At 65.6% G+C, this 55,219-nt stretch carries 57 protein-coding genes and 2 tRNA genes; 34 read left to right on the forward strand and 25 right to left on the reverse strand.

The genetic code is table 11. The features are described from left to right. Positions 1-642, forward strand: a 642-nt coding sequence (locus B2585_RS06500; RefSeq protein ID WP_292021212.1) for an efflux RND transporter permease subunit, incomplete at its 5' end; no start/stop codon positions are given. A gap of 129 nt (positions 643-771) precedes the next feature. Here B2585_RS06500 and B2585_RS06505 read toward each other — a convergent pair. Beyond that, positions 772-2,622, reverse strand: coding sequence for an ABCB family ABC transporter ATP-binding protein/permease (locus tag B2585_RS06505; protein ID WP_292021214.1), 1,851 nt, complete (start codon positions 2,620-2,622; stop codon positions 772-774). Positions 2,623-2,680: 58 nt separating this feature from the next. Beyond that, a complete protein-coding gene (locus B2585_RS06510; protein WP_292021216.1) occupies positions 2,681-4,933 on the reverse strand; it encodes a LysM peptidoglycan-binding domain-containing protein in 2,253 nt (750 codons plus the stop codon). 104 nt (positions 4,934-5,037) lie between these two features. Between B2585_RS06510 and B2585_RS06515 the strand changes: the two genes are divergently transcribed. Next, positions 5,038-5,616 (forward strand): TIGR00730 family Rossman fold protein, encoded by a 579-nt coding sequence (locus B2585_RS06515; RefSeq protein WP_292021218.1) that lies wholly within the window; start codon positions 5,038-5,040, stop codon positions 5,614-5,616. Here the strand turns inward: B2585_RS06515 and rarD are convergent. The 3 genes from rarD to B2585_RS06530 all read right to left on the reverse strand — a co-directional run bounded on the left by rarD (position 5,532) and on the right by B2585_RS06530 (position 8,015). Continuing rightward, positions 5,532-6,473 (reverse strand): EamA family transporter RarD, encoded by a 942-nt coding sequence (gene rarD, locus B2585_RS06520; protein WP_292021220.1) that lies wholly within the window; start codon positions 6,471-6,473, stop codon positions 5,532-5,534. The genes B2585_RS06515 and rarD overlap by 85 nt on opposite strands. Before the next feature lie 108 nt (positions 6,474-6,581). After that, positions 6,582-7,037 carry a host attachment family protein gene (locus B2585_RS06525; RefSeq protein ID WP_292021222.1) on the reverse strand — a complete coding sequence of 152 codons (456 nt, stop codon included), beginning with the start codon at positions 7,035-7,037 and terminating at the stop codon, positions 6,582-6,584. Positions 7,038-7,100: 63 nt separating this feature from the next. Further along, a complete protein-coding gene (locus tag B2585_RS06530) occupies positions 7,101-8,015 on the reverse strand; it encodes a LysR substrate-binding domain-containing protein (protein ID WP_292021223.1) in 915 nt (304 codons plus the stop codon). A gap of 116 nt (positions 8,016-8,131) precedes the next feature. On the opposite strand from B2585_RS06530, the gene B2585_RS06535 reads away from it, so the two are divergent. Then, a complete protein-coding gene (locus B2585_RS06535) occupies positions 8,132-8,668 on the forward strand; it encodes a DUF6647 family protein (RefSeq protein WP_292021225.1) in 537 nt (178 codons plus the stop codon). Between the two features lie 52 nt (positions 8,669-8,720). Here the strand turns inward: B2585_RS06535 and B2585_RS06540 are convergent, their stop codons facing one another. The 7 genes from B2585_RS06540 to B2585_RS06570 all read right to left on the reverse strand — a co-directional run bounded on the left by B2585_RS06540 (position 8,721) and on the right by B2585_RS06570 (position 15,565). After that, positions 8,721-8,948 carry a hypothetical protein gene (locus B2585_RS06540; RefSeq protein ID WP_292021228.1) on the reverse strand — a complete coding sequence of 76 codons (228 nt, stop codon included), beginning with the start codon at positions 8,946-8,948 and terminating at the stop codon, positions 8,721-8,723. A 180-nt stretch (positions 8,949-9,128) separates the two neighbouring features. Continuing rightward, positions 9,129-9,728 carry a superoxide dismutase gene (locus B2585_RS06545; protein ID WP_292021230.1) on the reverse strand — a complete coding sequence of 200 codons (600 nt, stop codon included), beginning with the start codon at positions 9,726-9,728 and terminating at the stop codon, positions 9,129-9,131. A gap of 214 nt (positions 9,729-9,942) precedes the next feature. After that, the gene (locus B2585_RS06550; protein ID WP_292021233.1) at positions 9,943-10,491 is read right to left on the reverse strand and encodes a sarcosine oxidase subunit gamma; all 549 of its coding nucleotides are present in this window, start codon (positions 10,489-10,491) and stop codon (positions 9,943-9,945) included. Then, a complete protein-coding gene (locus B2585_RS06555) occupies positions 10,484-13,498 on the reverse strand; it encodes a sarcosine oxidase subunit alpha family protein (RefSeq protein WP_292021235.1) in 3,015 nt (1,004 codons plus the stop codon). Before B2585_RS06555 ends, B2585_RS06550 begins: the two co-directional genes overlap by 8 nt. Beyond that, positions 13,495-13,818: a sarcosine oxidase subunit delta gene (locus B2585_RS06560; protein WP_292021237.1), complete on the reverse strand. Its 324-nt coding sequence runs from the start codon at positions 13,816-13,818 to the stop codon at positions 13,495-13,497. Before B2585_RS06560 ends, B2585_RS06555 begins: the two co-directional genes overlap by 4 nt. 96 nt (positions 13,819-13,914) lie before the next feature. Beyond that, positions 13,915-14,175, reverse strand: a complete 261-nt coding sequence (locus B2585_RS06565; RefSeq protein ID WP_292021239.1) for a hypothetical protein — start codon at positions 14,173-14,175, stop codon at positions 13,915-13,917. Between the two features lie 142 nt (positions 14,176-14,317). After that, on the reverse strand, positions 14,318-15,565 hold the full coding sequence (locus tag B2585_RS06570; protein ID WP_292021241.1) for a sarcosine oxidase subunit beta family protein: 1,248 nt from the start codon (positions 15,563-15,565) through the stop codon (positions 14,318-14,320). A gap of 185 nt (positions 15,566-15,750) precedes the next feature. Between B2585_RS06570 and ccmI the strand changes: the two genes are divergently transcribed. From ccmI to B2585_RS06585, 3 genes are read left to right on the forward strand one after another with little or no spacing between them, the layout of a single operon-like run. Next, on the forward strand, positions 15,751-16,989 hold the full coding sequence (gene ccmI / locus B2585_RS06575) for a c-type cytochrome biogenesis protein CcmI (RefSeq protein ID WP_292021243.1): 1,239 nt from the start codon (positions 15,751-15,753) through the stop codon (positions 16,987-16,989). Further along, entirely contained in the window at positions 16,986-17,450 is a 465-nt protein-coding gene (gene ruvX, locus B2585_RS06580) for a Holliday junction resolvase RuvX (protein WP_292021246.1), read from the forward strand. The genes ccmI and ruvX overlap by 4 nt, the downstream gene beginning before the upstream one ends. Continuing rightward, positions 17,447-17,677: a DUF1289 domain-containing protein gene (locus B2585_RS06585; protein ID WP_292021248.1), complete on the forward strand. Its 231-nt coding sequence runs from the start codon at positions 17,447-17,449 to the stop codon at positions 17,675-17,677. Before ruvX ends, B2585_RS06585 begins: the two co-directional genes overlap by 4 nt. A gap of 74 nt (positions 17,678-17,751) precedes the next feature. Here the strand turns inward: B2585_RS06585 and B2585_RS06590 are convergent, their stop codons facing one another. The 3 genes from B2585_RS06590 to purQ form a co-directional block, all read right to left on the reverse strand. Beyond that, complete coding sequence (locus B2585_RS06590; protein ID WP_292021251.1) at positions 17,752-19,083, reverse strand: sigma-54-dependent transcriptional regulator; 1,332 nt, start codon at positions 19,081-19,083, stop codon at positions 17,752-17,754. A gap of 76 nt (positions 19,084-19,159) precedes the next feature. Beyond that, on the reverse strand, positions 19,160-20,950 hold the full coding sequence (locus B2585_RS06595) for a sensor histidine kinase (RefSeq protein ID WP_292021253.1): 1,791 nt from the start codon (positions 20,948-20,950) through the stop codon (positions 19,160-19,162). Positions 20,951-20,986: 36 nt separating this feature from the next. Further along, on the reverse strand, positions 20,987-21,655 hold the full coding sequence (purQ, locus tag B2585_RS06600) for a phosphoribosylformylglycinamidine synthase subunit PurQ (RefSeq protein ID WP_292021255.1): 669 nt from the start codon (positions 21,653-21,655) through the stop codon (positions 20,987-20,989). Positions 21,656-21,811: 156 nt separating this feature from the next. On the opposite strand from purQ, the gene B2585_RS06605 reads away from it, so the two are divergent. Continuing rightward, the gene (locus B2585_RS06605; protein ID WP_292021257.1) at positions 21,812-22,921 is read left to right on the forward strand and encodes a sensor histidine kinase; all 1,110 of its coding nucleotides are present in this window, start codon (positions 21,812-21,814) and stop codon (positions 22,919-22,921) included. A gap of 54 nt (positions 22,922-22,975) precedes the next feature. Here B2585_RS06605 and purS read toward each other — a convergent pair whose 3' ends face one another. After that, complete coding sequence (purS, locus tag B2585_RS06610) at positions 22,976-23,206, reverse strand: phosphoribosylformylglycinamidine synthase subunit PurS (protein ID WP_292021259.1); 231 nt, start codon at positions 23,204-23,206, stop codon at positions 22,976-22,978. Positions 23,207-23,220: 14 nt separating this feature from the next. Continuing rightward, on the reverse strand, positions 23,221-23,982 hold the full coding sequence (purC, locus tag B2585_RS06615) for a phosphoribosylaminoimidazolesuccinocarboxamide synthase (protein ID WP_292021261.1): 762 nt from the start codon (positions 23,980-23,982) through the stop codon (positions 23,221-23,223). Positions 23,983-24,136: 154 nt separating this feature from the next. Between purC and B2585_RS06620 the strand changes: the two genes are divergently transcribed. From B2585_RS06620 to bmt, 4 genes are all read left to right on the forward strand, one after another. Further along, positions 24,137-24,451: a DUF1476 domain-containing protein gene (locus tag B2585_RS06620; protein WP_292021263.1), complete on the forward strand. Its 315-nt coding sequence runs from the start codon at positions 24,137-24,139 to the stop codon at positions 24,449-24,451. A 143-nt stretch (positions 24,452-24,594) separates the two neighbouring features. Further along, positions 24,595-25,404, forward strand: a complete 810-nt coding sequence (locus B2585_RS06625; RefSeq protein WP_292021265.1) for an alpha/beta fold hydrolase — start codon at positions 24,595-24,597, stop codon at positions 25,402-25,404. 152 nt (positions 25,405-25,556) lie between these two features. Next, a complete protein-coding gene (locus B2585_RS06630) occupies positions 25,557-27,446 on the forward strand; it encodes a phosphatidylglycerol lysyltransferase domain-containing protein (RefSeq protein ID WP_292021267.1) in 1,890 nt (629 codons plus the stop codon). Between the two features lie 64 nt (positions 27,447-27,510). Beyond that, positions 27,511-28,530, forward strand: a complete 1,020-nt coding sequence (gene bmt / locus B2585_RS06635; RefSeq protein WP_292021269.1) for a betaine--homocysteine S-methyltransferase — start codon at positions 27,511-27,513, stop codon at positions 28,528-28,530. Positions 28,531-28,626: 96 nt separating this feature from the next. Here the strand turns inward: bmt and B2585_RS06640 are convergent, their stop codons facing one another. Continuing rightward, the gene (locus B2585_RS06640; RefSeq protein WP_292021271.1) at positions 28,627-29,709 is read right to left on the reverse strand and encodes a PA0069 family radical SAM protein; all 1,083 of its coding nucleotides are present in this window, start codon (positions 29,707-29,709) and stop codon (positions 28,627-28,629) included. Between the two features lie 138 nt (positions 29,710-29,847). On the opposite strand from B2585_RS06640, the gene B2585_RS06645 reads away from it, so the two are divergent. The 6 genes from B2585_RS06645 to B2585_RS06670 all read left to right on the forward strand — a co-directional run bounded on the left by B2585_RS06645 (position 29,848) and on the right by B2585_RS06670 (position 32,688). Beyond that, positions 29,848-30,552 carry a corrinoid protein gene (locus B2585_RS06645; protein ID WP_292021272.1) on the forward strand — a complete coding sequence of 235 codons (705 nt, stop codon included), beginning with the start codon at positions 29,848-29,850 and terminating at the stop codon, positions 30,550-30,552. 90 nt (positions 30,553-30,642) lie between these two features. Then, the gene (locus B2585_RS06650) at positions 30,643-30,822 is read left to right on the forward strand and encodes a hypothetical protein (RefSeq protein ID WP_292021274.1); all 180 of its coding nucleotides are present in this window, start codon (positions 30,643-30,645) and stop codon (positions 30,820-30,822) included. 2 nt (positions 30,823-30,824) lie between these two features. Further along, positions 30,825-31,496, forward strand: coding sequence for a methyltransferase domain-containing protein (locus B2585_RS06655; RefSeq protein WP_292021276.1), 672 nt, complete (start codon positions 30,825-30,827; stop codon positions 31,494-31,496). Positions 31,497-31,538: 42 nt separating this feature from the next. Beyond that, the gene (locus B2585_RS06660) at positions 31,539-31,754 is read left to right on the forward strand and encodes a hypothetical protein (protein WP_292021278.1); all 216 of its coding nucleotides are present in this window, start codon (positions 31,539-31,541) and stop codon (positions 31,752-31,754) included. Then, positions 31,754-32,065 (forward strand): YbjQ family protein, encoded by a 312-nt coding sequence (locus B2585_RS06665; protein ID WP_292021280.1) that lies wholly within the window; start codon positions 31,754-31,756, stop codon positions 32,063-32,065. The genes B2585_RS06660 and B2585_RS06665 overlap by 1 nt, the downstream gene beginning before the upstream one ends. Then, positions 32,062-32,688, forward strand: coding sequence for a DUF1638 domain-containing protein (locus B2585_RS06670; RefSeq protein ID WP_292021282.1), 627 nt, complete (start codon positions 32,062-32,064; stop codon positions 32,686-32,688). Before B2585_RS06665 ends, B2585_RS06670 begins: the two co-directional genes overlap by 4 nt. Before the next feature lie 134 nt (positions 32,689-32,822). On the opposite strand, the gene B2585_RS06675 is transcribed toward B2585_RS06670, so the two are convergent. Then, positions 32,823-33,233: a SufE family protein gene (locus B2585_RS06675; protein ID WP_292021285.1), complete on the reverse strand. Its 411-nt coding sequence runs from the start codon at positions 33,231-33,233 to the stop codon at positions 32,823-32,825. A 130-nt stretch (positions 33,234-33,363) separates the two neighbouring features. Here B2585_RS06675 and B2585_RS06680 point away from each other — a divergent pair, with 130 nt between their 5' ends. Further along, on the forward strand, positions 33,364-33,837 hold the full coding sequence (locus B2585_RS06680; RefSeq protein WP_292021287.1) for a hypothetical protein: 474 nt from the start codon (positions 33,364-33,366) through the stop codon (positions 33,835-33,837). A gap of 76 nt (positions 33,838-33,913) precedes the next feature. Here B2585_RS06680 and rnd read toward each other — a convergent pair whose 3' ends face one another. The 4 genes from rnd to B2585_RS06700 form a co-directional block, all read right to left on the reverse strand. After that, positions 33,914-35,077, reverse strand: a complete 1,164-nt coding sequence (gene rnd, locus B2585_RS06685) for a ribonuclease D (protein WP_292021289.1) — start codon at positions 35,075-35,077, stop codon at positions 33,914-33,916. Positions 35,078-35,140: 63 nt separating this feature from the next. Continuing rightward, complete coding sequence (gene purN / locus B2585_RS06690) at positions 35,141-35,731, reverse strand: phosphoribosylglycinamide formyltransferase (protein ID WP_292021291.1); 591 nt, start codon at positions 35,729-35,731, stop codon at positions 35,141-35,143. Further along, the gene (gene purM / locus B2585_RS06695; protein ID WP_292021293.1) at positions 35,728-36,777 is read right to left on the reverse strand and encodes a phosphoribosylformylglycinamidine cyclo-ligase; all 1,050 of its coding nucleotides are present in this window, start codon (positions 36,775-36,777) and stop codon (positions 35,728-35,730) included. Before purM ends, purN begins: the two co-directional genes overlap by 4 nt. Positions 36,778-36,860: 83 nt before the next feature. Then, positions 36,861-37,343, reverse strand: a complete 483-nt coding sequence (locus B2585_RS06700) for a hypothetical protein (RefSeq protein ID WP_292021295.1) — start codon at positions 37,341-37,343, stop codon at positions 36,861-36,863. A 145-nt stretch (positions 37,344-37,488) separates the two neighbouring features. Between B2585_RS06700 and B2585_RS06705 the strand changes: the two genes are divergently transcribed. From B2585_RS06705 to B2585_RS06750, 10 genes are all read left to right on the forward strand, one after another. Beyond that, positions 37,489-37,565, forward strand: a tRNA-Ile gene (locus tag B2585_RS06705). A gap of 99 nt (positions 37,566-37,664) precedes the next feature. After that, positions 37,665-38,576, forward strand: a complete 912-nt coding sequence (locus B2585_RS06710; RefSeq protein ID WP_292021297.1) for an MBL fold metallo-hydrolase — start codon at positions 37,665-37,667, stop codon at positions 38,574-38,576. A gap of 66 nt (positions 38,577-38,642) precedes the next feature. Further along, positions 38,643-38,717: transfer RNA gene (locus B2585_RS06715), tRNA-Asn, on the forward strand. Positions 38,718-38,888: 171 nt separating this feature from the next. Beyond that, positions 38,889-39,707 carry a DUF6635 family protein gene (locus B2585_RS06720; protein WP_292021299.1) on the forward strand — a complete coding sequence of 273 codons (819 nt, stop codon included), beginning with the start codon at positions 38,889-38,891 and terminating at the stop codon, positions 39,705-39,707. A 57-nt stretch (positions 39,708-39,764) separates the two neighbouring features. Further along, the gene (locus tag B2585_RS06725; protein ID WP_292021302.1) at positions 39,765-40,415 is read left to right on the forward strand and encodes a paraquat-inducible protein A; all 651 of its coding nucleotides are present in this window, start codon (positions 39,765-39,767) and stop codon (positions 40,413-40,415) included. After that, positions 40,382-41,032: a paraquat-inducible protein A gene (locus B2585_RS06730; RefSeq protein ID WP_292021304.1), complete on the forward strand. Its 651-nt coding sequence runs from the start codon at positions 40,382-40,384 to the stop codon at positions 41,030-41,032. The genes B2585_RS06725 and B2585_RS06730 overlap by 34 nt, the downstream gene beginning before the upstream one ends. After that, positions 41,029-43,134 (forward strand): MlaD family protein, encoded by a 2,106-nt coding sequence (locus B2585_RS06735; RefSeq protein WP_292021306.1) that lies wholly within the window; start codon positions 41,029-41,031, stop codon positions 43,132-43,134. The genes B2585_RS06730 and B2585_RS06735 overlap by 4 nt, the downstream gene beginning before the upstream one ends. A gap of 3 nt (positions 43,135-43,137) precedes the next feature. Next, positions 43,138-43,701 (forward strand): PqiC family protein, encoded by a 564-nt coding sequence (locus B2585_RS06740; RefSeq protein WP_292021308.1) that lies wholly within the window; start codon positions 43,138-43,140, stop codon positions 43,699-43,701. A 63-nt stretch (positions 43,702-43,764) separates the two neighbouring features. Next, positions 43,765-44,973, forward strand: coding sequence for a cytochrome P450 (locus tag B2585_RS06745; RefSeq protein WP_292021310.1), 1,209 nt, complete (start codon positions 43,765-43,767; stop codon positions 44,971-44,973). A gap of 94 nt (positions 44,974-45,067) precedes the next feature. Further along, positions 45,068-45,550: a lytic transglycosylase domain-containing protein gene (locus B2585_RS06750; protein ID WP_292021312.1), complete on the forward strand. Its 483-nt coding sequence runs from the start codon at positions 45,068-45,070 to the stop codon at positions 45,548-45,550. Positions 45,551-45,557: 7 nt separating this feature from the next. Here the strand turns inward: B2585_RS06750 and B2585_RS06755 are convergent, their stop codons facing one another. Next, on the reverse strand, positions 45,558-46,811 hold the full coding sequence (locus tag B2585_RS06755) for a vWA domain-containing protein (protein WP_292021314.1): 1,254 nt from the start codon (positions 46,809-46,811) through the stop codon (positions 45,558-45,560). A 90-nt stretch (positions 46,812-46,901) separates the two neighbouring features. Continuing rightward, entirely contained in the window at positions 46,902-47,813 is a 912-nt protein-coding gene (locus B2585_RS06760; RefSeq protein WP_292021316.1) for an AAA family ATPase, read from the reverse strand. A 264-nt stretch (positions 47,814-48,077) separates the two neighbouring features. Here B2585_RS06760 and B2585_RS06765 point away from each other — a divergent pair, with 264 nt between their 5' ends. The 6 genes from B2585_RS06765 to pyrC all read left to right on the forward strand — a co-directional run bounded on the left by B2585_RS06765 (position 48,078) and on the right by pyrC (position 55,216). Continuing rightward, on the forward strand, positions 48,078-49,100 hold the full coding sequence (locus B2585_RS06765; protein ID WP_292021318.1) for a glycosyltransferase family 2 protein: 1,023 nt from the start codon (positions 48,078-48,080) through the stop codon (positions 49,098-49,100). Next, positions 49,097-49,762 carry a sulfotransferase gene (locus B2585_RS06770; RefSeq protein WP_292021320.1) on the forward strand — a complete coding sequence of 222 codons (666 nt, stop codon included), beginning with the start codon at positions 49,097-49,099 and terminating at the stop codon, positions 49,760-49,762. Before B2585_RS06765 ends, B2585_RS06770 begins: the two co-directional genes overlap by 4 nt. Further along, a complete protein-coding gene (locus B2585_RS06775) occupies positions 49,759-52,101 on the forward strand; it encodes a glycosyltransferase family 2 protein (protein WP_292021323.1) in 2,343 nt (780 codons plus the stop codon). The genes B2585_RS06770 and B2585_RS06775 overlap by 4 nt, the downstream gene beginning before the upstream one ends. Positions 52,102-52,200: 99 nt before the next feature. Then, complete coding sequence (locus tag B2585_RS06780; RefSeq protein WP_292021324.1) at positions 52,201-52,920, forward strand: FkbM family methyltransferase; 720 nt, start codon at positions 52,201-52,203, stop codon at positions 52,918-52,920. Then, positions 52,920-53,969 (forward strand): glycosyltransferase family 2 protein, encoded by a 1,050-nt coding sequence (locus tag B2585_RS06785; protein WP_292021326.1) that lies wholly within the window; start codon positions 52,920-52,922, stop codon positions 53,967-53,969. The genes B2585_RS06780 and B2585_RS06785 overlap by 1 nt, the downstream gene beginning before the upstream one ends. Before the next feature lie 209 nt (positions 53,970-54,178). Further along, on the forward strand, positions 54,179-55,216 hold the full coding sequence (gene pyrC, locus B2585_RS06790; protein ID WP_292021328.1) for a dihydroorotase: 1,038 nt from the start codon (positions 54,179-54,181) through the stop codon (positions 55,214-55,216). The last annotated feature ends 3 nt before the right edge of the window (positions 55,217-55,219 follow it).

The raw sequence follows: 55,219 nt of genomic DNA on the forward strand, positions 1-55,219 counted from the left end.
GCCGGGATCGTGGTGAACAACAACATCGTGTTGATCGACACCTACCAGGAATACGCGCGCTACATGCCGCGCATCGAGGCGATCACCCGCACGGCCGAAAGCCGCATCCGCCCGGTGTTGCTGACCACGATCACCACGATGGCCGGCCTCGCGCCCATGATGTTCGGCCTTTCGTTCGACTTCATCAACGGCGGCTACTCGGTCAACGCGCCGACCGCGCTGTGGTGGGTCCAGCTCGCGACCGCCGTGGTCTTCGGCCTCGGGATCGCGACGATCCTCACGCTGGTCTTCACGCCCTCCATGCTGGCGCTGCGTGTCTGGGTGGGCGTCGGCGCCTACCGCAGCTTCGCGGGCCTCAAGTCCATGACCTGGGGACGCGGCTCGCGCACCGCGCGCGACCTCGCGCTTCAGAAACAGGCGAGAAAGACCAAGGTTGACGAGTTCGTATGGGACTTCGACGCGCCGGCGATCGAGGAAGATGACGGGGACGAGACGCCCACTGCGGACGAGCTCGACTACCTCCTCACCGCCCGCCGCTCGGCCGGAGACGGGATCGACGCCGACAGCGTAGAGACCGCGCCGGACGAGGACGACGCGCAGCCCGCACCCAGGCAAGGCCCCGACATCAAGGCCGCCGAATAGCGCCCCCTCTTCTTCGCTTCTGAGATACTTCGGGGGCAGCGCCCCTCACCCCGCCGACCTGCGCCTTGCGCAGGGCGGTGCTCATCCTGTGCGCGGGCTTGCCCGCGCTCCGTTTGGAAACGTCTGCCGTCAGGCGGCTTCGTCTTCTTCCTCGGCAAGCTGGCGCGCCCACATGGAGGCGTATTTGCCGCCGGTGAGCAGGAGCGCGTCGTGGCCGCCTTCTTCGACCACCTGCCCGTCCTGAAGCACCACGATCCGGTCCGCATCCGCAATGGTGGACAGCCGGTGCGCGATGGTAATGACCGTGCGCCCCTGGCCCATTTCCTTGAGCGAGTGCTGGATGTCGCGTTCGGTCTCGGTGTCGAGCGCCGAGGTCGCCTCGTCCAGAAGCAGGATCGGCGGGTTCTTGAGGATCGTGCGCGCGATGCCCACGCGCTGCTTCTCGCCACCCGACAGCTTGAGCCCCCGTTCGCCCACCTGCGTGTCGTAGCCTTCGGGGAGGCTCATCACGAAATCATGGATCCTTGCCGCCTTGGCCGCCGCCTCGATCTCGGCGTAGGAGGCGCCGTCCTTGCCGTAGGCGATGTTGTAGCGGATCGAGTCGTTGAACAGCACCGTGTCTTGCGGCACCACACCGATGGCGTCGTGGACGCTTTCCTGCGTGACATCGCGCAGGTCCTGCCCGTCGATGCGGATCGCGCCGCCGGTCACGTCGTAGAACCGGAACAGAAGCCGCCCGATGGTCGATTTGCCCGAACCGGAGGGGCCGACGATGGCCACCGTCTCGCCAGCCGCCGCCGTGATCGTCACGCCGTGCAGGATCGGGCGCTCCGGGTCATAGCCGAATTCCACCGCATCCAGTTCGACCCGGCCACCCTTCATCTCGAGCGCAGGCGCGCCGGGCTTGTCGGCCACTTCGGTGGGCTGTTCGAGCAGGTCGAACATTTCGGCCATGTCGACGAGCGCCTGCCGGATCTCACGGTACACGCTGCCGAGGAAGTTGAGGGGCATGGTGATCTGGATCATGTAGGCGTTGACCATGACGAAGTCGCCAGTGGTCAGAGAGCCGTTCTGCACGCCGATGGCCGCCATCACCATCACGGCCACGAGCCCGCCGGTGATGATGAAGCTCTGGCCCGCGTTGAGGAAAGCCAGCGACTGCGACGTCTTGATCGCCGCGCCCTCGTATCCTTCCATCGCGCTGTCGTAGCGCCGCGCCTCGCGTTTCTCGGCACCGAAATACTTGACGGTTTCGAAGTTCAGAAGGCTGTCGATGGCCTTCTGGTTCGCATCCGTATCCTGATCGTTCATCTGCTTGCGCAGCTTCACGCGCCATTCGGTCACGGCGAAGGTGAAGCGGATATAGACGGCGATGGTCGCCACCACGGCGGCCAGATACCAGACGTCGAAGGCGAAAAAGAAGATCCCGCAGACCAGCGCCAGTTCGATGAAGAGCGGGATGATGTTGAACAGCAGGAACCGCAGGAGGAACTCCACGCCCTTCACCCCCCGCTCCATGATCCGGCTCAGCCCACCCGTCTTGCGCGTGATGTGATAGCGCAGCGACATGGCGTGGATGTGCTGGAACGTCTCAAGCGCCATCGACCGGAGCGCGCCTTGCGCCACCTTGGCGAAGACCCCGTCGCGCAGCTGCTGAAACCCGACCGACAGGAACCGCGCCACGCCATAGGCGACCGTGAGACCGATCGCGCCGATGGCCAGCAGCCAGGCGGCATTGGTGCCGGTTTCGCCGGTGAGCCCGTCGACGGCGGCCTTGTAGAAAAACGGCGTGACGACGGCGATGAGCTTGGCCCCGATCAGGAGCGCCATCGCGACGACGACGCGGATGCGCGCCTCGCGGTTGTCCTTGGGCCAGAGATAGGGCGACACCCGCTTGATCGTGCGCAGGCCGCTGCCCGCCTGCGTCCCGTCGAGCCGTGCTTCGCTTACAGATCTCTTGCCGCTGCCCGGTCGTCTCATGCCTGTCCCTTCCCGTCAGAGCCTTTCACCTAGGGTCTCGTCGGGGAAAAGGCCAGCCTCACTCCACGTTTTCGGGGAGGTTGAAGACCTGGCCGGGATAGATCAGGTCCGGGTCGCGGATCTTGTCGCGGTTGGCCTGGAACACCTGCACATACAGCAGGCCGTCACCGTAGCGCTCCCGCGAGATCGCCCAGAGGGTCGAGCCGGGCTGCACGGTGATGGCCGAGATCATCGGCTCCGCCTCCGGCGCGGCCGGTGGGGCGGCGGCGGCCTGCACGGCCGGCGCGGAGCTGTCCACCTGCGGTTGGTCTGCGGCTCCGGTCATGTCGGTTGCCGCGGTGTCGGGGTCCGGCGTCTCGGGCGTGCCAGCGAGCGGCGTCTCATCCGCGTCCGGCGGCGGTGTGGCAGCGTCCGCAGGCGGGGCGTCGGCGGTTTGCGGCGCGTCCGGCGCGTCTGGGGGCGTGCTGTCCACCGGCGCGTCAGTGGTGGCGGGCGCAGACGTCGGGGCCGTGTCGGCCATATCGGAAGGCGGAGTTTCCGCTGCCCCGGCGGGCGTCGTGTCCGGTGTGTCCTGACCAAGGGCGGCCATGAGCATTTCGGGGTCTTCGCGTTTGAAAGGCGACTCCACCCGTGCGGTCACGCCGCCGTCCGGGCCGATCTCGTCCACGCGCATGGTGTAGATACCGGGCGCCACGCTGTCGGGCAGAGTCAGGCGCCACTGCCCGTCGGGGCCGACGGTGGCCTCGCCCACGGCGGTGTTGTCGAGGTAGAGGCGCACCTGCTGACCGCCCTCGCCCCGGCCGGAAATCGTCACCTCGCCCGCATCGTCATAGGCGATGGCGTCGAGCGACAGGTCGGGCATGTCGGCCGGGCGCACTTCTTCGATCACGCGAATCCCGTCCCTGTCGGCGCGCAGGACGCGCGGCGGGAGGTCGGCGTCCGGGGTCGTCGTTGCGGCCACTTCGGCGTCGTCAGCCTCCGGCGTCGCTGCGGGGGCGTCGTCGGCGCTCTCTGGCGTTGAGGCAGCCTGATCCGGCGCGGGGTCTGCCGGCGGTGTATCTGCGACCTCGGGTTCCGGGTCGGGTTGCATCTCCTGCGCGGACGCCTCCGGCTGTGTGGTGTCCGGCGTGGTCGGCTCGGGCGAGGCGGGTTCGGGCGAAAGTGCGGCCATCTCGGTCGTGTCGTCCGTGGCTGGCGCCGGGTCGGTCTGGCCGGACGTGTCTTCACCCTCGGCCGCCGCCATCTCGGGCGCGGCGTCCCTCACCGGGGTCTCGGAGGCGTTCGGCACCGTCTCGGGCGCGAGGGCGCTTGTGGCCTCCGGTGCGCCGGTATCCTCTGCGGGCGCTTCGGGCAGCTGCCCGACGGTCACGGGGCTTTCTGGCTGATCCGGCGCAATCGCGTCCGAGGCATCGGCCAGCGCCAGCGGCTCGTCATCAGGGGTTTCCGTCGGCGCCTCGGTCACGGCTGCGGCGTCCGGTGTTTCGGGCGCGTCCACCGGCGCTTCGGCGACCTGCACGGGCGCTTCGCGCGGCTCTACGATGCGGCTGTCCTCGGCATAGACGAGCGCGCCCTCAGGCGGGCGGATCGCCATGCGCACGACGCGCGGCACGCCGGAGAGGGCGAGGTCGAAGAGAGCGGCGAAATCGCCTGAGGAGTTGGCGGTCGCTGTGGCCACCTCCTGACCGTCGAGGAAGATGACGACGTCAGCGCCCGGATCTGCCTGCCCTGCCACGACGGCGGTGCCCTTGGCGGGAAAGCGGATGTTGCCGAAGACCGGCGGCGCAGGACTGTCGGGCCCAGCGTCAGGCGTTTCGGCCACGTCCGGCGCGTCGGAGGGCGCCTCGTCGGTCGCCTCCTCGGACGGCGCGATGGCGGACGGCGGGAGCGTCGAGGTGACGGAATAGACCGGATCGCCGCCACCTTCGGGCAGCGCGGCGAGGCGCAGCTCGCGCGGATCGGCGGAGCGCGGCAGGTCGAGGAGCATCGTGACCTCGCCCGCCTCGTCGGTCATGGCTTCGCCCACGACCTTGTCGTCGACGAGCGCCTGCACGGTGGTATTGGGGTCAGCGGTGGCGGACACGGTCGTGCCGTCATCGCCCAAAGCCACATCCGTGATCTCGGGTGCGCTTGGCGTCTGCGCCGGCGCCTCGGACCCGACCGGTGGCGTTTCCGGCTCGGCCGGTGTTTGGGTCGACGAAACATCCTGCGGCGCGGGATCGTCCATCGTGGCGACGTAACCCGCCACCACGGCAACGCCGGCTGCGGACGCGCCCAAGGCCCATCCCAGCCAACCTTTCAGCAAGCTGCCCATTCTTACCCTTTCGCCGTCCCCCGAACGCCCCGTTTCCCCAGAGCTTGAGCGACCTTATCAACCGGTCTATCACGGGTCAAAACACTTTCCCGAAAGGCTAACCCATGTCCGCCCCTCATGCCTCTGTCTGTGTCTTCTGCGGCTCACGTTTCGGCGCGGATCCGGCCTTCGAGACTGACGCGCGCGCCGTGGGGGCGCTTCTGGCCGACCGGAACTGGCAGTTGGTCTATGGTGCGGGCGATGTCGGGCTGATGGGCGCGGTGGCGCAGGCGGCGCAGGAGGCCGGAGGCCGGACCTTCGGGGTGATCCCGACCCACCTGCTCGACCTCGAGGTCGGCAAGCGCGACCTCACGAGTTTCGTGGTCACCGAGAACATGCACGAGCGCAAGAAGGTGATGTTCATGAATTCGGATGCCGTCGTGGTGCTTCCGGGCGGGGCCGGGTCGCTCGACGAGTTCTTCGAGGTGCTCACATGGCGTCAGCTTGGTCTTCACGACAAGCCCGTGATCCTGCTCAACACCGCCGGCTACTGGGACCCGCTCACGGGCCTGATGCGCCACGTCATCGAACAGGGCTTCGCCGATGCCTCGCTGCTCGATTACGTCAGCGTCGCGGCCGACGTCGCGTCCCTCGCGCGGACCCTGGACGCGGCCCTTTCCTCGCGCAGCGTCACGAAGGAATAGAGCGCGAGCGCCAGCCAGATCAGCGGCAGAGCGATCAGGTGCCAGCGCGTGACCGGTTCTAGGAAAAGAAACGTCGCCACAAGGAATTGCAGCGTGGGGTTGATGTATTGCAGCAATCCCACGAGCCCGTAGCCCAACCGCTTGGCGGCGTAGGAAAACAGGATCAGCGGCGTGCCGGTCAGAACACCGGAAAAGGCCAAAAGCAGCGTGTCGTGCCAGTTGGTCCCGAACGCGCCAAGGTTGCGGCCCACGATCCCCTCCCATCCCAACGCATGGACCCCGACGAGCCAGAGGATCGCAAGCGGGGCGAGCAGCACCACTTCTGCCGTGACGCTGGCCACGGGCCCGGCCACGACGCCTTTCTTCGCGACACCGTAAAAGCCGAAGGTGCCTGCGAGGGTGAGGGAAATCCACGGCGCGGCCCCGAGTCCCAGGGTCAGGATGAGGACAGCGACGGCCGCGATGGCGACCGCGAGTCCCCGAACCGGGCCGAGGCGTTCGCGAAAGATCACAACGCCCAGCAGCACCGCGACGAGCGGGAAGATGTAGTAGCCAAGCGAGGCCCCGAGCGCGCGCCCGGTCTGCACCGAGAAGATGAAGAAAAACCAGTTGGTCGAAATCATCACAGCCGCGAGCGCCACCAACAGCACCTGACGGCTGCCGATGAGCCGCACCACTTCGTTCAGTCGACCGCGAAATGCGAGCAGAAGGCCGAAGAACACCATCGACCAGAGCGTGCGGTGGGACAGGACCTCAAGCGGTGGGACGTGGGACAGGGTTTTGTAGTAGATCGACGACAGGCCCCAGATCACGCAAGCGCCGATCATCGCCAGAAGTCCCTTGACCGTATAGCTCACGTCGTTCGTCCCAATAAATGCCCGAGGCGTGCGACGTGACAGACCCTCGGCACGGGGTCAAGCGCCCGGAATGGCGACCACCCAAAGGGTGGCCGCCTGATGCGCGGGTCAGGCCGCTTCGAGTTCTTCCTTGAGTATCTTTTCCATCTCATCGAGCGGATGGTTGGTGAGAAGCTTCTTCACCTCGCCGACGACGCGGCTTTCCACTTCCTTGTGCAGTTCGTGGCGCAGATCACCCAGAAGCTGCGGCGGACAGGCGATGACGATCTTGTCGAACGCGCCCTTGTGCGCCTTTTTGTACAGGATGTCGGCAAGGTCGGATGCGAAGCGTTCCTTCGCCAGTTCGTGCCAGTCGGTATCGTCCAGCGACGAGCGTTGCTGAACGCCGGTGTCGTTCATCCGGCCGGGGCGGTTTGCCGATTGTTCGTGGTCTGAGGGGTTTTCCTGCTCTTCCTCGCGGGTCACGATGAGATGCGGGTTTTCTCCATCCGCAACGTTCTCGAGAAACAGGGCCTTTTCGCTGTCAGCGACCAGCACCCAAGTGCCATTTTCGATCTGTGTCACGCGGGGCTCCTTTTCGGTGTCATATCGAAAGGGAAACGCTCTGCGCTCTGGCGGAGTTCCGTCTTATTCGGCGGCGCTGACCACGGTGCGGGGCCGCGCGTCCTCCGCCACTTCTGCGTGCAGCCAAGTGCGGAAGGCCGCGATCAACGGCTCCTCTGCGCGCGCCTCATCACAGGCGAAGGAATAGATGACGAAAGGCATCGTGACGGTATCGAAGAGCCGCAAGAGACGCCCCGAGGCCACCGTGTCACGCACCATCATGTCATAGGCGAGCGCGACGCCTCCGCCCTGCTCTGCCGCCGTGGTCGCCAGCTCGCAGTTCGGAAATTCCGGGCCTGCGGGCATCTGCGGGGGCAAATGCCCCGCCAGTTCGAACCACTCGGCCCACATATCCATCGTCTCGTCATGCATGAGCGTCGCGCGGCAGAGGTCCGCAGGCGTTTCGATCCCCAGCCGCGCCTTGATGTCCGGACGCACGACCGGATAGCGCGCCGACGACATCAGGGGTTCGACCATCACACCGGGCACCGGCGCGTCGGCCCAGTGAATCACCACATCGGCGTCATTCGTCGCGAAATCGGTGGAAGGCGCCCCGACCGAGACGCGCAGCCGCAGCCGGTCGGCATGGGCGAAGCCGCCCATGCGCGGCACCATCCAGCGCGCCGCGAAGCCCGGCGTGCAGAGCACACGCAATACCTCGGGCTGCGCCCCGGCCCGGGCTTCGCGCGTCGCGCCATCGATCCCGTCCAGCAAACCAGCGAGGCGGCCCGCATAGGTCTCGCCCGTGAACGTCAGGTGCATGGCGTTGCCGCGCCGTTCGAACAACCGGGTGTCGAGGAACTCCTCCAGCGCGCGCACCTGATGGCTGACCGCCGAGGGTGACAGGCACAGCTCATCGGCGGCATCCTTGAAACTCATGAGCCGGGCGGCGGCCTCGAAGGCGCGCACCGCGGCGAAGGGTGGAAGCTTGCGTCCCATTGCGCGTGAATCCCGTTCATCCGCAGGTGAAAAACCGTCTTTTGCGGTCGGTGCCTTCAGATTTTAGCATCAAATCAGGCTCAAAACCAAATCCATCCAAAGACGGAGACATCCCAATGTCTTACCTGCCCCGCGTCGGCCGCTGGCTGGCGACTCTCTCCCTGTGTCTGATCGCCCCGCTGACGCCCGTGTCAGCCGAAGACGTCCACCCGGCGGCGCTCACGCGGTCAGATGTCGTGGGGGCGCCCCTCGTCGGGATGCTCGAGGACTGGCTCGATACCCATGTCCCCTGGCCCCGGCGCGGGTCCGCGCCCCGCGTCGAACTGATCATGCCGCGGGACGCGAACCTCATCGGCGGTCTGCCGGGACGCGGTCACGGCGACACGCGCGGGCTTTATGATGGGGAGACCGGGACGATCTATCTCGTGCAGCCGTGGTCGGCAGAAGACCCTCAAGACATGGCCGTGCTGCTTCATGAACTGGTCCACCACCGGCAGGCCCCGCACCACTTCTACTGTCCCGCCGCGCAGGAAGAGGGCGCCTACCGCGCGCAGGAGGCATGGCTCGCGAACCTCGGCCTTACGGCGGACATCAACTGGACGGCGGTCATTCTGGAGGCGGGCTGCACGCCGCGCGACATTCACCCGGACTGACAGAAAAAGGCCCCGCTCACTGGCGGGGCCTCGGTTCCGTATACGGGTCGGGTCAGACCTTTTCCTTGTCACCCGACCCGTCCTCGTCGCCACCCAGCGGGCGGGTGTTGCCGGCGGAGGTCTCATCCACCCGCTTCTCCTCGTCCCTCGTGCCGACTTTTCGCTGAAGGTTGCCGCCCTTGGCCCCTTCCTGCGCGGTCTCGTCCAGCTTTTCGGGCTTGCCGCCGAGGATCTCTTCAGTCTCGCTATGTCCGTCCTTGGAGCGTTTGCGTTCAGCCATGTGAGCCTCCTTTCGCCTTTCCCCCAAAACGCCTCGCGCGCGCGCCCTGTTCCAGAGCTTGCTTTGGTGGGCCCAAAGCCCCGACCGGGAGGTTTGGTCTGCGCCTGTGCAGACCAAACCCACAAAAAAAAGCGGCCGCCCCTTGGGGCGGCCACCGTTCAGCAACTCTTGGGTCAGGGATCACATGCGCGAGGCGACGTTTTCCCAGTTCACGAGGTTGTCGAGGAAGTTCGTGAGGTAGGCCGGACGCTTGTTGCGGAAGTCGATGTAGTAAGAGTGCTCCCACACGTCGCAGCCCAGAAGCGCGGTCTGACCGAAGCAGAGCGGGTTCACGCCGTTCTCGGTCTTGGTCACCTTGAGCGACCCGTCGGTGTCTTTCACCAGCCAGGCCCAGCCCGAGCCGAACTGTCCGGCGCCGGCGGCGGAGAAGTCTTCCTTGAACTTGTCGACCGAGCCGAAGGCTTCGGTGAGCGCTTTTTCCAGCTCGCCCGGCATCTTTTTCTCGCCCGGACCCATCATTTCCCAGAACTGGTTGTGGTTCCAGTATTGCGAGGCGTTGTTGAAGATCCCCGACTGGGCGACGGCGTTCGCGTCATAGGTGCCCTTGATGATCTCGTCGACGGACTTGCCTTCCCACTCGGTGCCGGCAATCGCCTTGTTGCCGTTGTCGACATAGGCCTTGTGGTGGATGTCGTGGTGATACTCCATCGTCTCCTTCGACATGCCAAGATCGGCCAGCGCGTCGTGGGCGTACGGAAGGTCGGGAAGTTCGAATGCCATTGGGATATCCCCCTGTTCTTCTGGTGTGCGTTGGGCCTTAGATGGGCCCCCGCCACGAACACAGTCAAGGGGCGCGGGGGCGGATTTCCCGTTTGCGGCGGATAATTTCGCGCACGAGAGCTGTGCAGGGAACCGCACGCGTCGCCGTCGCGTTTCGCAAAACCGGCGGGCGCGAAACATCGTCCGCGCCCGTATGTCACCCCATTCGTACGGATCAGAGGCCCAGTTCGGCACCCTTCTGGGCCGCGTTTTCCAACAGGCCGAAGACGTACTCGGCTTCGCTGCGGAAACACATGACCTCGAACCCATTCGCATCGGGTTTCCAGAACGCCCCCGCGGCCTGGGCAAGGCGTGTGCGCCGGATCATCCCGGGCTCGAAAGCGTCGAGGTTGGCGGGCGTGAGCTTGCGCAGAACCTCGTCGGCCTTCTCGCCCTCGACCCGGATCACGGCGCGCGCGTCCGACACGACAGCGACCAGCGCGTGATCCTTGCCCGCAGCCCCGCGTGCCGTTTCGGCCAGTGCCGGCGCATCCTCGTAAGGACACAGAACCAGCAGTTCGTCGGGCGACATCCAGCCCACGGCCAGCCCCTCTTTCGTCGCCATATGGAGCGTATCGGGGGTCGGCAGGCCGATCGCGGTCGCCACCCGCGTGAGCACTTCGGGCGCGCCACGCAGCGTGATCATGCCGCGACAGCCCGTATCGGTGACGCGGGCGAAGCCCGTGACGGTGGCGCCGTTCAGCGCGGAGACAGCCTTAGACATCGGCCTTGGCTCCTTCCTTGTCGTAGAAACAGGTGTCGACGATCTTCGCCTTGATGACCGTGCCGGTGCCGTCGAGGGTCGCGAAGTCGACCACCTCGCCCATCCGCTGCGGTCCCTCGTGAATCAGGCCCATCGCGATCCCCTTCCTGATGGTCGGCGAGTAGTAGGTCGAGGTCACGCGGCCGATGGTGTTGCGCTGGCCATTGGCGTTTCGCCCCTCGCCCACCGCATAGGCCCCGTCCGGGATGACCGAGCCGTCGAGGGTCTGGAGACCCACGAGCTGCCAGCGGTCCGGGCTGGCCATGAAAGACCGTTCCTGCGCGCGCTTGCCCAGATAGTCCTCTTTCTTCTTCGAGATCGCCCAGTGCAGGCCAAGATCCTGCGGGATCACGGTGCCGTCGGTTTCGTCCCCGATCATGATGAAGCCCTTTTCGGCGCGCATGATGTGCATCGCCTCGGTCCCGTAGGGTTGGATGCCGTGTTCGGCCCCCGCTTCGCGCACCTTCTCCCACAGTTCCGCGCCACGGTTGGCGGGCACCGCGATCTCGTAGCTGAGTTCGCCGGTGAAGCTGATGCGGAAGACCCGCGCCGGGATATCGGCGAGCGTGCCGTCGTGCCATGTCATGAAGGGCATCGCCTCTTTCGAGACGTCCATGCCGCCCAGAGCCTCCAGCACTTTCCGTGCTTTCGGACCAGCCACGGCGACCTGCGCGTATTGCTCGGTCAGGTTCGCGGTGTAGACCTTCCAATCCCACCATTCGCACTGGAGCCAGTCCTCCATGTGTCCGTGGATGCGGTCCGCGCCGCCGGTCGTGGTGTGGCAGAGCCAGGTCTGCTCGTCGATCCGGGCCACGACGCCGTCATCCGACAGGAACCCGTTTTCCGAACACATCAGGCCATAGCGGCATTTGCCCACCGGCAGCGTCGACATCATGTTGGTGTAGAGCATGTCGAGGAACTTGCCCGCATCCGGCCCGGTGACGAGGATCTTGCCCAGCGTCGAGGCGTCGAGCATGCCGACATTCTCGCGTGTGTTCACGATCTCTCGGTTCACCGCCTCGTGGTCACTCTCGCCGGTGCGCGCGAAGCAGAACGGACGGCGCCAGTGGCCCACCGGCTCCCACACCGCGCCTGCGGTTTCGTGCAGCGCATGCATCGGGGTGCGACGGATCGGTTGGAACAGGGGCCCCCGCGCTTCGCCCGCGATGGCGCCCATGCTGATCGGTGTATAGGGCGGGCGGAATGTGGTCGTGCCGGTCTGCGGGATGGGTTGACCCAGTGCATCAGAAAGAACGGCGAGGCCGTTGATGTTACTCAGTTTCCCCTGATCCGTCGCCATGCCGAGCGTGGTGTAGCGCTTGGCGTGTTCGACGCTCTGGTAGCCCTCCTGCGCGGCGAGCTGGACGTCTGACACCTTCACGTCGTTCTGGTAGTCGAGCCACATCTTCATGCGCTTGTCGGGACCCGCCGACGTCGGCATGATCCAGACCTGCTTGATCGGCTGCCGTTCGGTCTCGGCGGCCTTCGGCGCGGCTTTTCGGGTCAGCGTGCCGCCCGCGGCCTTGGCCGCCTGACGCCCGACTTCGTGTCCGTCGGCCAGCGCCTCGGCCAGACCCATCGCGCCAGAGGCGTTGCCCGCGGTCGCGACGAAGGCCTGCCCGTCCGCGCCCAGCGGCGGGCGTGTCGGGTCGGGCTTGAATATCGCCTCATGATCGTCCCAGGTGAGTTTGCCGCCACAGTGCGACCACAGGTGGACGACGGGCGACCAGCCGCCGGACATGGCGACGCAATCGCAGTCGATGGCTTCCGGGGAGGCCTTGCCTTCGAGGTCGGAGACCATCACGGCGGTCACGCCCTTCTTTCCCTTCACACCGACAAGCGCCTTGCCCGACATGAGCCTTATGCCCGCCTTGCGCGCCTTTTCGGCCAGTGGCCCCATGAGCGTCGGGCGCACGTCGATGATGGCGGGCACCTCGAGTTTCGCGGCCTTCAGCGCGAGCGCGGTCAGGTAGGCGTCGTCGTTGTTGGTCACGATCACCGTGCGCTTGCCGGGGGCCACGCCCCAGTTCACGACATAGTCGCGCACGGCCGAGGCGAGCATGACGCCCGGCACGTCGTTGCCCGGAAAGGACAACGGCCGCTCGATCGCGCCGGTGGCGGTCACGATCTGTTTCGCGCGGATGCGCCACAGGCGGTGGCGCGGGCGTCCGTCGCCGGGGGTCGTTTCGGCCACACGCTCATAGCCCAGCACATAACCGTGGTCATAGACACCGGCGCCCATGCAATTGGGCCGTAGCGTGACGTTCTGAGCGTTTTCAAGCCCTTCAACGGCAGAGTTCACCCATGTTTCCGGGTCGGTCCCGTCGATCTCGCCGCCGTCCACGGGCGCGCGCCCGCCCCAGTGGGCGGTCTGCTCCAGCACCATGACCTTGGCTCCGCCGGCGCCCGCAGCACGGGCCGCGGTAAGGCCCGCGACTCCCCCGCCGATCACGAGGACATCGGTGTGGTGATAGGCGTGTTCATAGCGGTCCGCATCCGGCTCGGTCGGAGACTGGCCCAGCCCCGCCGATTTGCGGATGAACGGCTCGAAAACGTGCTTCCACGCGAAACGCGGGAACATGAAGGTCTTGTAGTAGAACCCGGCGGGCAGGAAACGCGCGGCCATGTCGTTGACTGCGCCCACGTCGAAGTCGAGCGACGGCCAGTGGTTCTGGCTCGTCGCGGTCAGCCCGTCGAAGAGCGGCGTGGTGGTGGCGCGCTGGTTCGGCTCGAACCGGCCACCCCGCCCCAGGTTCATCAGTGCGTTGGGCTCTTCGACCCCGGCGGCGACGACGCCGCGCGGGCGGTGATACTTGAAACTGCGGCCCATGACCGACTGGCCGGCACCCAGAAGCGCGGAGGCGAGCGTGTCGCCCTCATAGCCTGTCATGGACTTGCCGTTGAACGTGAAGCGCAGTTGCTTGGAACGGTCGATAAGCCGCCCCTTTCCGTCGAGACGATGGCTCATCCCCGACCCTCCCATTCCGGCAGGCGTTTCTTGATCGCGGCGACGATGTCCTTGGGCGGTTCCGGCGTCTGGGCCGGATAGGTCCCGTAGACTTCGAGCGTCACGGTGTGGCGGGCCGCGAGGAACCATTTGCCGCAGCCATAGGCATGGCGCCAGCGTTCGAAATGCACGCCCTTGGGGTTCTCGCGACGAAACAGGTAGTCCTCGAACGCTTCGTCCGAGGCACCGACCGTTTCACGCTTGAGATGCGCCTCGCCACCCGGGGCGAGTTCGGTCTCGTCGGCCTCCACGCCGCAATAAGGACAGGTGAGGATCAGCATGTCGCGCCTCCGTCTCGGGTGGCGGGGGCGCCACGCAAAAGACCGGCCCACGCGCCACGGGGCGCGGGGCCGGTCATGTCTTGGGTTTCAGGGGAGTTACCGGGCCACGCCGTCGGCGCTGTCGTCAACAGTGCCTTCGAAATACCCCACGGCTTCGCCGATGGAGTTTTCCGGTTCATAGCCACGGTCAATCGAGACGTCGATGCCGCCGTTCGCGTTGCCGGACGCGTCGCCGAAAACGAACCACGCGATGATGGCCACGACGACGACAAGGATGCCGACGATGATGGCGAGCCAAGTGTTGCCACCGTCCGACTGGACGGTCGTACTGGTCGTATCGCTCGTATGTTCAGCCATTGGTGTGCTCCTGTGCTATCACAGCTTGGACGGACAACGCCGCCCGACAGGAGAGAGTTCCCGGATGAGCGCAGGGTAACCACCGGGAATTCCCGGATGAATTCCACAAGCGCCCCGCGTTTGCGGTCACGGTGATCGGCCATCAGTGTGCCACCCCCGCCGCGACGCTTTCGTCGATGAACCGGCCTTCGCGGAAGCGTTCCATACCGAAATCGGCCGCCAGCGGACCCGGTTCGCCCTTGGCGACAAGCTCGGCCATCGCCCAGCCGGAGCCGGGGATCGCCTTGAACCCGCCGGTGCCCCAGCCGCAGTTCACGAAGATGTTGCCCACGGGTGTTTTCGAGATAAGGGGAGACCGGTCGCCGGTCATGTCCACGATCCCGCCCCACTGGCGCAGCATCTTGAGGCGCGAGATCATGGGGAACGTCTCGACCAGCGCGCGGACGGTTTCCTCGATATGGTGGAAGCTGCCGCGCTGGGTGTAGTTGTTGAACCCGTCGGTGCCGCCGCCGATGACCATCTCGCCCTTGTCGGACTGGCTCATGTAGCCGTGGACGGTGTTGGCCATCACGACCACGTCCATGCAGGGCTTGATCGGCTCGGACACGAGCGCCTGAAGCGCGACGCTCTCGACCGGGAGGCGGAAGCCAGCCATTTCGGCCAGATCGGACGAATGCCCGGCCACCACCAGCGCGAGCTTGCCGCATTCGATCCGGCCCTTGGAGGTGTTCACCGCCTTGACCTGACCGGCCTCGGTCTCCACCCCCTGCACTGCGCAGTTCTGGATGATGTCCATGCCCATGTCGGTGCAGGCGCGGGCATAGCCCCAGGCCACCGCATCGTGACGCGCCGTGCCCGCACGGGCCTGCCAAAGCCCGCCGAGAACGGGATAACGCGGCCCGTCGAGGTTGATGATCGGGACGAGTTCCTTGACCTTCTCGGGCCCGATAAACGTCGTCTCGACCCCCTGCAACGCATTGGCATGGGCCGTGCGCTGATAACCACGCACCTCATGATGGGTCTGGGCCAGCATGATGACGCCACGCGGGCTGAACATGACGTTCATGTTCAGGTCCTGGCTCATCGTCTCATACAGCGAGCGCGACTTTTCATAGATCGCCGCAGACGGGTCCTGCAGGTAATTCGACCGGATGATCGTCGTGTTGCGGCCCGTGTTGCCGCCACCGAGCCAGCCCTTCTCGATCACCGCGACATTCGTGATGCCGAAGTTCTTGCCGAGGTAAAAGGCTGTCGCGAGTCCGTGCCCACCCGCGCCAACGACGATGACATCGTAGCGTTTCTTGGGTTCCGGATTGCCCCAGGCGCGTTCCCACCCGGTGTGGTAGCGCAGGGCCTCGCGGGCGATGGCAAAGGCTGAATAGCGTTTCATGCGACTCCCCGCAGGCTTGTTCGGGCGCAACATACCAACACGCTTCGCGCTGCCAATGCGGCAACCGGCACCCGTTGGCGCAAATGCGACATCAACTTGTCGCGGGTGGGCGGCGCCCTCATGTCGCAGGGGGTTTTGCCGGGCGTCACAAGCGGATAGATGAAGGAGAGTTTTCGGGAGGGACCATGGGGTTCTGGATGCTGGCGGCGCTTGCCGCACTCTTCATCGTTATGGTTCTGGGCTACGCGCTCTTTTCGCCCGCGCGCAACACGGCGCGGGCCAGCGCCGAATTCGACATGGAGATATACCGCGACCAGTTGAAAGAATTGGATCGCGACCTCGCCCGCGGCGTGGTGGCCCCGGAAGAGGCCGAACGCACGCGGGTCGAAATCTCGCGCAGGCTGCTCGAGGCCGACCGGGCCGCACAGGCACAGGACGGGGCGCATCGCGCACCGCGTGCGGCCAGCATCGCGGCCACGGCGGGCATCGCGGTCTTGCTGGGGCTTGGCGGGGCCTATGTCTACAGCAACCTCGGCGCGCCGGGCTATCCGGACCTTCCCCTCGATCTCCGCAAATCGCTCGCCGCCGAAACGCGCGAGAATCGCCCCGATCAGGCCGCCGCCGAAGCCGAAATGCCGGCGTGGGAAGGGCCCAATGCCGATGTGCCGTCCGACTACGTCACCCTCGTCGAACAATTGCGCACGGCCGTGGCCCGCCGCCCGGGCGACATTCAGGGGCTTGCCCTGCTCGCCCGCCATGAGGCCGCGCTGGAGAATTACCGCGCGGCCCACCGTGCGCAGTCGAGGCTCATCGAGGCACGCGGTGAGGATGACGTCGGGGCGCAGGACTATGCCGACCTTGCCGAGCTTCTGATCCTTGCTGCCGGAGGCTATGTCTCGCCCGAGGCCGAGACCGCCCTGACCCGCGCCCTGAACATCGACCCGCAGAACGGCGTCGCGCGCTATTACTCGGGGCTTCTCTTCGCGCAGACAGGCCGCCCCGACCTTGCCTTCCGGATGTGGCGCACGCTGCTCGAAAACTCGCCCACCGACTCGCCCTGGATCGGGCCGATCCGGGCACAGATCGGGGATCTCGCCCGCGCCGCAGGCGTCAACTACACCCCGCGCGAGGGCGAGGACGCCCCGCGCGGCCCGTCGGCCCAGGACATGGAGAACGCCGCGGAGATGTCCGAGGAGGACCGCGCACAGATGATCCGGGGCATGGTCGACGGCCTGTCCGAGCGTCTGGCGTCCGAAGGCGGCCCGGCATCCGACTGGGCCCGCCTCTTGCGTGCCTTGGGCGTGCTTGGCGACACCGAGCGGGCGCAGGCGATCTGGAGCGAGGCGCAGTCCCGCTTTGCCGAACATCCCGAAGACCTCGAACAGATTCGCGCCGCCGCCCGCGACGCAGGGGTGGCCGAGTGATTCACGACGAGATTGCAGACTTCGCTTCCGCCCTTCCCGGGGCGGGCGCGCTTGCGGGACTCGATTTCGGGGAAAAGACCATCGGCGTCGCCGTGTCTGACGGGATGCGGCAGGTCGCGACACCGCTTGAAACCATCCGGCGGCGCAAGTTCACGCAGGATGCCGAAGCACTCCTCGCGCTCACGACCGCGCGGGGCATTACGGGGCTCATCCTCGGCCTGCCGCGCAACATGGACGGGACCGAGGGTCCGCGCTGCCAGAAAACCCGCGCCTTCGCGCGCAACCTCTCGCGCCTGACGGATCTGCCCATCGGTTACTGGGACGAGCGCCTGTCCACCGTGGCCGCCGAGCGCGCGCTGCTGGAGGCCGACACCTCCCGCGCCAAGCGCTCCGGCGTGATCGACCACGTCGCGGCGGGCTATATCCTGCAAGGCGCACTCGACCGGATGAGGCACCTGTGACTGACGACGTCTGGATGCGCGACGAACCCCTGTCGCCCTGCAACAAGATCTGCCAGATCCACCCGGAAATGCGCATCTGCATCGGGTGCTACCGCACGATCCAGGAGATCGCGGGATGGAGCCGGATGAGCGACATGGAACGCCGAGAGGTCATGGAGGTGCTGCCCGAGCGCGCGCCGATGCTCGCCAAACGCAAGGGCGGGCGCGCCCGCCGTCAGGGCAGCTAGGCGCAGCCTCGCGGCCATTTCCCATGCGTTGAAGTCAGGTCCGGGGGCTGCCCGGGCGTGAACCCGGGCCGCACTTACAGATAGTCGGACCGCTGCAAGCCGTATTTCGCCATCTTCTCGTTGAGCGTGCGGCGCGGCAGTGACAGCTCCTCCATCACGCCGACGATCGAGCCCTTGTGACGGCGCATGGTGTTGTCGATCAGCATCCGTTCGAAGGCTTCCACATACTCTTTCAGCGGCTTGCCCTCGGTCGTCACCACCGGCTGCACGTCGTCGTGGTCGTTCATCAGGAGCGATGCGATGGTGCCCGTGCCGCGGCGGCTTTGCAGGACAGCACGCTCGGCGATGTTGATGAGCTGGCGGATGTTACCCGGCCACGGCGCCTGCAACAGTTGTGCCGCCTCCTGCGCCGTCACGCTGGGGGCCGCACAGCCGTATTCCTCGGCGAACTGGTCTGCGAAGCGGGTGAACAGCATCAGGATATCCTCGCCGCGCTGGCGCAGCGGGGGCAGCGTGATGGTCATGGTGGCGAGGCGATAGAACAGGTCCGGGCGCAGGGCATCCTCGCAGGTCTTGCCCGCTTCCTGCATGTTCGACACGGCGACCACGCGGGTTTCGGGCGGGGTTCCCTGATCGTTGATCCAGCCCAGGAGCTTGGCCTGAAGACTGTCGGGCATCGCCTCGATATCCTCGAGCACGAGCGTCCCGCCGCGCGCTTCTTCGACATGGGGCAGTCGCCCGCCCTCTTCCATCGGGCCGAAAAGCTTGCGTGACAGCGTCTCTTCGTCCTGCCCGGCGCAGCGCACGGTGACGAAGCGGCGTCCGGCCTTGGCGCCTACGGCATGGAGCGCATGGGCCACCAGCGTCTTGCCGGTTCCCGTCTCGCCGTCGATGAGGACATGGCCGTCGGCCTGCCCTATGTCGAGAATGTCCTCGCGCAGCCGCTCCATGAGCGGCGAGGCCCCCACGAGCTTTTTCATGATGGTCGTGCCGTCGCCCAGTTCGCGCCGCAGGATGCGGCTGTCGAGCGTCATGCGGCGGCTTTGCGTGGCCTTCTTGGCGAGGTCCGTCATCCGGTCCGGATTGAACGGTTTTTCGAGGAAGTCATAGGCCCCGACCCGCATCGCCTCCACCGCCATCGGCACGTCGCCGTGGCCGGTGATCATGATGACCGGGAGCGCACTGTCCACGCTCATCAGCTTTTTCAAAAGCTGCATCCCGTCCATGCCGGGCATCCGGATGTCGGATATGACAACGCCGGGATAATCTGTCCCGACGCTCTTGAGGGCCTCTTCGGCCGACGGATAAGTTTCGGTGTCGAACCCGGAGAGCGCGAGCCATTGGCTTATCGACTGGCGCATATCCTGTTCGTCATCGACGATCGCGATTTTCATTGCCTGTGCCATTCTTCTTGGTACCCTCCGGCCCCCCTATCGGGCCTGAAAAAGCCGGACCTATCCCGTCCGGCCGGGCGTTTGCCGTTTATTCCGCGGCTTCTGCGCCCGTCGTTTTGTTTGTCGTTGCTTCTTTCAAGATAGGTAGTTCCACCTCGAATACAGCCCCCCCGGCGGTTCCATTTCGCGCTGTGAGGCGCCCGCCGAAGTCGTTGACGATGCCCGAGGAAATGGCCAGACCCAGTCCGACCCCGTCCCCGGGCGCCTTGGTTGTGTAGAACGGCTCGAACAGTTGATCGAGGTCTTCGACACCCGGCCCGTTATCACGCACGGAGATGACAACTTGTTCCCCCCCTGTGAGCAGAATGTCCACCTGCGGGTCGTCCGAGGACTTGGTCGCGTCGATGGCATTGCGCAGGAGGTTGATGAGCACCTGCTCTAACCGGACGTTGTCGCCCATGATCATCACCGGCTCGCGCGGCACGTTGCGGGTGATGCGCACCTGCCGGCGTTTGAGCTGCGGCTCCATCATGGAGAGCGCCATCGACACCGAGGTCCGCACATCCATCGGCTGAAAGGCATCTCCGCCCTTTCGGGCATAGGATTTGAGCTGCTTGGTGATGAGCCCCATCCGCTCGATCAGGTCGTCGATGCGCTGGAAGGAGGATAGCGCCTCCTCGGGCCGCTTCCGTTGAAGCAGGAGTTTGGCTCCGGCGAGGTAAGTTTTCATCGCCGCGAGCGGCTGATTGAGTTCGTGGCTCACCGCCGCCGACATTTCGCCGAGGGCGGCGAGTTTCGAGGACTGGGCCAGCGTCTGTTCGGCGACCTGAAGGTTCTTTTCGGCTTTCTGACGCTCGGCCACTTCGCGTTGAAGCGCGGTGTTGAGCTGGCGCAGTTCGGCGCTTTCGAGCTGGAAAAACCGGCTCGCGGTCGTGGCCCGGCGGCTCACGACATAGAACCCCGCGGTCAGCAGGATGGCGAAGGCCATGATTTCGAGCGCGAGCACACCGTTCACTCGTTCGCGCACCGAGGCGTAGGTGGTGAAGCTGGTCATCTGCCAGCCCTGGAACGGGATGCGCGCGGTCTGACGGATCACGTCGTCGCCCGCGAAGAAGGCCTCGGAGGGCAGCGCGGCCCATTCCGCTGTGCGCTCCAGCGCGCGTTCGATGGCCGAAGGGGGCGGCAGCGTTTCCATCGCCTCGGCCTCCGCAAGGCCCCGCCAGCGCGGCTCGGTGGTCAGGATCACGCGGCCTTCGCTGTCGGTGACATAAACCGCATCGGAAATGCCGGCCCAGCTCTGCTCAAATTTCTCGAGGTCCACAACAACGACGATCACGCCGATCAGCTCGCCGCCGTTCAGGATCTTGCGCGCATAAGTGAAATCGAAGCCGCCGGGGTCTGTTTCGGCTGTGGTGAAGACGGTATCGGAGGACCGCAAGGCGTTGACGAAATACGGGGACGAGCGGTGGTTTGACCCCAGCCGCTCGCGATCCGTCGCCGCCACGGCCCGCCCGGTCTGGTCGAGCAGGAGCAGCGACTGCGCCCCGATTTCGTCCCGGTAGGAAATCAGCCGTTGCGACGAATTCACGAAATCCTCGGAACTGAGCGCCGAGATGAAGGCCGGATCGCGCGACAGAAGAAGCGGCACGACCGAGTTGCGCTGAAGCTCGGATATCAGGTTGCCGGTGTAGAGCGCGATGCGCAGTTCCGCCTTCGAGCGCGTGCTCTCGGTATAGCGCTGGGTGAGCCATGTGTTTGACACCCAGACGACCGCGATGGCCGCCGCGATGAACAGGACAAGCAGCACCCGGCCCACGAGGCCGAAGGCAGGCGAGCGTGGCGGGCGATGCCCGTCGCCGTGGGTGTCCGTATCCGTCATGGACCGGTTTTACGCCCCGGCGGGCGCACGCTCAAGTCAGGCGGTTTCGAGAGAGGCCACGAGCGAGCGGAACATTGCCACCCCGTCGGTGCCGCCGTGACCGTCATCCACCGCACGTTCGGGATGCGGCATCATGCCCAGCACCCGGCGGTTTTCCGACAGCACGCCAGCGATATCGGCGGTCGAGCCATTGGGGTTCTGTGCATAGGTGAAAGCGATCCGGTCCTCGCCCCGCAAGCGCGAGAGCGTTTCGTCATCCACCGAGTAGTTGCCGTCATGATGCGCCACGGGGATGGTGACGATGTCGCCCGCGTTGTAGCCGTTCGTGAAATCCGACTGCGAGGTTTCCACTTTCAAATCAAGGGCCTTGCAGACGAACTTGAGGTTCGCGTTCCGCATCAGCGCCCCCGGCAGGAGGCCGGTCTCGGTCAGCACCTGAAACCCGTTGCAGACACCCAGCACATAGCCGCCCCGGTCCGCATGGGCCTTGAGCGAGGCCGAGATCGGCGACTTGGCCGCGATGGCGCCGCAGCGCAGGTAATCGCCGAAGGAAAAGCCGCCGGGCACGCCCACGATGTCCACGTCCGACGGGAGCGCCGTGTCCTTGTGCCAGACCATCGAGACCTGCGCTCCGGCGCGCTCAAAAGCCACGGCCATGTCGCGGTCGCAGTTCGATCCGGGGAAAACGAGGACGGCGGCTTTCATGGGGAACTCCCTCGGTGGCGCTTGAGCCGTGCTTTAGACGCGGGGACATGCGGGGTCAAGCGAGGGGCTCGAACCAAGAGTCTCATTTACCATTTGTCAGATGCATATTAAGCCACTAACCTAATTCGCGACACGATATTGGACCGCACTCCCTTCATGCCCGACCGCCCCCCTCTCCCGCCCGTCCCGGCGCGAAATGAAGACCGGCTTGCCGCTCTCCGGGCCCTCGACGTGCTCGACACCGATCCGGAAGCCGGATTCGATGATATCACGGCTTTCGTCTGCCGGATGTGCGAAGTGCCCGCCTCGATGGTATCGCTCGTGGACCGCCACCGGCAGTGGTTCAAGTCCGCGCAGGGCTTCGACGAGCGCGAGACGAACCTCGAAAGCTCTATCTGTGCCTATGTCGTGCTGGAAGAAGAGTTCATCGAGATCGAGGATCTGACTCAGGATCTGCGCACGGCGCGTAACCCGCTGGTCACCCAGGAGGACGGCATCCGGTTTTATGCCGGCGCACCGCTCCGGCTGTCGAGCGGCCATGTGGTCGGCGCGCTCTGTGCGGTGGACAAAGTGCCGCGGAAGCTCACGGACCTGCAACGCGAGACGCTTGTCGTTCTGGCAAGACAGGTGACGGCGCAGCTCGAACTGAAACAGACGCTCGCGCAGGCCGAGACCCTGCGCAAGGAGATCGACCATCGGGTGAAGAACTCGCTCCAGTCGATCTCGGCCCTCACGCGGATTCAGGCCCGCAAGGCCACGGAACCCAATGTGCGCGAGGCGCTCAAACAGGTGCAGGCGCGGGTGGAGATGGTGGCCGCGTTGCATGAGCAGCTGTACCGGACGTCGGCCACGAACGTTGTCGACCTCGCCAACTTCGCCTCGAAGGTCGCCGCGATCCTGAACGGCACCAGCCCGCCGAACGTGCAGGTCGTGGTGGATTTCGAGCGGTGCGCGGTGACGGCGGAGCAAGCCTCGGCGGTGGGGGTGATCCTGAACGAATTTGCGTCGAACTCGATCAAGCACGCTTTCCCGAACGACCGCCCCGGCGTGGTGCGCTTCACCGGAAAGGCCGGCAACGACGCCTCGGTCGTGATCGAACTGTCGGACGACGGGGTGGGCATGGGCCCGATTTCGCACACCAGCGGCATCGGTCTCGCCGTGATCGAGGCCTCGGTCGCCCAGCTCGCGGGATCGTGGGAGCCCCGGCTGGACGAGACCGGAACCGCCGCGCGCCTGACATTCCCTATTGATGACGCGCCCGCCTGACAGACAAAAGCCGCCCGGTTGGAGCGGCTTTTATCTTTCTTCGTCAGGGCGTTGTCAGCCCATGTGGATCTGATAGCTCTCGATCACCGTGTTGGCCAGAAGCCGCTCGCACATGTCGCGCACCGTGTCCTCGGTCGTGCCCTCGGCCACGTCGAGCTCGATCACCTTGCCCTGCCGCACGCCATCGACCCCGTCGAAGCCGAGACTGCCGAGCGCATGGCGCACCGCCTCCCCCTGCGGGTCGAGAACACCGTTTTTCAGCATCACGTCAACGCGCACTTTCATCGCGGCGGCTCCTTTCAGTTGATCAGCGTCGGCTTGGTCGCGTGGGTCACGTTGGTGGGCAGAACACCCAGCCGCCGCGCCACTTCGGTATAGGCATCGGACAGGTTGCCGAGATCCTGGCGGAACACGTCCTTGTCGAGCTTCTGGCCGGTGTCCATGTCCCACAGCCGGCAACTGTCCGGGCTGATCTCGTCGGCGACGATGAGGCGCATGAAATCGTTGTCCCAGACGCGCCCGACCTCGATCTTGAAGTCGACGAGCTTGATGCCCACGCCATGCATCACGCCGGACATGAAATCGTTGACCCGCAGGGCTAGCGCGACGATGTCGTCGAGGTCCTGCTGCGTGGCCCAGCCGAAAGCGATGATGTATTCCTCGGGCACCAGCGGATCGCCGAGCGCGTCGTCCTTGTAGGAGAACTCCACGATGGGACGCGGCAGTGCCATGCCCTCTTCGAGCCCGAGACGCTTGGCCATCGACCCTGCGGCAAAGTTGCGCACGATGATCTCGAGCGGCACGATCTCCACCTGCCGGATGAGCTGCTCACGCATGTTCAGCCGCTTGATGAAGTGGTTGGGCACGCCGATCGCGGTGAGGCCGGTCATGAAGAACTCGGACAGCCGGTTGTTCAGCACACCCTTGCCTTCGATCACGTCCCTTTTCTGTGCGTTGAAGGCGGTCGCATCGTCCTTGAAGTACTGAACGAGCGTCCCGGGTTCCGGGCCTTCATAAAGAACCTTGGCCTTGCCCTCGTAGAGCTTCTTGCGTCGTGCCATGAAACGTGAGCCTTTCCCGCGGCCGGCAAAACGCCCGCCAATTCCCGCGCTATAGTCGATTGCCCCAAGCCCCGCAAGGATGCGCAGGGGTTGCGGCAGGCCGTTTGAGGGGGCATATGGAGTGGAAACAGGCTCTAGCTGGGACCACGGGAACATGACCACTTTCGACGATCGCGAATCCGCTTTTGAGAACAAGTACGCTCACGACGAGGAAATGAAGTTCAAGGCCGAGGCCCGCGCGAACAAGCTGCTCGCGATCTGGGCAGCCGGGCTGATGGGCAAGAGCGGTGAAGAGCTGAACGCTTACATCACCGCCGTGATCAAGGCCGATTTCGAAGAAGCTGGGCACGAAGACGTTGTGCGCAAGGTGGCGGGCGATCTTGGCGACAAGAGCTCGGCCGACGAAATCCGCGCCCAACGCGTGGCCCTGCTGGCCGAGGCGAAAGCGCAGCTGATGGGCGAAGTCTAAGCCCTTAATAATTAGGTGAAAACTTGCCGAAAGGCATCCTGAAACAGGGTGCCTTTCGGCATTTATGCGCCGATTTCAACGGGATAATCGGAAACATGCGCGGCAGACGCGCGTTGTCGCTCCAACCAAACTGGAGAGAGACAATGCATACCAAGGGCATGAAGATTCATGTCGGCGGCGCCGCGTTACACGTCCAGACGATGGGCGATCCCGACGCCCGGCCGATCCTGTTTCTGCATGGCGGGGCCGGAAGCCTTGCCGAGTTCGAAGACCTGCTCCCGGGTCTCGACGAATTCTGTTGCGTGTTCCTCGATCTGCGGGGGCACGGGCGATCGACGCTGGGCAAACGGCCGCTGAGCTATCCGCAACTCGCCGACGATATCGAATATGTCATCCAGGAGCTGGACCTCGACCGTCCCGTGCTTCTGGGCCATTCCGATGGTGCCACCGCCGCGCTCGAGGTCGCCGCGCGTGGCCGGGTGCCGATCAGCGGCGTCATCTCGCTGGCCGGACGCGCCTGGCGCCCCCGCCCTTCTGTATTGGAAACCCATATCGGGCGGATGACCCCGGACCTTTACCGGCACAAGTCGCCCGCCGCCGTGTCAGACTACGAGGCGACCAACCCCGAGCCGGATTTCGACCGCTTCTTCACACAGGTCGCGGGCATGTGGCGCGACGTGAGCGACGGCAATTATCCCGGCGACCGGGTGGAACGTATCCGCTGCCAGACGCTCGTCCTCGGTGGTGAACACGACCACCTCGTCTCGGTCGAAGAGACGATCACCCTCGCCCGCGCCATTCCCCACGCGCATCTTGGAATCGTCCCCTATGGCTGCCACAGCCTCCATGCCGAGCAGCCTGGTCACATCCAGCCGTTCATCTGCGACTTCCTGATGTTCATGGACGACTACCAGACCCCGCATGGCGAGGCGGTCTTGCCGCAAGCGCGTTGATCATCTTCCCGATTGGCGGGGGGCCACTGCGCCATATGCGATCAATTCAAGCTGTTAACCGCGCCTTATGAGCGCGTGGCCTAGGTTCGCCCCGCAAGATGAGGGCGAGCGGCATGAGGACACGGATCGATCCGGGACACCGGAGCGCACCTATGGAACGCGGACGTGTCGGGCGGGCTGTGCTCCTGCGCCAGATCACGCCTCTTGTCGTGTTCGGGGTGCTCGCTCTGCTCTTGCGCGACCGGATCGCGGAACTCGACCTCGCCCACATCCGGGCGAGTCTGGGCACGGTCGGGCCGGTACGATGGGCGCTCGGCATCGTTTTGACCGGGATCAGCTTCTGGGCGCTCGGGCAATACGACGTGGTCGTCCACCGGCTCGTGGGCCGCGACACCGACCCGCGCCGCGCCGCGCGCAGCGGAATGACCGCCATCGCGGTTGGCCAGACCGTGGGCATGGGCACTCTCACAGGCACATTCGTTCGCTGGCGAATGCTGCCGGGGCTCGGCCTGCTGGACGCGACGCGCATTTCGGCCATCGTCACGATGTCCTTTTTCGCCGCGTGGGCTGTCCTCACAGCCATGTCTGTCCTGACCTTTGGCGTCGCGGTGCCGTACGCGACCCCCGCCGCGGTCGCCATTCTGATACTGGCCTATCTCTGCATTTTATTGAGCGTATGGCGGCCCGGTCCGCTCGCCCGCTGGCCGCTCCCGCCACTGAAAGCCATCGTGCTTATCCTCGGGTTCACCACGGTCGATACGGTCGCGGCGGGCGCCGTGCTCTGGACGATGCTCCCTACGGGGATCGAGATCGGGTTCGGCCCACTCGTCGCGGCCTATCTTCTGGCTCTCGGCGCGGGGCTGGTCCTGACGACCCCCGGTGGAGTCGGGCCGTTCGAGGTCGCGCTGCTGGCGCTGTTGCCGGCCACATCGCCCGAACCCCTGCTCGCCGCTGTTCTCGCCTACCGCGCAGTCTACTACGCCCTGCCCGCCCTGATCGGCGCGGTGCTTCTGGCCCGTCCGCCCATGCGCCCGCCCCTGCCCGCAACCGCGAATGCGGCACTCGAACAGGTCGACCCGCGCAACCTGCCGCTCATGGTCGAAGCTGCGCTGGATACCGCGCCCCGCGCCGAATCCGCGCTCCTGAGACACGGGCGGTTTGATCTGTTGTCCAACAGCCGCGCCTGGCCAACCGCTCTGGTGGCCCGCTCGGGCCAGTCGCTCATCATGCTGGGTGATCCGCTGACCCGCGACTCGCGGGTCGGGGAGGTGTTCGAGGGACTGCGCGACCGCGCGCGCGCGACCCTGACCGCCCCGGTTATCTACAAATGCGGCGCCCGTCTTGCCGTATTCGCCCGTCGCACGGACTGGGCGCTGCTCCCCATCGCGCGGGAAGCGTTTCTGACGCCGGCCACGTTCTCGACCACCGGGGCGGATCGACGGCAACTCAGACGAAAACTGCGCAAGGCCGAAGCCGCAGGACTCACCGTCACCACCATCGCGCCGGGCGACCCGGTGCCCCTGCCACTCGACGAGATGGAGGCTCTCGCCCACGTCTGGGCGGGTGCCCGGGGCGGCGAGCGCGGCTTTTCGATGGGAGTCTGGAATCCGGCTACCCTGTCCCGGGCGGCGATCTGTCTCGCCCATGATCCGGAGGGGCGGCTCAGGGGGTTCATCACGCTCCATGCCAACCGTCACGAACACACGCTCGACCTCATGCGGCAGGACCCGGACGCGCCCGACGGGATCATGTACATGCTTGTCACGCATGCGATCGCGGCGGCGCACGCAGCACATATCCCTCGCGTGTCCCTCGCCGCTGTGCCCACGCAGAACGTGCCGGGCGAGCCGCGCCTGTTCACGGGCCTTCGCGCTCTGCTCGACCGGGCCAGCGGTGCCCGCGGACTGCGCCAGTTCAAGAGCGCTTTCGCCCCGCGTTGGGAGACGCTTTACCTCGCCGCCCCGACCCGCACCGCACTTCTCCTGGGCGCGCTCGACATCACGCGCGAAATCCTGCGCCCGCCGCCGCGCCCGCGACCGTGAGCCGAATTGCACCGGCCCGGCATTCGTGGCACATGAGCGCAACCGACGACAGAAAGGCCAAGGCATGTCACAGGACGCGCTCACCAAACTTCTTTCCGAACGCGACTGGCTCATGGCGGACGGCGCCACCGGGACAACGCTGTTCAACATGGGCCTCACTTCGGGCGACGCCCCTGAGATGTGGAACGTCGACCACCCGGAGCGCGTGCGCGCGCTCTACAAGGGTCCCGTGGATGCAGGCTCGGACATTTTCCTGACAAACAGCTTCGGCGGCACCGCATCGCGCCTCAAGCTGCACGACGCCCAGAACCGGGTCGGCGAGCTGAACCGGATCGCCGCCGAGTTGGGGCGCGAGGTTGCAGACGCCTCCGGTCGAACGGTCGTCGTCGCGGGCTCGATGGGGCCGACGGGCGAAATCATGGAACCGATGGGCCCGCTGTCGTTCGACGGCGCGGTCGAGATGTTCCACGAACAGGCCGACGCGCTCAAGGCCGGCGGAGCCGACGTGCTCTGGGTCGAGACGATCTCCTCGCCCGACGAATACAAAGCCGCCGCGCGTGGCGCGGAACTGGCCGACATGCCCTGGTGTGGGACGATGAGCTTCGATACCGCCGGGCGCACGATGATGGGCCTCACGTCCGCCGACCTCGCCAAGCTGGTCGAGAATCTGCCGAACCCGCCCATCGGCTTCGGCGCGAATTGCGGTGTCGGGGCCTCCGACCTCCTGCGCACGGTCCTTGGATTCCGGCAAGCGGGCACGGAGCGCACGGTGATCGCCAAGGGCAACGCGGGCATCCCGAAATTCGTTCATGGTCATATCCATTACGACGGCACGCCGGACCTCATGGCCGACTACGCTGTCATGGCGCGCGATTGCGGCGCGACGATCATCGGCGGATGCTGCGGCACGACACCCGAGCACCTCGAAAGGATGCGCGAGGCGCTGGAAACCCGCCCGCGCGGCGATGCGCCCTCACTGGAGGCCATCGCTGAGGCCCTCGGTGGCTTCTCATCAGCCAGCGACGGGACTGACGACAAGGGTCCGAAGCCGCGCGAACGCACGGGCCGCCGCCGCCGGGGCTGACCCGCACCGCTGCCACACGCCTGCCTGAGCGCCCGTCCCCCGGACGGGTGCGAGGCGTAGAGGTGCGCCGCAGGCGCGCTGTTCGGAAACAGCCCCTCAGAAAAGCTCGAGTTGATCCCCTGCGCGCGGCGGAATGCGGAACACGTCCGTGCGCAGGTCCGGCAGGTGCGAGGCGAGCCCCAGCCGGCGTTGGGCCACGCGAAACCGCATGTTCATCATCTCGGCATATGGCCCTTCGCCCCGCATCCGCGCACCGAAGGTGCTGTCATAGACTTCGCCGCCGTGCATGTCGCGCAGATGACCCAGCACGCGGTTCGCCCGATCCGGGTAGTGCTCGCCCAGCCAGTCGCGAAACAGCCCTGCCACTTCACGCGGCAGACGCAGCATGATCCAGCTGGCCGCCCGCGCCCCGGCATCTGCGGCTGCCGCCATGATCCCCTCCATCTCGCTGTCCGACAGCCCCGGCACGAGCGGCGAGATCATGACCCGCACCGGAACGCCTGCGTCCGACAGACGACGGATCGTGGCCAGCCGCCGCTCCGGCGACGGCACCCGTGGCTCCATGCGACGCGACAGGTCCGCGTCCAACGTCGTAACCGAGACCCCGACATGGGCCAGCCCGTCGCCCGCCATTTCGGCCAGAATATCGATGTCCCGCTCGACCAGCGTTCCCTTGGTCGCAATCCCGACCGGGTGGCGGAAGTCGCGCAGCACCTCAAGCACCTCGCGCATCACCCGGTAACGGCCTTCGATCGGCTGGTAGGGATCGGTGTTCGTTCCGATGGCAATCGTCGCCGGTCGATAGGACTTACGGGACAACTCGCCCGCCAGCACTGCCCCGATGCCGGGCCGGGCGATCAGCCGGGTCTCGAAATCCAGCCCCGCCGACATCCCCAGCCAGGCATGGCTTGGCCGCGCGAAACAGTAGACGCAGCCATGCTCGCAACCCCGGTAGGGGTTGATCGATCGGTCGAATGGAACGTCGGGCGAGGTGTTGCGGGTGATCGCACTCCGGGGCGCCTCAAGGCTCACCTGCGTGCGGATCGCCCCGTCCGAATCAGGTGTCCAACCGTCGCTGACCGCCACCCGCTCGTGACGCTCGAACCGCCCGGTCGCATTGGTCGCAGCGCCTCTACCGCGGCGGCGCTCATGTTCAATATGAGTGATTTCACTGCTCATGAGAACATTAGTAGAACATTCATGCCTGCGTGCAAAGGTCGTTTCGCCATTTCCACATGTCGCAATTGGTCATCATTGCGCGGCCAATTTGCCGCATGTAGAGGAAGACACGCGCGAACCGCCTGAAAGGAAAGGCCAATGGCCGACGAAGAAGACGACATCATCCTGTCCGAGCTCGATGACGAGGAACTCGTCGCCCAGATGATGGACGACCTCTACGACGGTCTCGCCGACGAGATCGCGGAGGCCACCAACATCCTGCTCGAGCGTGGGTGGGAGCCCTACGACATTCTCACCAAGGCGCTCGTCGCCGGCATGACCATCGTGGGCCACGATTTCCGCGATGGCATCCTTTTCGTCCCCGAAGTGCTGCTCGCCGCCAACGCGATGAAGGCCGGCATGTCGATCCTCAAGCCGCTCCTTGCCGAAACCGGCGCACCGACCATCGGTCGCATGGTGATCGGCACGGTGAAGGGCGACATCCACGACATCGGCAAGAACCTCGTCTCGATGATGATGGAGGGTGCCGGATTCGAAGTGGTGGACCTCGGCATCAACTGCGAGGTGGACAAGTACCTCAACGCGCTCGCCGCCGAGAATGCCGACATTCTGGGCATGTCCGCGCTGCTCACGACGACGATGCCCTACATGAAGGTCGTGATCGACACGATGATCGACCAGGGCAAGCGCGACGATTACATCATCCTCGTGGGCGGTGCGCCGCTGAACGAGGAATTCGGCAAGGCCATCGGGGCCGACGCATACTGCCGCGACGCCGCAGTGGCCGTGGAAACCGCCAAGACATTCATGGCGCGCAAGCACAACCGGGCCTCCGCCGGCTGATTTCCCGACCCCGGCCCCGCATTTGCGCGGGCCGGGGTGGAAACGCCCCAACCGGGCCGCTATCTGTGATCCCGTTCCGGGAGACGGTCCATGGGCCTTAGACGCATCCTTCTCACGCTTCTCGCGCTAGCCTCGGCGGGCCTTGCCGCCTACGTTCTGATCGAGGCGATCCTGACCGAACACCTGACGCAGCAGGTCTTCTATGCCGTGCTGCCGCTCGTTCTGCTCTTCTCGATCGCCTGGAACGCACTCGGCAAGAAGCGGGATTGATCATGTACGGCACCGCTCTCGCCCTCGTCCATGCCGCCGCGTTCGCGGACACGTTCCGCCCGGCCTTCGACTGGCTCGCGGCGCAAGTCCGCGACGGGTTCACCTCGCCGCGCCTGTTCGACCTCGGGTGTGGCGACGGCACATGGCTGGCCCATGCCCGCGACCAAGGCATCCCGGGGGCGGGCATCGATCAGTCCGAGGCCTTCGTGCGCCTCGCCACTGCCCGCAGGCTCGCCGTGACCGTCGGCGACGCGGCGCAACCGCTGATCCCGCCGGGCAGCACGTCCGTCACCGCGCTTGGCGAAGTGCTGGCCTATGCGCCGCCATCACTGGCAGGCGCGGTGCAGGCGACGGCCCGGGCCCTGCCCCCCGGCGGCCACTTCCTGTTCGACCTGCCCGGCCCCGACACACCCGAGAGCACCGGCAGGCGGACAGGTGAGGACTGGACCCTCACCGCTCGCAGCCGAAAACATGAGGGCGAGATCACGCGCGAGATCACGGTCGACACGCCCGCAGGGAGCCATACCGAGACGCACCGTCAACAGCTCTTCGCACCGGGCGAAGTGACGCGCCTGCTCGACGCCGCCGGGTTCAAAGCGGACCTGCGCGACAGCTACGGCCCCTGCCCGCTGCTGCCCGGCCGCTTCGCCATCCTCGCGCGCAAGCTTGCGTGAGCCGCACCACCGCCCCATCTTGAATGGGCAAAGGAGACACTCATGCCCCTCGACAAATTCGTCCTGATCCTCGTCGTCGTGATTGCCGCTGCCGGGCTTACCGTCTGGGCCGGAACTCTGATCGCCGCCTCGATTCAGTGGCCCGCAGGCTGGCTCGCGGTGATCCCCGCGGCCCTCGTGGGTTACATCGTCTGGCGCGTTGTCGCAGACCGGCTGACCAATACCGAAGACGACCACTACGACCGGATCGAAAAGTGATGCAGATTCTGACCACCGACACCTTCCCCGGCCGCGAGATCGAACCTCTTGGCCTGGTCCGCGGCTCCACGGTGCGCGCAAAACACATCGGTTCCGACATCGTGGCCGGCCTGCGCAACCTTGTGGGCGGCGAGGTCAAGGAATACGCCGCACTCCTGGCCGGCGCGCGCGAGCAGGCCCTGGATCGCATGACTGATGAAGCGCGGGCGCTCGGCGCGGATGCCGTCATCGGGGCGCGGCTCGAAACGTCGACCATCGCCCAAGGGGCGAGCGAGATCCTCGCCTACGGCACCGCGGTGCGCTTCAAGTGATCCCGGACGACGCGGACCTGCGCGAAACCGGCCTCGCGGCCAGCGGCACGGGCCGCGTGCTGGTCATCGGCTGCGGCGCGCTCGCGCGCGAAATCCTCGCAGTGATCGGGGCGAACGGGCTTGCCCATGTCGATGTCACCTGCCTGCCCGCCATCCTGCACAACCGACCGGAACGGATCGCCCCGGCGTTGGAGGCGGCCATCGACCGTCACGCGGCCGATTACGACCGGCTTTTCGTCGCCTATGCCGACTGCGGCTCAGGGGGGGCAATCGCGGCACTCTGCGCCCGCCATGGCATCGAGATGATCGAAGGCCCGCATTGCTACAGCTTCTTCGAGGGCAACGACACCTTCGCCGAACGCGGCGAGGTCACGGCCTTCTACCTCACGGATTTCCTCGCCCGCCAGTTCGACGCGTTCGTCACCAAACCCCTCGGGCTCGACCGCCACCCTGAGCTGCGCGACATGTACTTCGGGAATTACGAGACGCTGGTCCACCTCGCCCAGACCGATGACCCCGCGCTCGACGCCAAAGCCCGCGCAGCGGCCGACGCCCTCGGCCTCACCTATGAACGCCGTCCGACCGGATACGGCGATCTCGAAATCGCGCTCCAACGCCTCTGATCTTCTTCGTTCCGGAAATACTTCGGGAGAGCACGAGAGGTCAGCGCCCTCTCGTCACCGCGACGTCGCGCCGAAGGCGCGGCGGCGCAAATCCTGCGCACGGGCTTGCCCGAGCACATTTCGCCCACGCCTCGTCAGGCCGCTTCGACCGCCAGTTTGTTGATACGCTGGATCATGGCCGTCAGCCCGTTGGACCGCTGGGCCGAGAGATGCTCCTCGAGCGACAAGCGACCGAGCTCGGCCTTGGCATCGACCTTCGGGACCTCAGCGACCGGGACGCCGTTATAGAGTGCGGCCAGCACCGCGATAATGCCGCGCACGATCAACGCATCGGAATCGCCCTTGAACCGAAAGGTGCCCGCCTCGATCTCGGGCATGATCCAGACCTGGCTCGCGCAGCCGTCGACCTTGGTCGCAGGCACCTTCAGCGCCTCGTCCAAAGGGTCCATTGCGCGGCCCAGGTCGATCACATGCGCGTAGCGGTCTTCCCAGTCGTCCAGAAACTCGAAATCCTCGACGATCTCTTCGAATGCGTCCGTGGCCATCCTGCTCTCCTTTCTCCCTCACCTAGGCGCGAAGGCCACAAAGGTCCACCCCCGCGCCCGGAGGCCGCATGATCCGGGTTTTCAAAGCCCGCGCTTTGGGCTAGTCCAAGGCAGGCACAGGGGGACGCACATGATTTTCCGCATCTTCGGCGCAATTGCACTAGGGGTGGTTCTGTCCGGGTGTTCGGGCGGCGTAAGCCTGAACCCGTTCAACTGGTTCGGCCCGAAGACCGATGAGGAACTGGTGACCCTGGAACCCCGTGACGGCTTCCCCGACGGGCAGGACTCCTACCGCGGCCCGATCCAGCAGGTCACCCAACTCGCCATCGAACGCGCCTCCGGCGGCTACCTCGTGCGCGCCGTGGGTCTGCCACCCCGCCTTGGGTACTGGGAGGCCGAGCTCGTTCCCCAGAACGATGAGGAACCGGTGAACGGTGTGATGACCTACGATTTCGTGGTCGCCCCGCCGCCTTGGGCCACACGCCAGTCGCGCCCGCAGGCCCGCCAGATCACGGTCGCGCATTACGTCTCGGACGTGCAACTCGGCAGCGCCAGCCGCATCCGCGTGGTCGGCGCGAACAACAGCCTCACCACCCGCCGCTGACCTTGTCAAAAAGCGCGAGTCGGAGCGCGGGCAAAGCCGCACCCCCCTGAGAAATCTTGCGAAACGGGAACGCGGTTCAGGTTTCTATGACCTGAACCGTCTGTCCTTTGACTCCGAGCGCCAGTTCCCCGTCACACAGGCGCAGGGCGTCCTTGCCGAACACCTCGGACCGCCACCCCTTGAGCGCGGGAACGTCGCGACGGCCGCCGGCGAGCAGGTCGAGGTCAGCCGCCGAAGCGATGAGCTTTTGGGCGACGCCGGTCTCCTCGCAGCGTGCCTTGAGCAGCACCCGCAGCAGGTCGGCCAGCGCCGGGTTGACCTGAAGCTTGTCGCGCCCGTCTTTCTCGACGCGCGGAAGATCGTCCTGGGGGCAATCGAGACCGGCTTTCACGGCGGCGAGGATCCCCTCAGCCACGTCACCCTTGCGCGCCTCGCGCAAAAGCAGGCGCGACCGGCCAAGTTCGCCTGCGTCGCGCGGCTTGGTGGAGGCAAGCTCCATGAGCGCGTCGTCCTTGTAGACGCGGCTGCGCGGGATATTGCGCTCCTGTGCATAGGTCTCGCGAAAGCGGGCGAGTTCGCGCACGATGGCAAGGAACCTGCCCGAGCTTGTGCGGGTTTTCACCCGTTTCCACGCCTCGTCCGGATTCACGATGTAGGTGTCGGGGTCAGTGAGGACCGAAAGCTCCTCCTTCACCCATTTGGCGCGGCCGGATTTCTCCAACTCGGCCTTGAGGTATTCGTAGATCACACGCAGGTGCGTCACGTCGCCAATGGCGTAGTGTTTCTGCGCATCGGTGAGCGGACGGCGCGACCAGTCGGTGAAACGCGAGGACTTGTCGAGCTGGGCCTTGGCGATCTTGCGCACCAGCGTCTCATAACCCGCCTGATCGCCGAAACCGCAGACCATCGCGGCCACCTGCGTGTCGAAAAGTGGGGACGGAATGACCCCTGCATCGACGAAGAAGATCTCCAGGTCCTGACGCGCAGCGTGAAACACCTTCACCACGCCCTCGTCCTTGAAAAGATCGTAAAGTGGTTCGAGCGACAGGCCTTCGGCCAGCGGATCCACCAGCACCGCGTCCTCTTCGTCGTCGTCGCCCGCCACTGCGAGCTGCACGAGGCAGAGTTTCGAGTAGTAGGTCCGTTCGCGGAGAAACTCCGTGTCGACGGTGACGTAAGGGAATTCTGCGGCGCGCGTGCAGTAGTCGGCCAGCGCTTCGGTCGTCGTAATTGTTTTCATTCTACAGGTCTTTATTGCGCGTCGCTCCCCCCTCTACCGGGAAAACAAGGGGAGCGGAAGGGGTCAGGGCAGCGTCACGGGGGTCCGGTCGCCGCGCGCGAAACGGTCCAGCACCGCCGGGTAGAGCCGATGTTCGAAAGGCAGGACGCGGGCGGCGAGGGTTTCGGCCGTATCATCCGGAAGGGCGGGCACCCGCGCCTGTCCAAGGATCGGCCCCCCGTCGAGTTCCGCCGTCACCTCATGCACGCTGCACCCGGCTTCGCCGTCACCGGCCGCGAGCGCGCGGGCGTGGGTGTCGAGCCCCTTGTATTTCGGCAATAGCGAGGGGTGGATGTTGAGCATTCGGCCCGCGTAGTGGTTGATGAAGCCGGGCGTCAGAATCCGCATGAAGCCGGCCAGGCAAAGGATGTCGGGCTGGGCGGCGTCAAGCCGTTGGATGAGAGCGGCCTCAAAGGCAGCACGGTCGCCCTTGTAAGGCCGGTGGTCCACCACCGTGGTGTCGATCCCCAGCGCCTGCGCCCGGGCCAGCCCGCCGGCCTCCGGCACGTTCGACAGAACGAGCACGGGGCGCGCCGGATGATCCCCCGTCATGCTCTGGGCCAGGGACACCATGTTGGACCCGGACCCGGAGATCAGGATCGCGACGCGCTTCAAATGAGAGAGCCCAGGTAGTTCACGCCGTCCGCGCCCGCACCAATACGCCCGATCTGCACGACGGTTTCGCCCTCGGCTTCGAGCGCCGCAGTCACCTCACGCGCGGACGCGGGGTCGACGACCAGGACCATGCCGATCCCGCAGTTGAAGGTCTTGAGCAGTTCCGCCTCATCCATCGCGCCAGTTTCGGCCAGCCATGCAAAGACCGGAGGCAGGGTCCAGGCGTCGAGGTCCAAAGTCGCCTGTCCGCCTTCGGGCAGCACGCGCGGCAGGTTTTCGGTCAGGCCCCCGCCGGTGATATGGGCCAGCGCATGAACGCCGCCCGTCCGGATCGCGGCGAGCGCCGGCTTGACGTAGAGCCTGGTCGGGGCGAGCAGCGCGTCGCCCAACGTGCCTTCGCCAAAAGGATTGGGTGAGTCCCAGCCCAGTCCCGAAACCTCGACCAGCTTTCGCACGAGCGAATAGCCGTTGGAATGAACCCCACTTGAGGCCAGCCCCAGAAGCACGTCACCCTCGCCGACATGCGCAGGAAGGGCCCCGCCACGCTCCATCGCGCCCACGGCGAAGCCCGCGAGGTCGAAGTCGCCGTCCGCATACATCCCCGGCATCTCGGCGGTCTCGCCACCGATCAGCGCACAGCCGGATTGCAGGCAGCCCTCGGCGATGCCTTCGACAATCTGCGCCGCATCCTCGACCGCGAGCTTGCCGGTCGCGAAATAGTCGAGGAAAAACAGGGGCTCGGCGCCCTGGCAGACAAGGTCGTTCACGCACATGGCGACAAGGTCGATGCCGATCGTGTCCACCTTCCCGGTATCGATCGCGATCCGCAGCTTGGTGCCGACACCGTCGGTTGCGGCGACCAGAACCGGGTCGGTGTATCCCGCGGCCTTCAGATCGAAGAGCGCCCCGAAACCGCCCAGCCCGGCCATCACTCCGGGGCGGTTCGTGCGCTTCGCCGCTGGCTTGATCCGTTCGACCAGCGCGTTGCCGGCGTCAATGTCCACGCCCGCGTCGGCATAGGTGATCCCGTTCTTGTCACTGGTCATGGCAGCCCCCCGTCTGAATGCCACCGCGCGTAGCGCAGGCGGGCGGGAAAGGCAACGGCGCATAGGGCCGTTGCCCGGTGCGGTCACGGCGAAATCTGCGCCGTCTCGACCGCGTCGATCAGGGCGGGGATGTCATGGGTGAGCGACCCGGCATCGCAGTCCTTCGACGCGATCATGTCGTTGCCGCTGTAGACGTTCAGCCCGCCCGCGACCTCCTCGCCCGCGTCTCGGTCGCCGGAATACCAGACCTCATAGGCATGGACGCCATCATCGGCGAAGAACTTGACGGTTTCCCAGATGGTTCCGCCCATGCCGTTCCACGGCTCGTAGTGAACACTCGCCATGTCCACTTCGAGCGTCAGCTCCGGCGCGGCCCCCGGCGTGAAATAGCCATAGCTCGCACGCGCCCCGTCCGCCTCGATCATGTCGCAGACCTCGACGGCCTTGGCGCCGCCGTCAAGAGTGCAGGCGAACCGGACGCCCTCGTCCAGAACACAGAACTCACCGGCCATCGCGGCCGGGGCCAGAACACCGCCCGCGAATGCGAGCGCCAGTTTTCTTTTCATCTCAATCCCTTCGGTTACCCGCCCCGGCAGAACACGCCGGAGCCAAAGCCGCGAGGTTTAGTCGATTCCCGCCGGACCGCCAGCCCGAACGGCGCCGCGCCCGCTTGACGACCCGGCCTGCCCCGACTAGTCAAATCGCCACGGTGGGCCTGTAGCTCAATTGGTTAGAGCAGAGCGCTCATAACGCTTTGGTTGCGGGTTCAAGTCCTGCCGGGCCTACCATTTCCCTCCGTTGACCATGCCTGAGCGCGCTCGCTGTTCCCGCTCAAAAGGTGCCCCAGCCGGGTTGCCAATCCGGCGGCAAGCAGGTTTCGTGGCGCGATGGACCTGCCCGATGACATGCCCGCACATGGCGAGATGGTAACACTGGAGCCCGGCATCCGGCGGATCATTGCGCGCAATCCGTCGCCCATGACCTATTGGGGGACGAATACCTTCGTGCTGGGCGAAGGCGCGGTCACAGTTGTCGATCCCGGTCCGGACCTGCCCGACCACATGACCGCGTTGCTGGCCGGACTCGCGCCGGGGGAAACGGTTGCGCAGATTTTCGTCACCCATTCCCACCTCGACCACTCCCCCCTCGCCCGCAGACTGTCTGCCAAGACCGGGGCGCCGGTGTTTGCCTTCGGCGATGCCACGGCGGGCCGGTCGCAGGTCATGTCCGATCTGGTCGCGCAAGGTATGCCCGCGGGCGGCGAAGGGGTGGACCGGGCGTTCGAACCGGACGTGGTGCTCGCGGATGGTGACGAGGTCGACATTGGCGGCGGGCGCAAGGTGGAGGCGATTTGGACCCCGGGACACTATTCCAATCACCTGAGCTTCGCGATCGGCGACGCGGTGCTCGTGGGAGATCACGTCATGGCGTGGGCATCGTCGCTCGTGTCGCCACCGGACGGCGACCTGACGGCATTCATGGGCTCCTGCGAGAAACTTCTGGCCCGCGACGACCGTATCCATTATCCGGCCCACGGCCCCGCGATCGAGGACCCAAAGGCGCGCCTTGCGTGGCTCATGGACCACCGGAAAGGACGCGAGCGCGCGATCCTTGAGGCATTGGCGGAAGGCCCGGCCACCGTCCCGACACTCACCCGCACGATCTACACGGATACGCCGGACACGCTGATCCCGGCCGCCGAACGCAACGTCTTCGCCCATCTCATAGACCTCGCTACACGCGGCGCGGTCACCGCCAGCCCAAAGCTCGCACCAGACGCCCGTTTCGCCCGCGCCTGAGACGGAATTTTTGTGACGATTCCCTCTGGACGGGGCAAATTCCCGTTGCTATACGCGCCTCCGTGTTCCGGCGTAGCTCAGCGGTAGAGCAGTTGACTGTTAATCAATTGGTCGTAGGTTCGATCCCTACCGCCGGAGCCAAAAATCCCTTCGCATCAAAGGCTTGCTTTTTTCAGCTGCCGAAGCTGACAGCTTCGGGGGGATGTCTTGCCATTTTTTGCCGACCCTGATGACAGACCGACCGGAACGGGCGCACGAGCAAATTCCGCTCCGGCCATTCTCATCGGACAGCGTCGCACACATATTCCACGCATGGCACCGAATGATTCTCCGACACCAGAACGGCGGGCGGCTTTGCAGGCGTTCGTGCGGGCGACCTATGGGTTCGCGGGGACCAGGCGTCTCCACAGGGCGGCACTCGGACGCGATCTGGTGCGCGCGCCCTTGAACGTGTTCCTTGCGGTGCCGGCGCTTCTCGCGCGTTTCGCGGCGCTCGGAGCGCGGCTGGCGGGCAAACGACAGGCAGCAGAGTGGCTGGCGGCGCGGCGGTTCGGGTTGCGCACGGACGTTTCGCGGGCCATCGAGGCGCGGCTTCGGACGTTCCTTGCGGACCAGAACGTCATCGGCTCCGCAACCGGGACGGATGCGGCGACCGATGCGGCCATAGAGGACTACCTCGCGGTGCGCACGGCTGTCGCAGAGATTACAACGACAGCGCTGTTGCTCATCACCGGCGTCCTGCTGCTCGGCGCTGCGACGCCGGGACTCTTCTCGCTCATCGGACCGGTGGCGGATGCCGGGGCGCGCGGTGCGGCCATCGACCGGTTCTTGCTCGGCCCCTGGCTCGGGTCCGTTTATTACGACATCTTTCCCGTCGCCCTGCCCGGCTGGCGGTTGGCGCTGACCGCCGGGGGGCTGGCCGTCGTGATCTCGGTGGTCACCACATTCGCCGGGATGCTGGCGGACCCGCTCCAGGTGGCGACCGGCACGCATCGGCGGCGGCTCGCGCGCCTGATCCGACGGATCGAAGCGCGTGACACGACCCCCGGTGTCGCGGGTGAGCAGCTGGCGGCACGGATGGGTGATCTTGGTGACCTCGCGCTCAATCTGTGGCGGCTGATCCGGGGGTGAGACCACCTCACGAGGGCGTATCTTTTATTCCCTCTCAAAAGGGTGCAGGTTGACCGCATGACAGGTGCTGCCCACCCGATCATCGCTGACAGTGAGCTTGACTCCTACATCGCCTGCCCGTCCTGCGATGCGCTCTTGCGCGACCGCGATGTGGGCGCGGGCGATATCGCCTCCTGTCCGCGCTGCCATTCGGTGATCGAGGCACCGCGGCCACTCGCCATGACCCGGATCATCATGCTGGCTTTCGCCGCCCTGATCCTTCTGTTCGGCGCGCTGTTCTTTCCGTTTCTCGAGCTCGAGGCGGCGGGCATGGTACGCCGGGCCACGCTGTTCGACACGGTGGCGGTCTATTCCAGCGGGCTGAACGCACCGCTGTCCTACGGCATGGCCGCGCTGATCATCGTGATCCCGTTGGTGCGTTTTGCGTCGCTGCTCTACGTCCTCGGGCCGATGGCTCTTGGCTGGTATCCGCTGCGCTTCGCCGCGCCGGTGTTCCGCTATGCCGAGACGTTGCGGCCCTGGGCGATGGTCGAGGTGTTCCTCGTCGGTGTTGCGGTGGCGCTGGTGAAGGTTGCGGGACTGGCCCATGTTTCGCTGGGCCCCGCCTTCTGGGCCTTTTCGGCACTCGTCGTGGTGACCGTCTTCAAAGACAATTTCATGAGCAGGGTAACGGTTTGGAAGACGCTGGACACGCGACGCAGATCCTGACCGCCCATGCGGCAGGTCTGGCCGGCTGCACCAGTTGCGGCAAGGTGCATCCGGGTGGTGCGGCCCGGTGCCTGCGCTGTGGAACGCCGCTGTCCCCGCCGGACGGGCGCAGCCTGCAAAAAGTGTGGGCGTGGCTGATCGCGGGATTGATCGTCTACATCCCCGCCAACGTGTTCCCCATGCTCCAGACGACGAACCTCGGGCGCACGACGGACAACACCATCGTGGGCGGGGTCGTGGACCTGGCCGAACATGGTGACTACGGCGTCGCGGTCATCGTCTTCGTTGCATCGGTGGTCATCCCGCTCGGCAAGTTCGCAGCCATCGCCTATCTCGCCCTGTCCATTTCGCGCACGGTTCGGCTCAATGCCGATCGCCGCCATGTCCTGTTCGTGATCGTCGAGTTCATCGGGCGCTGGTCGATGATCGACGTCTTCGTAGTCGCGATCCTGTCCTCACTGGTCACACTCGACTTCACGGCGACGGTGAAGCCGGGGATCGCGGCGGTGAGTTTCGCCTTATCGGTTGCATTCACCATGGTTTCGGCATTGAGTTTCGATCCGCGGCTTATCTGGGACGTAGAGTATCCTCCGCGCGCGAAAGGCAGCGAAACATGAGCGACTCCCGCCCCGGCGACATGGAGATCGAACGACGCAAGCCGTCGTTCTGGCGCAATCTGTCGCTGGCCTGGCTGATTCCCATCGCCGCCCTTCTGGTGACGCTGTTCGTGGCCTGGCAAACCTGGCTCGACCGGGGTCAGACCATTGAAATCTCGTTCGAAAATGCCGGCGGGATCGTCGCCGGCGAAACCACGCTGCGCTACCGGGACGTGATCGTGGGCAACGTGGAAAGCGTCGCCTTCGTCCCCGATCTCAGCTCGGTGGTGGTGACCGCGCGTCTGGACAGGACGATTGCCGATTCCCTTCCGGAAGATGCCCAGTTCTGGGTCGTGCGCCCAGAGGTCTCGACCAGTGGCGTCTCAGGTCTGACCACGGTGCTGTCGGGCGTCTATCTCGAAGCCGATTTCGAGCCTTCGCCGGGCGCGGCCTTCGACCGGTTCACGGGGCGCGAGGATGCGCCGTTGGTGGAGCCGGGCGCGGTCGGCACGCGCATCACGCTTCGGGCCATCGACGCGGGCCAGCTTTCGGTGGGTGCCCCGATCTTTCACAAGGGGATCGAAGTGGGCAAGATCGAGCGGCCTGAGCTGCTGTTCACCCGCGACGGCGTGGTCTTCGACGCATTCATCCGCGAACCTTACGACGAGCTGCTGACATCGGCGACGCGCTTCTGGCTCACCTCCGGGCTGTCGCTCAGCCTCGGCACTGGCGGGCTCGACGTTTCGGTCGGCTCGCTGGCCAACGTGGTGCGAGGGGGGCTGACCTTCGATACGGTTTTCTCCGGCGGCGAACCGATCATGGAAGGACAGGTCTTCGAGCTTTACGAGAACGAGGATTCCGCGCGCAGCAGTGCCTTCGAGGACCCGTTCGAGAACACCGTCGAGATGTCGGTGGAGTTCGAGGAATCCGTGAGCGGCCTGGCACAGGGGTCGGCCGTCACGCTTCGGGGCGTCCGGATCGGCACCGTCGCCGCCATCAACGCCCGCGTGCGCGAAACCGACGAGCGGCGCGAGGTGCGGCTGCGCGCCACGCTGTCCATCGATCCCGGCCGGATCGGCCTGCCGGCCGACGTGGGCGAAGAGGGTGTCATCGACTTCTTCTCGGAAGCGGTGCGCAACGGCCTGCGGGCGCGGCTCGGGCTGCAATCCATGTTCAGCCAGTCGCTGGTGGTCGAGCTGGTCAATCTGCCCGATCCCGAACCCGCCGCACTCGTCACCCTGCCCGACACGCCGCCGTTGATCCCATCGGTCGAGTCCGAGCTGCCAGACATCGGCGCGACGGCTGAAGGTCTTCTCACTCGAATCGACAACCTGCCGGTCGAGGAGTTGCTGGACCAGACCATTTCGACCCTCGCCACCATCGAATCCTTCGTGGCTGATGACGCCCTGCGCGACGCGCCGGGGGAATTCGTGGCACTTCTTGCGGACGCGCGCGGCGTGGTCGGGAGCGACGAGGTTCAGGCGCTTCCGGGCGAGATCAGCGGGGTCGTCACCGACCTGAGGGCCGTCACGGAAACGCTCCGGCAGGCTGAAACGGTCGCGAACCTCGTCGAGGCGCTCAACAGTGTGCAGACCGCCGCGCAGTCGGTCACCGATTTCGCGGGCGACATCAGCGGGGCGGCGGGCGAGTTCACCGATCTCATCACGCGCCTCAACGCACTCACGGAAAAGGCCAACCAGCTTGAGATCGAGGAATTCCTCGCCTCGGCGCGCGAATTGCTCGACTCCGCCGATGCACTCATCGACACGGAAGAGGCGCGCGCCATTCCTCAGAGCGTGACCGCGGCACTGGACGAAGCGCGTGGGGCGCTCGAAGAGCTGCGCGAAGGCGGCGCGGTGGAGAATGTGAATGCGGCCACGGCGTCTGCCCAGGAAGCCGCCGACGCAATTCGCGACGCGGTAGAGACACTCCCCGACCTGTCCGTCCGCCTGCAACGGCTGGTACGCGAGGCGGAACGGGTCGTGGCGAGCTATGGCAGCGAGTCGACCTTCAGCCGCGAGACGCTCAATTCGCTGCGCGAGGTTCAGGCCGCCGCCGAAGCGCTCTCGAAACTCGCCCGCGCCATCGAGCGCAATCCCAATTCCCTCTTGTTCGGACGGTAATCCATGTTTCGTATCGCTGCCCCCCTCGCCCTCATCCTGCTCGCCGCCTGCGGGAACGATGGGCCGCGCTACCTGATCGACACCGGACCGACCCGGCCGGACGCGGTGCAACGGGTCAGCGTGGCGACGCTGGAGATCATGGACGTCTCACTCCCGGCCTATGCCGAGGATTCCGAGATCATGCTGGAAAACGACAACGGTGCGCTGGTGGCCGTCGACAACGCGCTCTGGGCAGACGACCCGCAGCGCGCGGTCACGCAGCTTCTCACGGACGAGATCGCGCGCACCTCCACCGCGACCACCGCGTCCGAGCCCTGGCCGCTCGAAAACCCGCCGCAGGCTGCCGTGCATGTGCGCGTGTCCGAAATGGTCGCCCGTGAAAACGGGACGCTGGACCTGCGCGGCCAATACGCCATCTCGTCCTACGGCTATGTCATCCGCGAGCGCATCGAGCGGTTCGACATCTCGGTCCCCCTGCCCGACACATCGCCTGCCGCCATCGCCAATGCCTCCGGCCTCGCGCTGCGCCAACTGGCGGCCGACGTGGTGCAGACGCTGTCACGCTGATCGCCGCCTTGCATCCCGACTGTCCGCCCCCGTAGTGTTGGCGGGCTTTGGGAGGAGGTTACAATGGACGGCACGATGCCCCGCTTCGACATCAACGAGATCGACGCAGCTTTCATCGCCGATCCCTACCCCACGCTCGCGCGGCTGCGGCGGGAAAGCCCGGTGCATCAAAACGCCGACGGATCGGTGTTTCTGACGCGCTTCGCGGATGTCCAGAAGGTGTATCAGAGCCGCGACATGCTGTCGGACAAGACCGAGGAGTTCGGGCGCAAGTTCGGGGAATGTCCCCTGCGCACCCATCACACGACCTCGCTCGTCTTCAACGACCCGCCGAAGCATACCGTCGTGCGCAAGCTGTTGGCCGGTGCTTTCACCCCCCGCAAGTTGGCAGAGTTCGAGCCCCTGATCGACCGGATCGTGGACCGGCTGCTCGACCGGGTGGATGAAATGGGCCGGTTCGACATGATCGACGACTTCGCCAAGGTCCTGCCGACCGAGATCATCTCGTTCATGCTGGGCGTCCCGGAAGAGATCCGGCCGCAGTTGCGCAGCTACTCCCTCGCCATACTCGGCGCGCTCGATCCCGTGGTGCCGCAGGATCGGCTGGACGCTGGCAATCGGGCCGTGACGGAGTTTTCCGAAGTACTGGACGACCTCATAACGCATCGCCGCGCCAACCCGGATGGGGCTGCTGAAGGCGAGGTTCTCGAGGCGCTGATTTTCGGCGAGGCAGACGGGACGCGGCTTACGCAAGAGGAACTCATCCAGAACTGCATTTTCCTGCTGAACGCGGGGCACGAGACGACCACCTCGCTTGTGGGCAATGCCGTCGGCACGCTTCTGGACAACCCCGGTGAACACCGGCGCCTGATCGCGGACCCCGGCCTCATCACGACGGCGGTCGAGGAATTCCTGCGGGTCGAGAGCCCGCTTCAGATCGGCAACCGACGGGCGGGCGACGACATCGAACTGGAAGACAGGGTGCTGCCCAAAGGCACCTATATCCACACCTCCATCGCAGCCGCGAACCGCGACCCGGCGCAGTTTGCCGATCCGGATCGGGTCGACCTCGGACGCAGACCGAACCGTCAGATCGCCTTTATCACTGGCATCCACGTCTGCCTCGGCGCGACGCTTGCGCGGATCGAGGGACGTATCGCCATTGGCAAGCTCGTCGAACGGTTCCCCGAGCTTGCACCCGACGGCACGGCGCAACGTCTGCCGCTCGCCCGGTTCCGGGGCTTCACCCGACTTCCGGTGCGCGTGAGATAGGCGCGAAATCGCTGTTTTCGAGGGGTTTTTGACGCCGCACTTCCGAAATCCGCGGAATCGCGGCAAGACCGATCTGGGACAGCCGGAGACAACCATGCAACAGTTCACGCGCCGCACCGCCCTCGTGCTCGGACTTGGCGCGCTTGCGGGCTGTGGCGACTTCCGGGTCGGGACCATGTCGCGCCCGCGGGACGGCTACAACCCGCCGCTTTTTCCCAACGAAACACCAGAACTGCGTGCGCTCATCAACAAGTGGGCCGACCACTACGAGATCCCACGCGAACTGGTGCACCGTCAGGCGATCCGCGAGTCGACACACAATCCGGCGGCGCGCAACGGCCCCTATTGGGGCCTCCTGCAAATCCTGCCGCAGACCGCGCGCACCATGGGCCATCGCGGCCCGGCGTCCGAACTGCTCAACCCGGATGTGAACCTGAAATACGCGGGCAAGTACCTGCGCGGGGCTTACATGGTTGCAGATGGCGATATCGACCGGGCGATGTCGTGGTACGCGCGCGGCTATTATTACGAAGCCAAACGCCTGGGTCTTTTGAAAGAGACCGGCCTGCGCACCTGACGCGCCTTCAGAGCAGCCCCATCAGCCGCACCTTCTCACCCGGATCGTCCGGGCGGGCGAGCGACTGCGCCAGATCGGCGAGCGAGGCGATGTTATGGCCCGCGCGGAACGTATCCACATGGGGCAGCATCGCGCGGATGCCGGCAGCCTTGGGCGCGAAACCCTCCCACCGCAGGAGAGGGTTGAGCCAGATGACGCGCCGGGCCGACAGGTGCAGCCGCTCCATCTCGCGCGCTAAACGCGCGGGGTCGTCACGGTCCAGCCCGTCGGTGATGATCAGCACGACCGCCCCCTGCCCCATGACCCGGCGCGACCAGTCGCGATTGAAGGCGTGAAGCGACTCGCCAATGCGCGTGCCTCCCTCCCAGTCCTGCGCCTCGGCACCGGCGGCGGCCAGCGCCGCGTCCACGTCCCGGGTCGAGAGGTGACGAGTGATATTCGTAAGGCGCGTCCCGAAGGTGAACCCGTGAACCTTCGCCCATCCGGCGCCCTTCTGGTTCGCGACGGAATGGAGGAAATGCAAGACCATCCGACTATACGACGACATCGAACCGGAAATATCGCAAAGCACGACAAGGTTTGGCCAGCGCAGCCGCCGCTCCTTGGTCGCGAGGTCGCGGATCTCGCCTCCTTGCCGCATCGCGTCACGCATCGTGCGCCGCCAGTCCGGCATCCGCCCGTGGAGCGCGGCCTTCGTCCGGCGCGATTGCAGCGGCTTCACCGGGAGCGTGAGGCGCGCGAGGATGCGTTTCGCCTCGGCCACCTCGGCATTCGACATCTGCTCGAAATCCAGCGTACGCAGGCGCTCTTCGCGCGACATTGTAAGGGTGGCGTCGACTTCGATTTCGGTCTCTTCCGGATCGTCGTTCTGCCCTTCGGGCATGTCCGGCTCGATCCCGTCGAGCAAAGCCTCCGCCGCGCGTTTCTCGGCAGGTTTGGCGCGGCGTTCGTCCTGCACGCCGCGCACGGCGGGCATCATCAGCGACATCATGTGTTCGAGGAACCGTGGATCACGCCAATAGAGGCGGAACACTTGATCGAACACCCGTCGCTCTTCGGGGCGAGAGACGAAGACGGCGTGGAGCGTCCAGTAGAAGTCAGTCTTGGAGGTGAACCCGGCAGCGGCGACCGCCCGCGTGGCATCCAGCACCTTGCCGGGCCCAGCCTTGAGCCCGGCATTGCGCAGCGCACGCGCGAAATGGGTCAGGTTGGCCGTGAGGCGCGGGTTCTCCGGCAGGTCGAGGTCGGGAAGCGCGACCATGTCAGGTTTCGAATGACGCTTGCGCGCCATCCGACCCACGCGGGGGCGCTGCCCCCGCACCCCCGGGATATTTCGGGACCGGAAAGACCATCACGCAAGCTCGAGGGACTTGCGGGAGTCTTCGAGAATGCGGGTCGCTTCGGAGCCCGCGAGGCGCTGGATGTCGTCCTGGTATTTCAGGATCGCGCCCAGTGTGTCCGCGATGACTTCGGGGGAGAGGTCGATGACATCGAGCGCGAGCAGGCATTTGGCCCAGTCGATCGTCTCGGCCACCCCCGGTTTCTTGAACAAGTCTTCGGTGCGCAGGTGCTGCACGAAGGCGATGATTTCGCGCGAGAGCGTCTCGGAAGCTTCGGGGGCGCGGGCCGCGAGGATTTCCATTTCGCGATCAAAAGACGGATAATCGACCCAGTGGTAGAGGCAACGACGCTTGAGCGCGTCATGCACCTCGCGCGTGCGGTTGGAGGTGAGAATAACGATGGGCGGCTCCGGCGCGCGGATCGTGCCGAGTTCCGGGATCGTCACCTGGAAATCGCTGAGCGCCTCCAGCAGGAAGGCCTCGAAAGGTTCGTCGGTGCGGTCGAGTTCGTCGATGAGGAGGACGGGCGCACCGCCGGGCTGGGGCGACATCGCCTCAAGCAGCGGGCGGCGGATCAGGTAACGGTCAGAGAAGAGCTCGTCCGTCAACGCCTCCCGGTCGGTGCCTTCGGTCACCTCGGCGGTGCGGATCGCCACCATCTGCGCCGGGAAGTTCCATTCGTAGACCGCCGAAGAGGCGTCGAGCCCTTCGTAGCATTGCAGCCGGATCAGGCGGCGACCCAGCCCGGTCGAGAGCGCCTTGGCGAGTTCCGTCTTGCCCACGCCTGCCTCGCCTTCGAGAAACAGGGGACGTCCCAGTTTCAGGGCGAGAAAGGTCACGGTGGCGAGGGCGCGGCCCACGACGTAATCCTCGCCCGTGAGCATCGCCTCGACGCCGTCGATATCGGCTGGAATGTCGGTCATTCATGGTCCTCCCTCGCCCGCATGGGACATGTCCGGCACGGCAGGGTCAAGTGTGTCGGCACGCACGAAACTGTCAGGTTGCGCGCGGACAGCCCTGTCACCGCGATGGCACAGCAGAAACCGGACCCCTTGGGAAAAAGTTGACGATTTTCCCGCATTTTGCGCATAGTATGGCAATAATCACGTGAGACCGGGCCGACCCGGCGACAGACGAGCAGGCGGACAGATGATGACCCTTCCCGATCCCAGGACGGAGGCGCGTTGATGCGTATCACCGCCGTCACCTGCGTGAAGAACGAAGGGCCCTTTCTGATCGAGTGGATTGCCTTCAACCGCGTGATCGGCGTCACGGACTTCCTGTTCTACTCCAACGATTGCGACGACGGGACGGACACGATGCTGGATGCGCTCGCGTCCGAGGGGCTCGTGACCCACCTGCCCAACCCCGCCGAGGGGCGCAACTACCAGATGGAAGCGCTGAAACACGCCACGCGCCAGCCGGCGATGGCCGGGGCCGACTGGGTCTGGGTCGCGGATGTGGACGAGTTCCTAAACATTCATGTGGGTGACGGGACGATCCCGGAATTGATCGCGGCCTGTGGTAACCCGCATGCGATCTCGCTCACGTTCCAGTTCATGGCGAACGGAGGGGTCGAGACCTTCGAGGACCGGCCGGTGATCGAGCAATTCACCTACTCCCACAATCCGGACATCTGGTGCGATGAGCTGGCCCAGGAGGTCAAGACCCTGACGCGGAACGATTTTCCGGTGCAATACTTTGGCGCGCATCGCCCGTTCATGAAGGGCGGGATCAAGAAGGCCGGTCGGCCCGGTTGGACGGACGGATCGGGGCGCGACGTGCCGTGGAAATTCCGCACCGCCGCGAACAAGAACCGCAAACGCAAGTTCCCGGCCAAAGGCGCGCGGGAGTTTGCGACGCTCAACCACTATGCCCTGCGGTCGCTCGACAGTTACCTCGTCAAGAACGACCGGGGCGATGTGAACCGCGAGAACCGGGAATTTGACGACAGCTATTGGCGTGAACGCAACGACCCGTCGTGGGAGGATCGCTCGATCCTGCGTTGCCTGCCCCGACTGAAAGAGGAAATGGCGGCGCTCATGGCGCTCCCCGGTGTGGCCGACTTGCATGCTGCTGCTTGCGCCGCGCACCGGGCCAAGCGTGATGCGCTCCTGTCGCGTCCCGGCTATCAGGATCTGCGCGCGCGGCTGCTTGCCACGCCGCACGAAAGCCCGGCCGAGATCGCCTTGATGGAGCTGATCGCGTGAGCGTGCCGAAGATCATCAATCTGGGCCTGCCGAAGTCGGGCACCACAACGCTCGCCACCGCCTTCAACGCCGCCGGATTGCGCGTGGCCGACTGGATGGCGCGGGATGCGAAGGGCAACAAGGTCGGCTTCGTCGGGCGGCTGATGTACAAAGGGTATTTCGAAAGCGGCGACCCGCTGGCGGACATGGCGGACTTCGATGCCTATACCGAGATTTCGGTGGTCCGACGCGGCCGCAATTTCTGGCCGCAGACGGATTGGGCCATCATCGCGGCCATCCGCGCACACCATCCCGGGGCGCGGTTCCTGCTGTCACGGCGCGACCCTGAAAGCCATGCGGACAGCATCCGGCGCTGGTCGAACCTCGGCAAGACGCGCCTGCCGGACAACCACGTTCCGGGCCTGCCGCAATTTCACGGCCAGAACCCCGGTGAGATCGAACGCTGGATCGAAGCGCACATCAATTTCTGCCGGCATGTCTTTGACGGGGCTGAAGATTTCCTGGAATTCGATATCGCCGACGCACATGCGCCCGAGAAAATTTCGGCCTTTACGGGTGTTGATCTTCCGTGGTGGGGCAAGGCGAACGAGAACGAGAACCGCCCGGCGGAAGATAGCGACGGGGGCGAGACCGCCCCTGCGAGCCGGAGCGCCAAGGCATGAAGATCCTGCTTCATATCGGCCTGCCCAATTGCGGCGCCGAGCGCCTCCAATCCGTGTTCAACGACAAGCGCGGGGCGCTGGCGAAGGAGGGCGTGCTCTATTGTGGGATGGGGCGGCTCAACCATACCAAGCTTTACATGGCCGTGACCGACCCGGGCCATGTCGATCAACTGCGCTATGCCCGCGGGTTCGGATCACCCAAGGCGCAGGAAACACTGGCCCGTCGGCTGGCCGAGGATATGGCGTCGGAGGTGGGCCGCGCCCGGCCGGACGTCTTCGTCCTGTCCGCCCTGCAACTGTCCACCCTGCCCAATGCCGGTGAATTGCGACGCCTCAAAGCCATGCTGGCACCGCTTTCGACCGACATCAACGTGGTGATGCATGTCGACGAACAGGCCCGGATGCTGGTGCGTCACTATGAGGCTTCAATTCTTGACGGACGCCGTGCGGACCTCGGCCAGGAACTCGCCCTGGTCGGGACGGACAACTGGCGCAGCGCGGCACTTGCCGACTGGAACCGCATCGCCCCGGCTCTGAATGAATTTCCTGAGGTTCAGGGCGTGCCTCATTGGTTGGACCTCGCTGGGACGCTGGGGCATTGGGAGGGTGTCTTCGGCACCGGAAACGTGCATCTACGGCCCTATGACGCGGCACTCTTCGATTCCGAGGACGCGACGGGAGAGATCGTTGACATGCTCGGCGCAGACCCCGGCATCGGCCGCGCGACGCCGGCGGAACCGGCCGCCCGCCCGTCTGCGGAAACGCTGGCACGGGGCCGCGCGCTCAATCAGGTGTTCGAAAAACTCATGCGCAAGGGGCGCATCATTCCCCGCCAGCTCCAGTCGCGCTTCATGTCCGAGGTCGAGATCGCTGGCGAACCGATCCGGCCCGGCGCGCTCTCTGTTCTCTCAGATCACTTTGCGGACGGGAACGCAGCGCTCGTCGAGCGATTCCCGCAGCTCGAAGCGGCCCTGCGCCCCGACAGCCCGGAAGCACCCTGGCAGGAGGCCGAGACGACCCACGGCTTCCGCGCAACGCAATACGCCGCCGCCGCCCTGCCCCGGATCGACATGGCGACCGCTGAGGTGCGCCGACGTCAGCAGGAGGCGCAAAAGGCCCGCATGAGTGGCGAGGAACCGTCGAAGTCCGGCGGCCTGACCCCCGTGGCCGAAAAGCTGCTGTCCGAGCGCGCCAAGGAGAACTTCCATCACCTCCGGTCAGGCCGTTTCGCCCCACACAACCGGCTGGGCCGCGTGAACGAGGAGGAAATCGCAGCCGCCTTTACCGAAGTCGCCCCGCGCGATCTGCCCGAGGGCCGCTCCGGCAACGTGATCGTCGGCTGCATGAAGAACGAAGCACCCTATATCCTCGAATGGGTCGCCTATCACCGCATGATCGGCGTGGATAACTTCCTGATCTATACGAACGACTGCACCGACGGGACCGCCGAGATCCTCGACCGGTTGCAGGAGATGGGCGTGCTTCAGCACCGCGACAATACCGAATGGAAAGGCAACTCACCGCAACAGCACGCCTTGAACAAGGCGTTGAAGGAGCCCGTCATCCAGAACGCCGACTGGGTCATCCATATCGACGTTGACGAGTTCATGAACGTCCGATGCGGCAACGGTCGGCTCGAAGATTTCTTCGAGCGTGTGCCGGACGCCACCAACGTCGCGATGACGTGGCGGCTTTTCGGCCATAACGGCGTCACCAAGCTGTCGCGAGACCTCGTGATCGACCAGTTCGACGACGCCGCCCCGAAATACTGCCCCAAGCCGCACACCGCGTGGGGCTTCAAGACGATGACCAAGAACATCGGGGCTTACGAAAAGCTGTCGTGCCACCGACCCAACAAGCTCGACGAAGGTCGGCGCGAGCAGGTCCAGTGGGTGAACGGCTCGGGTCAGGTCATGACCGACAAGTACAAGGACAACGGCTGGCGCTCGGACCTCAAGACGATCGGTTACGACCTGCTGCAACTTAACCACTACGCCCTGCGCTCGGCCGAAAGCTTCCTCATCAAACGCCAGCGCGGCCGCGCACTTCACGTCGACCGCTCCATCGGCATCAACTACTGGGTGCGCATGGACTGGGGCGGAAACCGCGACGTGACGATCAAGCGCAACATCCCCCGCGTGCGCGCCGAGATGGAGCGGCTGCTGGCCGATCCGGTGCTCGCCCGGCTACAGGACGCAGGCTTCGACTGGCACCGCGCCAAGGCCGACGAACTGCATGAGACGCCCGAATTTCAGGAGCTTTACGCGCAGGCGCTGGAAACGAAACTGACCGAGATGGAGCGGGTGGCCTTCGCGCTCGCCCTCGACATGGAAAGCTGAGACGCCGGGAGAGCGTCGACGACAAGAACGGGGGACAACGCAGGCTGACAAGGAGCAGTGAACATGGCGCTTGCACAGGACCGGACATTTGAAATGAAAGTGAAAACCTCTATCCCCGCCCCGCCCGATGATCCGGACGGCGAAGCGGTCATCCGGTGCCGGGGGCTCAAGTTCCCCGACCGGCCCGAGGTGCTCACACCTCGCTTGCGGCGGGCGATCCGGCGAAACAGTTACGAGCGGACCGAAGCCGACGCCGTTCGCGCGAATGTGCTCCCAGAAGACGTCGTGTTGGAGCTTGGCGGCGGTATCGGCTTCATGTCTTCGGTCATGGCCCGCAACTGCCGCGCGTCGCACGTCCATGTTTATGAGCCGAACCCGGATGCCGTCGCCTACATGCGCGATGTTCACGCTGTCAACGACATCGACAACGTGACCGTCACCAACGCCATCGTGGGCCCGAAAAAGGGCAAGGCGGCCTTCTACCAGCGGGAGAACCTCCTCACCTCCTCGCTCGACCCCGAACCCGCGAAACTCGACGCACCGGTGATCGCCGAACACGAGATCGAGGTGATGAACATCAACACGGTCTGGAAGGACCTCAAGCCGACGGCTCTGGTCTGCGACATCGAGGGCGCCGAGGCGGACCTTTTCGAGAAGGCAACGCTTTCGGGCATCCGGCTCGCGGTGATCGAGGTTCATCCCCAGTGGATCGGCGAAACCGGCGTGAGGGCCGTGTTCGGCGCAATGCACCGCAATGGGCTGACCTACTTTCCCAAGTGGTCGAAGGCCAAGGTCCTGGTGTTCAAGAAGGACTGGTGATGCGCGCAACCGCCGTCCTGACGGTCCGAAACGAGGGGGCGTTCCTCGTCGAGTGGGTGGCGCACCATCTGGGCATCGGATTCACCGATCTTGTCGTGCTCTCCAACGATTGCGACGACGGGACGGACGCCATGCTCGATCGGCTGGCGGAGATCGCGCCGGTCCACCACTTGCGCAACGACGGTCCGCATGAGGGCGGCATACAGTTCGCGGGGCTGAAACTGGCCGACCGGCATCCGGCCGTGCGCGCGGCAGACTGGCTTCTCGCGCTGGACGTGGACGAATTCGTCAACATCCACACGGGCGACCATACGCTGCCTGCCCTGCTGGATGCTTTGCCAGACGCAGACGCAATCACGCTCACCTGGCGGCTCTTCGGCAATGGCGGCGTGGTCCGGTTCGAAGATCTGCCGATCACGGCGCAATTCACCCGGGCGGCGCCCGAGATCATGTACTGGCCGTGGCGCGCGAGCATGTTCAAGACGCTTTACCGCAATGACGGCGCCTACGGCGAACTCGGCGTCCATCGCCCCCGCGCACCGTCCGAGGCCGCCAACGGCAGCCGGTGGTTCGACGGTGAGGGTCGCGACCTCGGCCCGCGCTTTCGCAAGGGTCCGATCTTTTCGCCCTATGGCCGCCCGAACTACGGTCTTGCCCAGCTGAACCATTACCCGCTGGGCGCTATGGAAAGCTACATCCTCAAACGCGCACGCGGGCGGGCGGTGCACGAGGGCGACGCGCTTGGTCTCGACTACTGGACCGAGCGCAACTGGATCGCCGAAGAGGACACGTCGATCCGCCAGTGTGACGCCCTGCGCGACCCGTGGTTCGAGCGGCTGATGGCCGACGCACAGCTTGCCGAGCTGCATACCGAAGCCGTCCTGTGGCGCCGCCAGCGGTTCGACGCGCTCATGCTCGAAGAGCCGAACCGCGCGCTCATGGGCCGCCTGATGATGAGCCCGCCCGCCCGACCACTTGCGCTCGAGGCTGCGAAACTGCTCATCGGCTACGGCCAACGCGCCGCGAAGCAGGACACCTCCGCTCTTTGATTTACGTTCCGTGCTTCCAAAGCACTTCGGGGGAAGGATGAGTTTGCTCCACGAACCCACCCGCGGGGGCAGACACTTCCCTTCCCGCAACCGACACCCTAACCGTCGCCCCGACTTGGCCTTGCGCGCCGAAGGCGCGCCCGCCGCGACTTGCGAAGCAAGGCGCAAAACCTCTGGCGAAGCGCGCCGCAAACGGCTAATCCCCCGCCATGACCGAAAGCCTGACGATCCGCCGCCCCGACGACTGGCACCTCCACCTGCGCGACGGCGCGATGATGGAAACGGTGCTCCCTGAAACCGCCCGCCATTTCGGCCGCGCGATCATCATGCCCAACCTCGTGCCCCCGGTCGTCACCGCCGCAGATGCGGCCGCCTATCGCGACCGGATCATGGCCGCCTTGCCTGAGGGCCAGGCCTTCGAGCCGCTCATGACGCTCTACATGACCGAGACCACCGACCCGCAGGACGTGCGCCGTGCGGCGGAAAGCGGCCTCGTGAAGGCTGTGAAACTCTACCCGGCGGGCGCCACGACCAACTCCGCCTCCGGTGTGCGCGACTTCGACAAGGTGCGCGGCGTGCTCGAAATGATGGCCGAGATCGGGCTGCCCATGTGCGTCCACGGTGAAGTCACGACACCGGACGTCGACATCTTCGACCGGGAAGCGGTGTTCATCGAAACGGTGCTCGACCCGCTTCGTCGCAACACGCCGGGCCTGCGCGTCGTGATGGAACACGTCACTACCGCCGACGGTGTGAATTACGTTAAATCTCAAGAGGATATGGGCGGCACCATCACCACTCACCACCTGATTATCAATCGCAACCACATCCTTGTGGGCGGGATCAAGCCGCACTACTACTGTCTGCCGGTCGCCAAGCGCGAGGTTCACCGCCTCGCTCTGGTCGAGGCCGCGACTTCGGGCGACGCGCATTTCTTTCTCGGCACCGACAGCGCCCCCCATCCGGACCACCTCAAGGAACATGCCTGCGGATGCGCCGGTGTTTTTTCGGCGACAAACACGATGTCCTGCCTCGCCGAGGTATTCGAGGCCGAAGACGCGCTTGACCGGCTGGAGGCCTTCGCCTCGCTGAACGGCCCCACCTTCTACCGTCTGCCGGTATCCGACGAGACAATCACGCTCACAAAGGGCGCCCCAGTTGACTATCCGGCCAAGCTCGAAGGCGGCGCCGGACCCGTCACCGTCTTCGACCCCGGCTTTCCGCTGCACTGGCGCGTGGACGCCTGAGCG

The organism is Maritimibacter sp. UBA3975 (assembly GCF_002384975.1).
GTDB lineage: Bacteria > Pseudomonadota > Alphaproteobacteria > Rhodobacterales > Rhodobacteraceae > Maritimibacter.

What these genes read in the sequence shown, in the direction of transcription:
- B2585_RS06605 (WP_292021257.1), top strand. Translation starts at nt 21,812, where the DNA reads ATGCCCGACCGCCCCCCTCTCCCGCCCGTCCCGGCGCGAAATGAAGAC.
- B2585_RS06510 (WP_292021216.1), bottom strand. Translation starts at nt 4,933, where the DNA reads ATGGGCAGCTTGCTGAAAGGTTGGCTGGGATGGGCCTTGGGCGCGTCC.
- B2585_RS06550 (WP_292021233.1), bottom strand. Translation starts at nt 10,491, where the DNA reads ATGTCTAAGGCTGTCTCCGCGCTGAACGGCGCCACCGTCACGGGCTTC.
- purM (WP_292021293.1), bottom strand. Translation starts at nt 36,777, where the DNA reads ATGACCAGTGACAAGAACGGGATCACCTATGCCGACGCGGGCGTGGAC.
- B2585_RS06630 (WP_292021267.1), top strand. Translation starts at nt 25,557, where the DNA reads ATGGAACGCGGACGTGTCGGGCGGGCTGTGCTCCTGCGCCAGATCACG.
- B2585_RS06650 (WP_292021274.1), top strand. Translation starts at nt 30,643, where the DNA reads ATGGGCCTTAGACGCATCCTTCTCACGCTTCTCGCGCTAGCCTCGGCG.
- B2585_RS06775 (WP_292021323.1), top strand. Translation starts at nt 49,759, where the DNA reads ATGAAGATCCTGCTTCATATCGGCCTGCCCAATTGCGGCGCCGAGCGC.
- B2585_RS06750 (WP_292021312.1), top strand. Translation starts at nt 45,068, where the DNA reads ATGCAACAGTTCACGCGCCGCACCGCCCTCGTGCTCGGACTTGGCGCG.
- B2585_RS06735 (WP_292021306.1), top strand. Translation starts at nt 41,029, where the DNA reads ATGAGCGACTCCCGCCCCGGCGACATGGAGATCGAACGACGCAAGCCG.
- B2585_RS06565 (WP_292021239.1), bottom strand. Translation starts at nt 14,175, where the DNA reads ATGGCTGAACATACGAGCGATACGACCAGTACGACCGTCCAGTCGGAC.
- B2585_RS06700 (WP_292021295.1), bottom strand. Translation starts at nt 37,343, where the DNA reads ATGAAAAGAAAACTGGCGCTCGCATTCGCGGGCGGTGTTCTGGCCCCG.
- B2585_RS06765 (WP_292021318.1), top strand. Translation starts at nt 48,078, where the DNA reads ATGCGTATCACCGCCGTCACCTGCGTGAAGAACGAAGGGCCCTTTCTG.
- B2585_RS06710 (WP_292021297.1), top strand. Translation starts at nt 37,665, where the DNA reads ATGGACCTGCCCGATGACATGCCCGCACATGGCGAGATGGTAACACTG.
- B2585_RS06665 (WP_292021280.1), top strand. Translation starts at nt 31,754, where the DNA reads ATGCAGATTCTGACCACCGACACCTTCCCCGGCCGCGAGATCGAACCT.
- B2585_RS06505 (WP_292021214.1), bottom strand. Translation starts at nt 2,622, where the DNA reads ATGAGACGACCGGGCAGCGGCAAGAGATCTGTAAGCGAAGCACGGCTC.
- B2585_RS06570 (WP_292021241.1), bottom strand. Translation starts at nt 15,565, where the DNA reads ATGAAACGCTATTCAGCCTTTGCCATCGCCCGCGAGGCCCTGCGCTAC.
- B2585_RS06755 (WP_292021314.1), bottom strand. Translation starts at nt 46,811, where the DNA reads ATGGTCGCGCTTCCCGACCTCGACCTGCCGGAGAACCCGCGCCTCACG.
- B2585_RS06740 (WP_292021308.1), top strand. Translation starts at nt 43,138, where the DNA reads ATGTTTCGTATCGCTGCCCCCCTCGCCCTCATCCTGCTCGCCGCCTGC.
- B2585_RS06680 (WP_292021287.1), top strand. Translation starts at nt 33,364, where the DNA reads ATGATTTTCCGCATCTTCGGCGCAATTGCACTAGGGGTGGTTCTGTCC.
- pyrC (WP_292021328.1), top strand. Translation starts at nt 54,179, where the DNA reads ATGACCGAAAGCCTGACGATCCGCCGCCCCGACGACTGGCACCTCCAC.
- B2585_RS06640 (WP_292021271.1), bottom strand. Translation starts at nt 29,709, where the DNA reads ATGAGCAGTGAAATCACTCATATTGAACATGAGCGCCGCCGCGGTAGA.
- B2585_RS06530 (WP_292021223.1), bottom strand. Translation starts at nt 8,015, where the DNA reads ATGGGACGCAAGCTTCCACCCTTCGCCGCGGTGCGCGCCTTCGAGGCC.
- B2585_RS06560 (WP_292021237.1), bottom strand. Translation starts at nt 13,818, where the DNA reads ATGCTGATCCTCACCTGTCCTTATTGCGGCGTGGAGGCCGACGAGACC.
- bmt (WP_292021269.1), top strand. Translation starts at nt 27,511, where the DNA reads ATGTCACAGGACGCGCTCACCAAACTTCTTTCCGAACGCGACTGGCTC.
- B2585_RS06645 (WP_292021272.1), top strand. Translation starts at nt 29,848, where the DNA reads ATGGCCGACGAAGAAGACGACATCATCCTGTCCGAGCTCGATGACGAG.
- B2585_RS06595 (WP_292021253.1), bottom strand. Translation starts at nt 20,950, where the DNA reads ATGACGGATACGGACACCCACGGCGACGGGCATCGCCCGCCACGCTCG.
- purQ (WP_292021255.1), bottom strand. Translation starts at nt 21,655, where the DNA reads ATGAAAGCCGCCGTCCTCGTTTTCCCCGGATCGAACTGCGACCGCGAC.
- B2585_RS06660 (WP_292021278.1), top strand. Translation starts at nt 31,539, where the DNA reads ATGCCCCTCGACAAATTCGTCCTGATCCTCGTCGTCGTGATTGCCGCT.
- B2585_RS06655 (WP_292021276.1), top strand. Translation starts at nt 30,825, where the DNA reads ATGTACGGCACCGCTCTCGCCCTCGTCCATGCCGCCGCGTTCGCGGAC.
- B2585_RS06625 (WP_292021265.1), top strand. Translation starts at nt 24,595, where the DNA reads ATGCATACCAAGGGCATGAAGATTCATGTCGGCGGCGCCGCGTTACAC.
- B2585_RS06760 (WP_292021316.1), bottom strand. Translation starts at nt 47,813, where the DNA reads ATGACCGACATTCCAGCCGATATCGACGGCGTCGAGGCGATGCTCACG.
- B2585_RS06620 (WP_292021263.1), top strand. Translation starts at nt 24,137, where the DNA reads ATGACCACTTTCGACGATCGCGAATCCGCTTTTGAGAACAAGTACGCT.
- B2585_RS06545 (WP_292021230.1), bottom strand. Translation starts at nt 9,728, where the DNA reads ATGGCATTCGAACTTCCCGACCTTCCGTACGCCCACGACGCGCTGGCC.
- B2585_RS06720 (WP_292021299.1), top strand. Translation starts at nt 38,889, where the DNA reads ATGGCACCGAATGATTCTCCGACACCAGAACGGCGGGCGGCTTTGCAG.
- B2585_RS06675 (WP_292021285.1), bottom strand. Translation starts at nt 33,233, where the DNA reads ATGGCCACGGACGCATTCGAAGAGATCGTCGAGGATTTCGAGTTTCTG.
- purS (WP_292021259.1), bottom strand. Translation starts at nt 23,206, where the DNA reads ATGAAAGTGCGCGTTGACGTGATGCTGAAAAACGGTGTTCTCGACCCG.
- rnd (WP_292021289.1), bottom strand. Translation starts at nt 35,077, where the DNA reads ATGAAAACAATTACGACGACCGAAGCGCTGGCCGACTACTGCACGCGC.
- B2585_RS06535 (WP_292021225.1), top strand. Translation starts at nt 8,132, where the DNA reads ATGTCTTACCTGCCCCGCGTCGGCCGCTGGCTGGCGACTCTCTCCCTG.
- B2585_RS06590 (WP_292021251.1), bottom strand. Translation starts at nt 19,083, where the DNA reads ATGGCACAGGCAATGAAAATCGCGATCGTCGATGACGAACAGGATATG.
- B2585_RS06745 (WP_292021310.1), top strand. Translation starts at nt 43,765, where the DNA reads ATGGACGGCACGATGCCCCGCTTCGACATCAACGAGATCGACGCAGCT.
- B2585_RS06540 (WP_292021228.1), bottom strand. Translation starts at nt 8,948, where the DNA reads ATGGCTGAACGCAAACGCTCCAAGGACGGACATAGCGAGACTGAAGAG.
- B2585_RS06555 (WP_292021235.1), bottom strand. Translation starts at nt 13,498, where the DNA reads ATGAGCCATCGTCTCGACGGAAAGGGGCGGCTTATCGACCGTTCCAAG.
- B2585_RS06515 (WP_292021218.1), top strand. Translation starts at nt 5,038, where the DNA reads ATGTCCGCCCCTCATGCCTCTGTCTGTGTCTTCTGCGGCTCACGTTTC.
- B2585_RS06785 (WP_292021326.1), top strand. Translation starts at nt 52,920, where the DNA reads ATGCGCGCAACCGCCGTCCTGACGGTCCGAAACGAGGGGGCGTTCCTC.
- ccmI (WP_292021243.1), top strand. Translation starts at nt 15,751, where the DNA reads ATGGGGTTCTGGATGCTGGCGGCGCTTGCCGCACTCTTCATCGTTATG.
- B2585_RS06725 (WP_292021302.1), top strand. Translation starts at nt 39,765, where the DNA reads ATGACAGGTGCTGCCCACCCGATCATCGCTGACAGTGAGCTTGACTCC.
- purC (WP_292021261.1), bottom strand. Translation starts at nt 23,982, where the DNA reads ATGGCACGACGCAAGAAGCTCTACGAGGGCAAGGCCAAGGTTCTTTAT.